Origin of the sequence: Ructibacterium gallinarum, from assembly GCF_014982785.1 — a bacterium.
GTDB classification, from domain to species: Bacteria; Bacillota; Clostridia; order Monoglobales; family Monoglobaceae; genus Ructibacterium; species Ructibacterium gallinarum.
In genome coordinates this window covers 1-57,671 of the sequence record NZ_JADCKB010000017.1, presented here as the reverse complement: position 1 = coordinate 57,671, position 57,671 = coordinate 1, and the positions used below count along the sequence as shown (strand labels likewise).

At 39.8% G+C, this 57,671-nt stretch carries 42 protein-coding genes (1 of these 42 running past the window's edge); 40 read left to right on the top strand and 2 right to left on the bottom strand.

Translation table 11 applies throughout. The annotated features are described in order from the left end of the window. From INF28_RS08715 to INF28_RS08660, 12 genes are all read left to right on the top strand, one after another. A protein-coding gene (locus INF28_RS08715; protein WP_226393083.1) for an ATP-binding protein crosses the window boundary here: on the top strand, nt 1-1,231 show its 3' portion. The gene continues 107 nt to the left of window position 1, outside the view; only the last 1,231 of its 1,338 coding nucleotides appear in the window; the start codon falls outside the window, past its left edge; the stop codon is at nt 1,229-1,231. Nucleotides 1,232-1,253: 22 nt separating this feature from the next. After that, nucleotides 1,254-1,460 carry a hypothetical protein gene (locus tag INF28_RS08710; protein WP_226393082.1) on the top strand — a complete coding sequence of 69 codons (207 nt, stop codon included), beginning with the start codon at nt 1,254-1,256 and terminating at the stop codon, nt 1,458-1,460. A 294-nt stretch (nt 1,461-1,754) separates the two neighbouring features. Beyond that, complete coding sequence (locus tag INF28_RS08705; protein ID WP_226393081.1) at nt 1,755-2,897, top strand: transposase; 1,143 nt, start codon at nt 1,755-1,757, stop codon at nt 2,895-2,897. A gap of 13 nt (nt 2,898-2,910) precedes the next feature. Next, complete coding sequence (locus INF28_RS08700) at nt 2,911-3,948, top strand: YqaJ viral recombinase family nuclease (RefSeq protein WP_226393080.1); 1,038 nt, start codon at nt 2,911-2,913, stop codon at nt 3,946-3,948. After that, a complete protein-coding gene (locus INF28_RS08695; RefSeq protein WP_226393079.1) occupies nt 3,945-4,319 on the top strand; it encodes a DUF4406 domain-containing protein in 375 nt (124 codons plus the stop codon). Before INF28_RS08700 ends, INF28_RS08695 begins: the two co-directional genes overlap by 4 nt. A gap of 1 nt (nt 4,320) precedes the next feature. Continuing rightward, nucleotides 4,321-6,516 (top strand): SF1B family DNA helicase RecD2, encoded by a 2,196-nt coding sequence (gene recD2, locus INF28_RS08690; RefSeq protein WP_226393078.1) that lies wholly within the window; start codon nt 4,321-4,323, stop codon nt 6,514-6,516. 19 nt (nt 6,517-6,535) lie between these two features. Next, nucleotides 6,536-7,396, top strand: coding sequence for a hypothetical protein (locus INF28_RS08685; protein ID WP_226393077.1), 861 nt, complete (start codon nt 6,536-6,538; stop codon nt 7,394-7,396). 12 nt (nt 7,397-7,408) lie between these two features. Continuing rightward, nucleotides 7,409-8,167, top strand: a complete 759-nt coding sequence (locus INF28_RS08680; protein WP_226393076.1) for a hypothetical protein — start codon at nt 7,409-7,411, stop codon at nt 8,165-8,167. Between the two features lie 11 nt (nt 8,168-8,178). Next, nucleotides 8,179-9,285, top strand: coding sequence for a DUF3854 domain-containing protein (locus INF28_RS08675; protein WP_226393075.1), 1,107 nt, complete (start codon nt 8,179-8,181; stop codon nt 9,283-9,285). 46 nt (nt 9,286-9,331) lie between these two features. After that, nucleotides 9,332-9,781 carry a hypothetical protein gene (locus INF28_RS08670; RefSeq protein ID WP_226393074.1) on the top strand — a complete coding sequence of 150 codons (450 nt, stop codon included), beginning with the start codon at nt 9,332-9,334 and terminating at the stop codon, nt 9,779-9,781. A gap of 18 nt (nt 9,782-9,799) precedes the next feature. Further along, nucleotides 9,800-10,540 (top strand): YkgJ family cysteine cluster protein, encoded by a 741-nt coding sequence (locus INF28_RS08665; protein ID WP_226393073.1) that lies wholly within the window; start codon nt 9,800-9,802, stop codon nt 10,538-10,540. Nucleotides 10,541-10,636: 96 nt separating this feature from the next. Continuing rightward, a complete protein-coding gene (locus INF28_RS08660; protein WP_226393072.1) occupies nt 10,637-10,909 on the top strand; it encodes an HU family DNA-binding protein in 273 nt (90 codons plus the stop codon). Between the two features lie 99 nt (nt 10,910-11,008). On the opposite strand, the gene INF28_RS08655 is transcribed toward INF28_RS08660, so the two are convergent. Beyond that, nucleotides 11,009-11,863: a helix-turn-helix transcriptional regulator gene (locus INF28_RS08655; protein ID WP_226393071.1), complete on the bottom strand. Its 855-nt coding sequence runs from the start codon at nt 11,861-11,863 to the stop codon at nt 11,009-11,011. Between the two features lie 124 nt (nt 11,864-11,987). Between INF28_RS08655 and INF28_RS08650 the strand changes: the two genes are divergently transcribed. From INF28_RS08650 to INF28_RS08520, 28 genes are all read left to right on the top strand, one after another. Continuing rightward, on the top strand, nt 11,988-13,280 hold the full coding sequence (locus tag INF28_RS08650; protein WP_226393070.1) for an FAD-dependent oxidoreductase: 1,293 nt from the start codon (nt 11,988-11,990) through the stop codon (nt 13,278-13,280). Between the two features lie 513 nt (nt 13,281-13,793). Next, nucleotides 13,794-14,591 carry an SGNH/GDSL hydrolase family protein gene (locus INF28_RS08645; protein WP_226393069.1) on the top strand — a complete coding sequence of 266 codons (798 nt, stop codon included), beginning with the start codon at nt 13,794-13,796 and terminating at the stop codon, nt 14,589-14,591. Nucleotides 14,592-15,032: 441 nt separating this feature from the next. Then, the gene (locus INF28_RS08640) at nt 15,033-15,995 is read left to right on the top strand and encodes an ABC transporter permease (RefSeq protein ID WP_226393068.1); all 963 of its coding nucleotides are present in this window, start codon (nt 15,033-15,035) and stop codon (nt 15,993-15,995) included. 13 nt (nt 15,996-16,008) lie between these two features. Next, complete coding sequence (locus INF28_RS08635) at nt 16,009-16,884, top strand: carbohydrate ABC transporter permease (RefSeq protein ID WP_226393067.1); 876 nt, start codon at nt 16,009-16,011, stop codon at nt 16,882-16,884. A gap of 43 nt (nt 16,885-16,927) precedes the next feature. Continuing rightward, entirely contained in the window at nt 16,928-18,490 is a 1,563-nt protein-coding gene (locus INF28_RS08630; RefSeq protein WP_226393066.1) for an extracellular solute-binding protein, read from the top strand. A gap of 38 nt (nt 18,491-18,528) precedes the next feature. After that, on the top strand, nt 18,529-21,171 hold the full coding sequence (locus INF28_RS08625; RefSeq protein WP_226393065.1) for an InlB B-repeat-containing protein: 2,643 nt from the start codon (nt 18,529-18,531) through the stop codon (nt 21,169-21,171). 38 nt (nt 21,172-21,209) lie between these two features. After that, nucleotides 21,210-26,207 (top strand): S-layer homology domain-containing protein, encoded by a 4,998-nt coding sequence (locus tag INF28_RS08620; protein ID WP_226393064.1) that lies wholly within the window; start codon nt 21,210-21,212, stop codon nt 26,205-26,207. 1 nt (nt 26,208) lies between these two features. Then, nucleotides 26,209-29,484 carry a hypothetical protein gene (locus INF28_RS08615; protein WP_226393063.1) on the top strand — a complete coding sequence of 1,092 codons (3,276 nt, stop codon included), beginning with the start codon at nt 26,209-26,211 and terminating at the stop codon, nt 29,482-29,484. 47 nt (nt 29,485-29,531) lie between these two features. Further along, nucleotides 29,532-31,208 (top strand): hypothetical protein, encoded by a 1,677-nt coding sequence (locus INF28_RS08610; protein ID WP_226393062.1) that lies wholly within the window; start codon nt 29,532-29,534, stop codon nt 31,206-31,208. A 50-nt stretch (nt 31,209-31,258) separates the two neighbouring features. Continuing rightward, nucleotides 31,259-32,974, top strand: a complete 1,716-nt coding sequence (locus INF28_RS08605; RefSeq protein ID WP_226393061.1) for a hypothetical protein — start codon at nt 31,259-31,261, stop codon at nt 32,972-32,974. Beyond that, nucleotides 32,944-33,168 (top strand): hypothetical protein, encoded by a 225-nt coding sequence (locus INF28_RS08600; RefSeq protein WP_226393060.1) that lies wholly within the window; start codon nt 32,944-32,946, stop codon nt 33,166-33,168. Before INF28_RS08605 ends, INF28_RS08600 begins: the two co-directional genes overlap by 31 nt. 84 nt (nt 33,169-33,252) lie before the next feature. After that, on the top strand, nt 33,253-34,314 hold the full coding sequence (locus INF28_RS08595; RefSeq protein WP_226393059.1) for a response regulator transcription factor: 1,062 nt from the start codon (nt 33,253-33,255) through the stop codon (nt 34,312-34,314). Between the two features lie 11 nt (nt 34,315-34,325). Beyond that, a complete protein-coding gene (locus tag INF28_RS08590) occupies nt 34,326-36,968 on the top strand; it encodes a sensor histidine kinase (RefSeq protein ID WP_226393058.1) in 2,643 nt (880 codons plus the stop codon). Nucleotides 36,969-36,998: 30 nt separating this feature from the next. Continuing rightward, nucleotides 36,999-38,753 (top strand): glycoside hydrolase family 36 protein, encoded by a 1,755-nt coding sequence (locus INF28_RS08585; RefSeq protein ID WP_226393057.1) that lies wholly within the window; start codon nt 36,999-37,001, stop codon nt 38,751-38,753. Nucleotides 38,754-38,790: 37 nt separating this feature from the next. Then, entirely contained in the window at nt 38,791-40,041 is a 1,251-nt protein-coding gene (locus INF28_RS08580) for a tagaturonate reductase (protein WP_226393056.1), read from the top strand. Beyond that, entirely contained in the window at nt 40,020-41,402 is a 1,383-nt protein-coding gene (locus INF28_RS08575) for a UxaA family hydrolase (protein WP_226393055.1), read from the top strand. The genes INF28_RS08580 and INF28_RS08575 overlap by 22 nt, the downstream gene beginning before the upstream one ends. A gap of 16 nt (nt 41,403-41,418) precedes the next feature. Further along, on the top strand, nt 41,419-42,642 hold the full coding sequence (locus tag INF28_RS08570) for a glucuronate isomerase (RefSeq protein WP_226393054.1): 1,224 nt from the start codon (nt 41,419-41,421) through the stop codon (nt 42,640-42,642). A gap of 157 nt (nt 42,643-42,799) precedes the next feature. Then, on the top strand, nt 42,800-44,191 hold the full coding sequence (locus INF28_RS08565) for a family 4 glycosyl hydrolase (RefSeq protein WP_226393053.1): 1,392 nt from the start codon (nt 42,800-42,802) through the stop codon (nt 44,189-44,191). 24 nt (nt 44,192-44,215) lie between these two features. Further along, on the top strand, nt 44,216-46,558 hold the full coding sequence (locus tag INF28_RS08560; protein WP_226393052.1) for a glycosyl hydrolase family 2 protein: 2,343 nt from the start codon (nt 44,216-44,218) through the stop codon (nt 46,556-46,558). Between the two features lie 73 nt (nt 46,559-46,631). Continuing rightward, nucleotides 46,632-47,204: an RpiB/LacA/LacB family sugar-phosphate isomerase gene (locus INF28_RS08555; protein ID WP_226393051.1), complete on the top strand. Its 573-nt coding sequence runs from the start codon at nt 46,632-46,634 to the stop codon at nt 47,202-47,204. 27 nt (nt 47,205-47,231) lie between these two features. After that, the gene (locus tag INF28_RS08550) at nt 47,232-47,948 is read left to right on the top strand and encodes a class II aldolase/adducin family protein (protein WP_226393050.1); all 717 of its coding nucleotides are present in this window, start codon (nt 47,232-47,234) and stop codon (nt 47,946-47,948) included. A 106-nt stretch (nt 47,949-48,054) separates the two neighbouring features. Then, nucleotides 48,055-50,343 (top strand): hypothetical protein, encoded by a 2,289-nt coding sequence (locus INF28_RS08545; RefSeq protein ID WP_226393049.1) that lies wholly within the window; start codon nt 48,055-48,057, stop codon nt 50,341-50,343. 32 nt (nt 50,344-50,375) lie between these two features. Further along, nucleotides 50,376-50,504: a hypothetical protein gene (locus tag INF28_RS12875; protein WP_264175735.1), complete on the top strand. Its 129-nt coding sequence runs from the start codon at nt 50,376-50,378 to the stop codon at nt 50,502-50,504. Nucleotides 50,505-50,791: 287 nt separating this feature from the next. Continuing rightward, nucleotides 50,792-52,540, top strand: coding sequence for a glycoside hydrolase family 35 protein (locus tag INF28_RS08540; protein WP_226393048.1), 1,749 nt, complete (start codon nt 50,792-50,794; stop codon nt 52,538-52,540). A 562-nt stretch (nt 52,541-53,102) separates the two neighbouring features. After that, nucleotides 53,103-53,522, top strand: coding sequence for a sigma factor-like helix-turn-helix DNA-binding protein (locus tag INF28_RS08535; protein ID WP_226393047.1), 420 nt, complete (start codon nt 53,103-53,105; stop codon nt 53,520-53,522). Then, a complete protein-coding gene (locus INF28_RS08530; RefSeq protein ID WP_226393046.1) occupies nt 53,500-53,721 on the top strand; it encodes a helix-turn-helix domain-containing protein in 222 nt (73 codons plus the stop codon). The genes INF28_RS08535 and INF28_RS08530 overlap by 23 nt, the downstream gene beginning before the upstream one ends. A gap of 455 nt (nt 53,722-54,176) precedes the next feature. After that, nucleotides 54,177-54,371 carry an excisionase gene (locus tag INF28_RS08525; protein ID WP_226393045.1) on the top strand — a complete coding sequence of 65 codons (195 nt, stop codon included), beginning with the start codon at nt 54,177-54,179 and terminating at the stop codon, nt 54,369-54,371. 113 nt (nt 54,372-54,484) lie between these two features. Continuing rightward, the gene (locus INF28_RS08520; protein ID WP_226393044.1) at nt 54,485-55,771 is read left to right on the top strand and encodes a tyrosine-type recombinase/integrase; all 1,287 of its coding nucleotides are present in this window, start codon (nt 54,485-54,487) and stop codon (nt 55,769-55,771) included. 818 nt (nt 55,772-56,589) lie between these two features. Here the strand turns inward: INF28_RS08520 and INF28_RS08515 are convergent. Further along, the coding region (locus INF28_RS08515) for a type I restriction-modification enzyme R subunit C-terminal domain-containing protein (protein ID WP_318961749.1) at nt 56,590-57,671 on the bottom strand (1,082 nt) is incomplete at its 5' end.

The following is a 57,671-nucleotide window of genomic DNA, read 5'->3' as shown; positions in this document are numbered from 1 at the left end:
GGAATTTGGAAAAAGGTATTATGAGAATACGGCGTATTTTAATTTTGATGAACATGAAGAGTATAAAGAATTTTTTGAAACAACAAAAGATGTGGCGCGCTTAATACAAAATTTGAGTATGGCAAGCGGACAAAAAATTCTGCCGGAAAAGACTTTTATTGTTTTTGATGAGGTGCAGGATTGTCCCAATGTGATCAATTCCATGAAATACTTTTATGAGAACGCTCCGGAGTATCACATTGCCTGTGCCGGTTCCCTGCTTGGAATAGCGTTGGCAAAACCATCGTCATTTCCGGTTGGCAAAGTGAATTTTATGCAAATAAATCCGATGAGCTTTTCGGAGTTCCTTCTTGCAAACGGAGACGAAAATCTGATGAACTTTTTAAAATCGGTGGAGGATATTACGCCTATACCCGCAGCTTTTTATAACCCTTTGTGCGAGAAATTGAAAATGTATTACATTACGGGCGGCATGCCTGAATCTGTGCTGATGTGGACGGAAGCAAGAGATGTAGAAGCAATGCAGAATGCGTTATCCGATATCATTGGAGCGTATGAGCGGGATTTTGGAAAACATCCTGATGTTACGGAATTTCCTAAAATATCTATGATTTGGAAGTCGATTCCGTCGCAGCTCGCAAAAGAAAATAAAAAGTTTATATATAAAGTTGTAAAAGAAGGCGCGAGGGCAAGGGAATATGAAAATGCATTGCAGTGGCTGGCTGATGCAAGACTTGTGCATAAGGTGTTCAGAAATAAAGCGCCAAGGCTTCCAATAGCTGCATATGATGATATATCTGCGTTTAAGATATATTTGGTCGATGTGGGGATACTAAGACGATTGTCGCAGCTGTCGCCGACAGCGTTTGGTGAAGGCAATCGCCTGTTTACAGAATTTAAAGGCGCATTATCGGAAAATTATGTTTTGCAAGCACTTACAACGCAGTTTGAAATAGAACCGCGTTATTGGTCGCAGTCCAATCCGCCGTATGAGGTAGATTTTATCATACAGCGCGAAAACGATATTTTTCCGATTGAGGTAAAATCGGAATTGAATACCCAAAGCAGGAGCTTAAAAAAGTATCAGGAAATATTTGGCGATGAAGTGAAACTTCGAATTCGGTTTTCGCTGGATAATTTAAAAATAGACGGTGATGTACTCAATATCCCTTTGTTTATGGCTGATTACACAGACAAACTGATAGGACTGGCACTGGAAGGCAGGAAATGATGCCTTAAAAGGAGTATTTGTTATGAGTAAGATAGATGCCGAAATAACAGAAAAGAATTGCATATTTTCTATGAATACATTAGAAATGATGGAGAGGGTGCGACGTGCGGTTAAGAATAGGGATACTATTTCCGAACCTGATTCTGTGCTTTCGATGGACTTAAATGAGAAAAGACCTTATAGACTGTATAAGAACGGAGCGAAACAATATATAGACGAAGAATCTTGACAAAACACAATATATTGTGATATAATACACATATTAATGATTTATGTGCGTGGAGGACTTCTCCGGGACTGTTTTAAAGTCTCAGCATACGAATGTCGTGATTGTAAGTAAGAGCTGGTAGTATTGCTATGTCCATTTGGATGTAGAACTATCGGCTCTTTTTTTATTGATTGCGGCTGCAAAACAAAGCGGAAATGATGAATCCTTGAGGTTTCTTTGTTTCCGCTTATTTTTTTGTCTAAAAAGCCTTTGGCTTTTAGAAATAAAATTTATACAAGAAAGGTGGAAACACAAATGAATGAAACAAGGGTTTATGCAGACGGCTTTACCAAAGCCTTTGCGGGAGAGAACGATTTTTTAAGCTTCTTAAAATGCCGAACAGAGAAAACCGAATGGCGTAAGGAAAAATCCAATCGGCTTCGTTTTGAAGCGCTGTTGCGGGATTCGGAGCAAACCGATGAACTGGTGGACGCATACCGGGAACTGGACAAGGAGGAAGTCATTACGGATACCTTGGACGGAACGCAGCTTGTGCTTCGTACAGAGGCCAGCTGTATTCCTGTGAGAAACTGTGCAATCAAGACAATCCTTGAGCGCGCGAGAATTTCCGGCAATGCGCTGTCCAAAGTAGACAGACAGGTATTCGCAAAAATCTTAAATTACTGCCTGAAGGTAGCGGATGGGCAGGCGCTTCTGAAGGTGTCGGACGATAAGGTTTCGGCCATCCACGGCGGAGATAAAAGCGAGTATTCTGTTTTGGATATGTATGAGTTGTTTGCGAAAACTTCGGATTACTTAACTGCCAATTTCTCGGACGTACAGTATGCCGGCGGCTTTTTTGAGCATTCCATGGTGACAGCGCTCTGGACGCTGAATGGAAATTCTGAACTGCTGGAAACATACAAAGATCTGCTGGATATGCATGGCGTATCCTGCCGGGAACTGACGGCGTCGGTAAGGCTTACAAGCTCGGATACGGGCGTCAGCGGAGCAAATCTATATCCGACGCTGCTTGCGGACGGGAAAAACATCCCGCTTGGCAGCCCGTTGAAGCTGGAGCACAAGCACGGAGCCTCAATGAAGGATTTTGAGAATAAACTTGCAATGCTGTATTCTCAATACGATTTGGCGATTGACAATCTAAAGAATTTGGTTAGCATAACCATCAAAAACCCGGCAAACGCCATGATGGGCGTAATGAAGAAAATAGGCATCCCGAAAAAGCTCGCCATGGAAGTGCTGGAAAAGTTTAAAGCAATGCATGGCGCAGGCTTTTGCAATGCTCATGATATCTATTACGGAATTGCCGAGGTGATTTTTCTGATGCAGTGCAGCGGTGAAAGCGGGATTAAAATAACGCAGATGGAGGAGACGGTAGCGCGGGCGCTTCATGTACGTTGGCAGGACTACGATATTCCCGGTGAGCTGAAATGGTAAAGGGGGTATCAAAATGCCGCGGGGAACATATAAGCCGGAGGTTGTTGTCGAGACAGACAAGCTGACGGAGGAAGAATGGCTGGAGTACAGACGCGGCGGGATTGGAGGCAGTGATGTATCCATTATCTACGGGGTATCCCATTTCCGAACCTGTCGGGAACTGTATTATGACAAGCTGAAAATTAAACCCTATCGGGAGGAAGAGGATACGACCTGGCTGCAAAAAAAGATGGGTCATGTTTTGGAGGAACTTGTTGCAGAAGTCTTTGCCAAGAGAACCGGTCTCAAAGTGTACGAGGTTAAGAAAATGTTCTGCCATCCGCTCTATCCGTTTATGCGCGCAGACGTTGACCGTTTTGTGGAGACAAAGGATGGGAAAAAGGGCGTGCTCGAATGCAAGACAACAAACTGGCAGAACCGGGACGCATGGGCTGATGAAAAATATCCGTATCAGTATGAACTGCAGGTCAGGCATTATTTGGCGGTGATGAATCTGGATTTTGCATATATCGCATGTCTGTGGGGCAATAACGAGAATGATTTTGCTTATCGCTATATTGAGCGCGACAATGAGTTTGAGGATGAGATTATTGAGATGGAGCGAAGCTTCTGGGAGGAAAATGTGCAAAAGAAAATAGAGCCGCCGTTTGTAGAGCGACCGGACATGGCGCTAAAGTGCCTGAAAATGTACTTGGAAGGCGCGGACACATCGCTGTCCCGAAAGAGTATGCCGGCAGGCTTGCAGAGCAATCTTGAGCAATACCTTGCGCTGAGAGAGGCAAAGAGCAAAGCAGAAAAGGAGGTAAAAAGGCTGGAGGATGAAATGAAACGGCTTTCCATCCCGGTTATTGAAGAGATGGGCGCCTGCTGCGAGAGTGAGCTGGCCGCGGCCGGAAAGAAGTATTATATCTCATATAAGCCGCGTAAAGCAGTGCGGATCAAAAAGGAAAATCTTGAAAAGCTGGCGGTGCATCACAAGGCAATTTACGACGAGTATGTGTCGGAAAGTGAGAGCCGTACATTAAGCATAAAGGAGATGAGAGTTTCATGAGTAAGGAACTGGTGTATGTTTGCTCGCCGCTGGGCGCGCCTACGAAAGAGGGCGTACTAAATAACATGCATAAGGCGAGAGAATATGCAAAGACGGTGTCCGAGAAAATGGATTGCCGGGCGATTGCGCCGCATGGCATTTTACCGGAATATCTTGACGACAATATACCCGAAGAAAGAGCAGTCGGATTAAGATTCGGGCTTGATTTACTGCGGATATGTAAAAAGATGGTTGTTTGCGGCAACGTAATTTCAAGCGGGATGCAGAAAGAAATTGAACTGGCGGAAAAGCTGGGGATAGAGGTTCGGTATCTGAAGGAGCAGCACCAGCCAAGGGTAACAATCACTGTGATAGAGATTGAAGGTGAATAGCTTGATATGTACATTTGCGAAAAAACTGTTTGAAAACCCTTCAAACGGGTATTGCGTTGCGCTATTCCAAACAGATGATTCATCCGTACCAGAGGAAGCGCGCAAAAAAGACAAATGGCCTTCAAGCAAGATTACTTTTACCGGATTCGGATACAAAATTCCCGCAACCGACGCGATTCAGTTGGACATTATAGGAAAATGGAAAAAATCGCAGAAATATGGGATACAGTTTGCAATTGAGCAGTGCGCAGAAATCGTGCCGCCCACCGTTGAGGGAATTGTCGGGTATTTATCTTCCGGCTTGATTCGGGGTGTCAGCGAGATTACCGCACGGAAAATCACGGATAAATTCGGTCTGCGGGCACTTGAAATTATCGAAAAAGAACCCAAACGGCTGAGTGAGATTCGCGGCTTGTCGGATAAGAAGATTGAGCGGATTGTAGAATCCTTTTCACGCAACAAGGAGCTGCGCAATATTGTTTCGTTTCTGTCTCCGTATGACATTTCCTTAAATAAGGCGTCGAAAATTTATGATAAATTCGGCGTTAAGTCAATGGAGATTCTGAATGAAACACCGTATGACCTGTGCGCCGTGAAGGGGTTTGGGTTTCTTACGGTAGACAAAATCGCGCTCAAGGTAAAATGCAAGCCGAATGACAAAATGAGAATCCGGGCTTGTGCAGACTATCTGATGACGGAGTTTGAAGCGAAGGGGCATGTCTATGTTCCGCAGCAGGAACTGCGGGACGCCTGTTTCGGACAGCTGAATCAGGGGTTTAAAATTACCGCTGTCACAGCGGACGAAATCCGCAATGCTTTGATAGAAGAAATTAGAGCGGGCAGATTGGTGAACAACAACGGTTTGATTTATCATCCGATGATGTTTCAGCGTGAGGTGGAATTGGCCAAGTCTTTGTCAGATAGGAGTTTATTGTCTCCGCCGGAATGGGGAGATGTAGAGGGCGCCCTTGACAGAGCGCAGGCGAAGCGGGAGATTACTCTGTCGGATGCGCAGTGCGAGGCGGTGCGGATGTGCTTCCATAACAATCTCTCTTTGATTACGGGCGGACCCGGTACGGGTAAGACCACAGTGTTAAAGGTGATAATTGACGTATACCGTGACTTAACAGGCAGCGATGATATATTGCTTGCGGCGCCGACAGGCAAAGCCGCAAAACGGATGGCGGAAGGAACCGGAATGCTGACGGCAAAGACGCTGCATTCGGCGCTGGGCTTGACTAAAGAGGAAGATAAGGAAGCGCATTGCAGTATAAAATCAGGGCTTGTCATTGTGGATGAGATGTCGATGGTGGATATCAGGCTGGCGCACCGCCTTTTTCGGAACATGGACTCTAAGACAACGGTTGTATTGGTCGGCGATGTGGATCAGCTTCCGTCCATCGGCCCCGGAAATGTTTTTCGGGATATGCTGCAGTCCGAATGTATTCCGGTTGTGCGGCTGGATACCGTGTTTCGTCAAAGCGGCGTGAGCAGGATTGTTTTGAATGCCGAAAAGATTCGTAACGGAACCACCGGCCTGTTTTACGGTAATGATTTCAACTTTATCGACACTGCTTCGGAGGAAGAGACGCTGGAAATGATAAAGCGCTGCTATTTTGACGAGGTGAAAAAAAGCGGCCTGGAGCATGTGCAGATTCTTGCGCCGCGCAGGGAGATGGGCGAAACGAGTGTGTTACATATCAACAATACCATTCGGGATATTATTAATCCATATGTAGGAGAAAAAAACGAACTGTATTACGATGGAAGACGGTTCCGCATCCATGATAAGATTATCCAAAATAAAAATATGGATGGAATCAGCAACGGCGATATCGGAGTCATTGAGTCGGTATTTACGAATGATGATGAGAAGTTTGCGGCTATTCGTTTTTCGGACGGAACTGAAAAGTGTTATGCAGAGGATGCGCTCGGCGTTATTTCGCTCGCGTATGCGCTGACAATCCATAAAAGTCAGGGCAGCGAGTATTCTACCGTCATTATCCCTGTGCTGATGCGATATTATCATATGCTCAAGCGAAATCTGATCTATACGGCGATTACCCGCGCAAAGAAAAAAGTAATATTGATTGGCGAAAAACGGGCGTTGATGGCAGGAATTCACCAAAATGACAGCAGTAAGCGCAATTCCCTGCTTGCCGAGAGAGTGAAACAGTATGTAGGCGATAAAAAGTAAAAGAAGGGAAGGATTGAAAATGAGCGAAACACCAATTTTATATGATTTAAGCGAGGCGGTACAGCAATTAAACCGCGTAGAAGGCTTTGAGCCGAAAGACTATTTAAGGAAAGAAGAAACGGAGGAGGGGGTATCCTTTTATCTGGATACAAAATACCGGATTCTTTGGTACAGGTTGATGTATCCGCACGGAAAGGTTTTTAAAATCCCGAAGGTCTTGAATAAGGATTATGCAACCTTTGAGGTACGCATTTATGCGGATATTAACGATCCGCTTGAAAACTTTTTAGCCAACGGATTTGCATCGCGTTACAAGGACGAGAGCAATGAACAGTTTGGGATGAATTTCGTAGAAACAGCGGAAACTGCTGCGCTCGGCCGTGCGCTGAAGGACGCCGGCTTTGGCACGCAGTTTTGCGATGTTGCGCTGCCGAATGACGCTGCAAAAGTGGACGCAGGAATTCAGATAGCGTTTGATCCGGATACGGCGGGGGCAGCGGAGACAATCAGCGACGGCTTCCCGGAAGGAATTGAGCCGCCGGCGATAAAAGCCAGCGGCGCCGACGGTTTGGCAGAAACGGAAAAAAGCGCTGTGGAACCAAAACCGAAAGCTGCTTCAGAGCCGGAATCCAAACCGAACCTTGAGTCAAAGCCGGAGAAGCTTACCAAGGATATGCCGGTTGAGGAGCTTGTGAAAAAGATGAGCATCGAATACGCCAAAACCGTGGTTGTGGATACCGGTTATGATATCGGGAAAACCATTGGCGAGCTTGCGGAAAGAAAGCCCAAAAGCATTGAATTTCACGCAGCAAGGGATTCCAACAATCTTGTGAAAGCTGCTGCGAAAGTGTTGATGGAAGCAGCTAAGGCTATTGCATAGGAGGCGTTTTGCATGAGCTACGAAATTGTATATGCCAGAGAGTTTATAAAAACAGGTGACGGCCGGATAATACCTCTTGTATTATCCGGCAGCAACAATTGCTGGGAGCCAACATATGGAAAACACTGGAGAAGATGCAGAAGCTGGTTTCCTTTGTTGATAAAAAGCGGTGAGAATCCGGCAATTGAGCCGGAAAAATTGATGGAACGTGTAAACGGCTATATTCCGAGTACCTATCAGCAGCATTTCAAACGAAGCGGTAAATGGGTAGACGATGCTGCGTTTGTCCGCTTTTTTAAAAATGGAATCAAACAAGCAAAGACATTGGAAGAACTTTGTGAAGAGTGTATTCCCAACCCCGTATTGAATGGAACGGTTTATTATTACGATAAAGCGAACAATATATGCACCTTGCATGCCAAAAGAATTGCCGACAGTACAGACTTAGACGCATTTCTCACAGAGGCAGATGAATGTTTAAAGCGCGATACTACACATCAATTGCAGATACAGATTGGTTTTCATGCGGAAGATGTTTTAAAAAGATATCTGCGTCCGCGAACAGTGCGGGAAAAGCCGGCGCAGTATTACGTTATTACCACAGGACATGGGTATGTCAGCAAACTTACTCGTCGTGGAGTGTATTCAACATGCTGCTGTGATTGTGCAAAATGGTTTGAATCAGAGAAAAAAGCGCATCAATGGCTCAAAGATAAGTATCTGGAGAAAAGATTTCCAAGATTGCAGTTCGAAGTTGCGTGTGTGGCGTAGGAGGCGGTAATATGTCGGGATATCGTTACGATCTTCCGTTTAGTATTATGGATGTCGCGGGTATTCTGAATCTTCGTATCAGGCGCAGGGGAACCAGAAGCGTATATACGGATTGTCCGCTTTGCGGTGATACACGCGGAAAAATGAATCTCAATCTGGAGAAGAATCAATTTCGCTGTAACTATTGTCAGGCGGGTGGCGGCGCAATTGGTTTATATGCAAGCGTGTATGGTGTTTCAAATTCTGACGCCTACCGGGAAATATGCGAAATTCTTTACGGAAATACATCGCCGCAGGAATGCAAAATGATTGCGGCAAAAGAGCGGCAGATAGCGCTGCCGGAGAGCGCGGAGCTTGCCTCGGTGTTTGACCGCAGCCAGACATATGAAATAATGTTATCACAGCTGACGCTGACGAGAACGCATTTGGAAAAATTAAAACAACGCGGGTTATCTGAAGAAATGATACAGCGTGCAGGCTATAAAAGTACGCCGGCGTTTGGGTTTGACAGCCTGGCAGATACCTTGCTGTCAAAAGGCTGCGTTGTCGAGGGAATACCGGGATTTTATCAGAAGAACAACGGAAAGTGGTCTTTGCACTTTACTTCCCGCTGTTCGGGAATCCTAATTCCGTTCCGGAACATTGCAGGACTGATACAGGCGTTTCAAATCCGATTGGATAAGCCGTTTATTGATGAAAAAGGTCACGAAACCAAGTACATCTGGTTTTCAAGCGTTGATGAAAGAATGGGGGTATCGTCCGGCAGTCCGGCGCATTTTGTCGGCAATCCGTGTGATGAAACGGTATTTGCCACAGAAGGAGCGCTCAAAGCTGATGTTGCGCATTTTTTGTCGGGGCGGACATTTGCGGCAACTGCCGGCGCAGGGAATGTTGAGCCGTTTCGTGAACTCTTTTCACTTTTGAAAGCGAACGGAACCCAAAATATTTATGAAACCCACGATATGGACAAGTACAAGAATGTACATGTCCGTGCAGGCGCACTGAAATTACATAACCTGATTGCCGAGATGGGTCTCCAGACAAAGATTATGAACTGGGACAAAAATTATAAAGGGATTGACGACTTTTTGTTGTCAAAACACAGGAATGAGGGATAGCGCTGTTTTGCGCTGTCCCTTTTGTAATATGGAAAGGAGAGGCAAAATGACCGATTCAGAGTTTAATACAATGATTGAGAAAGCAGACAGAAAGTATAAATTCAGCGATATTGAAAAAGGAAAAATCAGGTATTTACTGGAGTATTGCCATGCGACAGATGTAAGATGGACACTCAGACGGATGTATGAGGTGTTTTTTCAGTGTGATGCAATGCCCGGTATGGAAATAACGACCGGAAACTGCAATGACGAATGCGCAAGGTATGGCTGTTCGAATTGTACGGCGGCAGACGATGCGGAGCTTCTGATCAATCAGGAAAAAACGATATTTGATTTTGAACCGACAGATGAGTTTTTCTTTAAGGATGAGGTAGTGTCCGTGATAAACAAATATCACGGGAAGAAAACCGGGCGAATGTCTGAAACAGAACTGCAGCAAATTATACAGGAATTTTCGCATGAGCTGAAATGCTGTAATATGCTGCTGGAAGAGTAAAAAAATGGAGGCGTTAAAATGGATAAAAGAAGTAAAGAAGTTATGAAAAATTTAATTGAAAATGCACTTACAGATGAGGATGTATTTGAATTTGGCTGCGTTCAATGCGGAGAGTGCTGCCGGAACAGACATGATATTTTGCTGAATCCGCATGATTTATATCGGATTGCAGGATTTTTGAAAATGGAACTACAAGAGGTAATAGAAAAGTATTGCGAAACTTACATAGGAGATAATTCCAGACTTCCTGTTGTTCGTGTGAAATCTAAAATACACAATGAAGTGTGCGCTTTTTTGCGGAATGGAAAGTGCGGGATTCATGGAGCCAAGCCTGCTGTTTGCGCTTTGTTTCCGTTAGGCAGGGCAGTTTCTCCCATAGGGGAAATACGCTATTTCCTTCAAAAAGTTGAATGTGCGGCAAAGGATACAAAGATCAAGGTGCATGACTGGCTTGAAATGTTTCAGTTGAAAGAATCTGAAGAGCCGGCAAGGAAATGGGTGATTGTGTGTGCCAGATTGGCAGTTGCAAAACAAAAGTGTAAAATAGATCCCGATGCGGAAGAAAAATTAAATCAAATGCTTTATAGCGTTTTGTATTTGGCATATGATACAAGCAGTGATTTTGTTGCACAGTTTGAAAAAAACGCAGCAGCTGCCGAGATTATATTTGAAAAGATTACGGGAAAATCTGTGGAGAAATTGCTGAAAGGTGTGAAATTATACTCATTTTCTGATGTAAAATATATGAAAAAACAATAAATACAATCACAGAAAATGATGAACTGAGTTGTATTGCATTTTGTCGAAATATATGGTATGATTATCCGTAAGAAAAGAGGAGGGGAGGGACAGAGAATGAATAAGAGCGAATTGGTTGCGGCTATGGCTGAAAAAGCAAGCCTTTCCAAGAAGGACGCTGAAGCGGCGTTGAACGCATTTACCGATGCGGTTGCAGACGCGCTCAAGAAGGGCGATAAGATTACATTAGTTGGTTTCGGCATGTTTGAAACCCGTGCAAGAGCGGCTCGCGAGGGAAGAAACCCGCAGACCGGTGCAACAATCAAAATTGCGGCATCTAAGATTCCGGCGTTCAAAGCCGGAAAAGCGCTGAAAGATGCAGTGAAGTAAGTGGGCTTGAAGAAAAGGATAAAGGAAACCTCTGGCGATTGGTTTTATTGAACTAATTGCCGGAGGTTTTAATAATTCATTAGAGAAATTGCGTTGGTATTAAACATTTTTTTGAAATTTTATGCGATACTGGCAGGGAGAAAGTCCATAATATTTTTTAAACGCAGTTGAAAAATAATTGCTGTTGTGAAATCCGCTCTCAAAAGCAATTTCCGTTATGGTTCTTTCAGTAAATTTCAGAAGGTTTGCGGCATGATTGAGTCTTACTGAATTGATATATTTGCCAATTGTTTTTGTGCTCTTTTTTGAAAAAATATAGCGGATATAAGAAGTAGAATAATTCAGTGCCTCCGCAATGTTCGCTATATTGATTGACTCGGCATAGTGGTCGTTTATATATCTGAGCACTGCGGGATATATATCAGCAGTGCCGTCTGTTCTGACCGATGAAGCTATACATTCCTGATATAGTTCATAAAACATATATTTAAGAGGGGTTGTAACTGTCATGGCCTTTTTCATATCGGGAACATCCGATGACAGCTGGGAATAAACTTTCTTAAACTGTGCCCCCAGTTTCATTTCAAGTTTTTTTGACAAGTATTCTGACTGGGGCATTTTGCCGCAGTATCCTGAAATATGAACGAGACAAATACGGTTATTTAAGTCGGCTATCGGTATAATGTATTCTTCGATACCTGCCCAACAACAGGAATAATATGGTTTGGGGATGGTACTGGTCTTTAGTTTTTCTTTATTGCTAAAACAATTGTTGTTTACATTTGCATTAGCTTTCAAATAAGAACATACGGCAGGCAGATGCGGTTCATATTTAAGAAGAACCGGAAGATATTCCTCTAAAACCGGATTAAAACAGCTCAGTACAATACTGTAGCCTGCTTCTCGGAGAAATTCAATGTAATCAGTTATGTTGTCTAATATTTCGTAATTCATAAAATGTTCCCCTGGATAGTTAAATTTCAAAGAAAAACAATAAAAAAACGGAGGTTTCTTTGTTTTTCATATTATATACTTTTATTTAGAAAAAATCAATAATTTTTTTAGTAGAGGTGTTATTATGGAAAAAATAATGGAAACGGCAAGAGAAATCCCGGTAATTGCCGATGTTGATGTTCTTGTTGCCGGAGGGGGGCCTGCCGGAATAGGTGCGGCGTTGCAGGCGGCACGACAAGGTGTGAATGTAATGCTCATTGAGTCACAGGATTGTGTCGGTGGAATCGCAACCGCAGGTTTAATGTCTCATTGGGGTGGAAGGTCATCGAGTAAAATAATGCTTGAGATATTTGAACGTACATACGAAAAGGGGCAAGCTGTTGGCTGGGATAATTCCACTGAAGCTTCAAAGAATGCTATATATCACGATGTACAAAAAATTGTCTTGGATGAAATGATGGCAGAAGCCGGTGTACAGCTTATGTTTTATACAACGGCTGTTGATGCTCGCGTAGAAAACGGACGTATAACAGGGGTTATTGTTCAGAATAAGTCGGGCAGGGGGATTATAAAAGCAAAATGTGTTATTGATGCCACGGGAGATGGCGATGTTGCCGCTTTTGCTGGTGTGCCATATACAAAAGGCAGAGAAACCGATGGTAAAATGCAGCCATGTACGATAATGTTTAAAGTTGGCGGCGTTGATTATGATACGGCCGTATTTCCGGAAAGCTTTGAAACAAAAGTACCAACAGAAAAGGGGGAGCTTCAGGCGCTGGCAAAGGAATTGCTGCCGTTTCCGGCGGGACATGTGCTTTTGTACAAACAACCAACTCCCGGCACTGTATGCTGTAATATGACAAATGCAATCGAAGTTGACGGGACGGACGCAAAAAGTATTACAGAGGGAATATTGACCTGCCGTTCACAAATAGAGCCGATTATAAAATTTTTAAGAGAATATGTTCCCGGATACCAAAACTGTTGGCTTATGAGCACAGCCTCACTCTTGGGGATACGTGAAACAAGACATTTTGAAGGAATGGCATCGTTGGGTGAGCAAGATATTTTGGATGCCCGTTATTTTGATAACTGGGTAGTAAGACGGGCGTTTTTTAACTTTGATGTACATAATTTGAGCGGTGCAAGTCTTGATGAAACCGGCGTACAACATGAATGGTCGCAGCAAAAGGACTATACGATACCTTATGGTTGTCTGCTGCCGAAAAATGTTGAGGGACTTTTACTTTCGGGCAGAAATATATCGGGGAGCCATCTTGCCCATTCCAATTTCCGCGTTATGCCCATATGCATTGCGCTGGGTGAGGCGGCGGGCGTTGCAGCTGCACTATCTGTAAAAGAGAATGTTTTGCTGAGAGATGTTAATATTAAAAAAATTCAGAACTTAGTTGTATAATGTTTGGGGTGATTACAGATATACTCCAAAATACAAAAATTTTACTCTGCTTTCGGGTGAAAGCGGGATCTTTCTATGCGCTGAGGCGAGCTGCTTTTCAATGAGCGGCTCGCCTGTACTTTTTATTGCCTGTCCTGTATCAAAGCTTGAGCCGCTGTAAACAAAGAAATAGGCCAAGGCCTTCTTCACACAAATATTCAACTAATTTAATGGAAATCCTATAGCATTTAAAATGTCATTTTTATTGAACGATTTTCCCTTTTGAAATAAAATGCTCGCTCGTATTATCAAGACTGAATCCTGCAACTCGAACACCGAGGTTATTGTACAACAAAACTCAACAAAACTCAACAAAAGTCAAGTAATTGAAGTAAAAATAACTCGTTAATATTATATGTCATGTACATACTTTAAAATATAAAATCAAATTAACCCATGGGATTTTTAAATATGAGTTGACAAAAAATATGGGGACAGATATAATATTTAAAAACATAATGAGGGGTGTAAAAAATGGATATAAAAAGATTTATTGCTGTGCCGGACGAAAAGCCATTGGATCATATCGTTGAAGATGGCGGCTTTACGAAAGTTTTTCGATCGATTGCCTGTATTGGTGACAGCCTGTCTTCCGGTGAATTTGAATCGAATTGTTCTAACGGAGGAACCGGGTACCATGATTTTTTTGAATATTCGTGGGGACAATATATTGCTCGTGAGGCAGGGATCAATGTGCTTAACTTTTCCCGCGGCGGGATGACAGCGAAAGAATATGATGAGAGCTTTGCCGCTATGAATGGCTTTTGGAGCGAAGATAAACTATGCCAGGCGTATATTATGGCTCTCGGCGTTAACGATCTATTTGGCAAGAATCAGGAAGTCGGGACAGTGGAAGATATTAATATCGATAATAGATTTGCCAATAAACCTACATTTGCAGGATATTATGCCAAGATTATTCAAAGCATGAAAACAATGCAGCCGAAAGCAATGTTTTTCCTCATGACCATGCCCAGAACAGAGGATGAAGAGAAAAATAAGAAAAAAGGCGAACACGCCGAACTGCTGTATCGTATGGCTGATTTTTTTGATCATACCTATGTGATTGATTTATATCAATACGCCCCTGTATATGACGCAGAATTTCGGCGGAACTTTTATTTAGGCGGTCATATGAACCCTGCGGGATATATACTTACTGCGAAGATGGTGATGTCGTATATAGATTATATTGTGCGGCATAATCCGGAGGATTTTGCGCAGGTTGGGTTTATCGGAAAACCATATTACAACGCAAAGGTAAAATGGTGATGAGCCAAGCCGTGAAAAAGATATGACAAGGAAATGAAGCTTTAGAAAATTTGAATTTAATATGGAGCTATGCTCTCGCCTGAGGGTATTTCATCGGCGGTTTGTATTACCGCCCAAAAAGCAAAATGTTTCGGATACTGCTAAAAATATGCGGTGTCAGAGCATTTTGCTTTTTTATTGGTACAATAGTCGATACTCCCAATATTTGAATCGCGGATTTGTGATGTCATGCTATGAATGGTTTTGGTTAGATGGTAATTTATTCATAGTAAATAAAAATTAATATTTGTGACAAAACATTATTTTTTTTACATTGAAATTGAAATATGAAAACACTATAATGAGTATGTAAGCGGAGAGGAGCTTGCTTTCAGCATTTGCTGTAGAAGTATATGTGGGATAACTGAATTAAATAATTAAAATGAAGGAAGTGTACATAGAATGTTAAAAAAGACGATGAATGTCGAAAAAGAGTTGAAAAGCGGTCGCGGGGAAATTAAAAAACTAATATGCAACAATATACATATTTATATTATGCTCATTCCTGTTGTAATCTATTATTTTATTTTTACATATGTGCCGATGTACGGTTTGACACTTGCTTTTAAAAGTTTTAAGCCGGGTGGAATGATGGAGTTTTTATTCGGGGGTAAATGGCAAGGTCTTAAATACTTTAGACAAATATTAACAGATCCACTGTTCTTACGCGCTTTTAAGAATACGGTAATAATTGGAGCAATGAAAATAGGAATACATTTTCCGTTGGTAATTATATTTGCTTTGTTTTTAAATGAATTAAGAAGTAACAAATTGAAAAATTCGGTTCAAACACTTACATATTTACCACATTTTTTTTCATGGGTTGTATTTGGAGGAATTATGATTCAGCTGTTATCGGTTGAAGGCGGTGCTTTATCGCATTTCCTTTCCTTAATGTGCGGTGGAAAGGAAGTTTCTCCGTTAACATCACCATCAGCGTTTCGATGGGTTTTACTTGCTTCTACAGTTTTTAAAGAAACAGGTTGGGATGCGGTTATATTCCTTGCTGCTATTGCAGGTGTTGACCAGTCACTATATGAGGCGGCTTCCGTAGATGGAGCGGGAAGATTCAGAAAAATGTTTTATGTTACGATTCCCTCTATTTTACCCACAATCTGTACAGTACTGCTTATAAAAATCTCATATATAGCAAGCGGAGATTTTGATCAGGTGTTTATGATATATAATACCAGTGTGTATGAAACAGGTGATATAATTGAAACATATTTGTACCGAATTGGTATTGCAAATGGAAAATTCAGTATGGCAACAGCAATGGGAATTATCAAGGCAGTGATTAGCGGAACTCTTTTGATTAGCTGCAATAAGATTACGAAAAAATTGACACAAACAGGAATTTATTAGGAGGGGTAATGCTTTGAGTAATAAAAAAGATTGGTTTGACTACTTAAATGTTATAATTATGCTTACGGTTGTTTTTGTTGCGATATATCCGTTATGGTATGTAATAGTAATTTCGTTTTCTACAGAGGTAGGATACTATAAGGATATATATCATATTATACCATATTCATTTGCGCTTGATAATTATGTCGGCATATTAAAAGAAAATGTTATCTTCCCGGCATTTTGGCAATCTATAAAAGTTACGTTTATTGGAACATGTTTATCGCTGGCTATTACGGCATTTGCGGGATATTGCTTTTCAAAATCGGATTTGCCGGGTGTGAAAACACTTTATAAATTGGCAATTGTTACAATGTATGTAAGCGGCGGATTGGTGCCGATGTATTTGTTGATTACCAATTTGCATTTAAAAAATACAATTTGGGCTTTGATTTTCCCGGGAATGGTAAGTACATACAATGTTATTTTGGCAAGAAACTATTTTTTATCTTTGCCGAAAAGCTTAGAGGAAGCTGCGTTGATAGATGGTGCAAATGGATTTCAAATATTTTTTAAAATAGTAATTCCATTGTCCTCTCCGATTTTGGCTACTTTGGCATTGTTTATAGGTGTAACATATTGGAATGCATATCTTGGTGCTATACTGTATTTGTCTGATGCGGAAAAATTTACACTTCCTGCAGTTCTGAGAACAATATTGATGAATGCGGGCAAGGCCGAAGAGTTGGGAGCGGCAGGGCAAGATATTGGGAGTTTGAGTAAAAAATTTGACGAAGGAATGAATATGGCATCGATTATTATATCAATCATACCCATTATGATTGTATATCCCTTCGTACAGAAATACTTTTCTAAAGGTATCATGCTGGGCGCAGTAAAAGGTTAAATAAAAATTTATTTAAATTTTGTTAAAAGGAGAGAATGAAAAAATGAGAAGAAATTTATTAAAGAGGATGATTGGATTAGGACTTGTTGCGGTTATGCTGATGGGTGTTTTTTCCGGTTGTTCCGATCAAAAGGTACAGATAGACGAGAATGAAACGCCTGAGATATCTGCATTTATTCCGTGGTTTAAGGGTGTTGACAAATTACAATCAGTGTATGAAGAAATTCAAAAAAGAGCTAATGTAAAGCTTAAAATCATTGATGCGGCCGATTCAGAAAACGCTTTCCAGAGAAGTTCCTTAATTATAACTACCGGAGAGCATGTAAATTGGGTAAATATTGCCCAGGATCAACCGTTTAAGGAATGGGGAGAAGAAGGGTTCTTAACTGATTTGGCACCGTATTTAAAAAAATATAAAGATGAACTTCCGATATTGAATTTTATTGCCAATGATGAACTTTTTGAAAGCTACAAAGGTGAAAACGGAGAAATATACGGAATATCGACAATCAGTTATTTGCAGAATCACGGACTGCTTCTAAACAGAACATGGCTGGAAAAGGCGGGAATGAAGGATGTTCCTAAAACCACAGATGAAATTTATAATATGTTGAAAAAATTTAAAGAAACCTCCGGCGGAGATGGAAAGTATGCATTTGCAGCTAAAGGTATGGAGATGTTTGACTGGGCATTTTTAGCATTTGGAGGAAGCTATTACAAGACATCAACTCCTAAATATTACGAGGAAAATGGAACTTTTAAACCTTACGATGTGTCTCCTATGCATAAAGAAGCAGTAAAGTATTTGCGTAAACTGCATCAGGAGGGATTGATAAACAGTGATTGGCAGATTGGCGGTACCGATAGTGAAACAACATTTAAAGCGGGAAGAGCGGGGATGGTTTATACCGCAAGTGCACCTGACGTAAGATTGTACAGAGCTACCGGGGATAAAACCTCTATTGTTCCCGCTCCTTCGAGTCCGGAATGTGAAGGCTCATACGGCGGAACCGTTGATTATCAGATTATGACTATTCCAAGCAGTATAACAAGTGAAAAGGAAATTTATTGTACACTCAAGTTTATGGAATGGATGCATAGTAAGGAAGCAAGAATTTTGGCAACAGCCGGAATAGAAGGTAAGCATTATGAAATTCTTGATAATGGGGTATATAGACAGCTTCCCGATGCTGAAAATGAGTTTTCAAAATCGAATTCCGGATGCGGATTTGGCTATGGTTGGGTTTCTCCGTTTGGCGATGAAATAAATACTTCTGCCGAAAATGTAATAGAAGCTATAAAAGGAATGAAAAGCCAACAATGGGAAAGGACAGAAGAACAACAGCAAGCGGAGGCTAAAACTTATTCCGAATGGCTTGATTCAATAAACAAATATGTAAATGTAGATAAATATTCTACTTACGTGAGTGATGAACTTAATTTTGCATCAACCGATACAAGTGAATTTGTTAAGAATTTTTATATCAGAGCAATTACTGAACCGGTATTTGATATTGATGCTGAATGGGATAAATTTGTAAGTGAATATTATACTCAGCATAATGGGCAAAAATGCTTGGATATTTTCACTGAAATGGTTAAATAGCGGGAAATAGCGCAATTTATTAAATGAGGGGTGTTTTCATGAAAAGATTGGGTGAATTTTGTCTTACAGCGATTTTAGTCTGTTTGTTATTGAGTGGGAAGTGTGAGGCGTTTAGTGATAAACTTGAGCCGGTATATCCGCATTTAACAGCTGCGACACGCACTGTAGATGAAATATACGATCGATGTGACACCTCTGACAAGTATGTTCCTGTGACAGATGGTATTAAACAGGCTCGAAAGGAAATAATTCAATTCTATAAAGATTTGGGAATCGATGTTTCCTATGACATAGAAAACAGGTTTTCCAGTAAATTGATAGATAATTTTCCGCGCACATATGAAAAAAAGCGTCCGGATAATGGGAATTATATGTCGGTAGATTATTGTGCAAATCAGGCTATTTCGGAGGATGCTGCACGATATTTGCTGCCGGATGAAGCTCTCAAAAATTCCCGTAATAAGTTTTTCTTTAATTCTGTAATGAATAGCTTCACCGGCATAGTCTCAGGTGCGATGCAAAATGGTTTGCCCATTGTCGAGGGAAGGTCGGATATGAAAAAAACAAGAATCGCAAGAATATCCGGCGATTCCAAAAGAAATGTTGTATATGGGCACATGGTGAATGCTCCCGAGGATATGGTTAAATATCTTTATCAAGGGACGACCGGTGATCGGCACTGTATTTTTGTGGATACGGAAACAGAAAAATCTGTTTCTACATGGCTTACAGTTGCTGCCGGTGCACCCGGGGGCTATGGCTTTGGTGAAAATTATGTTATTCCCGGATATGATGTCACTTGCAGTACGATGTCTTCCCCGCTTGATATTAATGGAATGTCAGAGGACACTTATGGAATTTCAACCACAGCAGCCAATGTAACAATGCTTCCGTTTTTAATTAAATCTGAAGAAATTTCTGATCCTGATGCAGAAATTGAGCATGCATTGGCTGTGTGTCTGAGTTCTCTCTGGAAGGCGAGAGTATATCCGGCAACAGCGACCGATTCAACCTTGTACACGGCAGTATCGGAGAGCGGAATGGATAGACATCAGGCTGCTGCATATGATTGCGTTCCTTACGGAGCTTGTTTACAGCTAGACCCCTCTATTGATATTGACGCAATTTATGAAGCGGGAAAATTGAGCCTGCCGGCAAAAAAAGTCTTAAAAGCAATGCAGAAATATGGGTTTTATCATGTGGATTACGGGGCCGGTTATGTTTATACGGCAACGACTCCGCAGGATTGGGTGAAAGCGGATGATAATCGGTGGAATGTGCCTGTACGCGATGGAAAACAGGCACAGTATCGGGTTCAGGAAGAAATAACCGAATTTATGAAAGGAAATCCGTTTTTTGGATTTGATGGAAAGGTTTTGCCTGTATACATCGTTGCACCTCAGATGAAATATGCACAGATGGACATCAATAATGACGGAAAAATTGATGAAGCTGATAAAGCGCTGACGGAAGCCAATATTGGTCAGGCCAAAAATGATACAAACAGTGGCTGCGATGTGAATTGTGACGGAATAATCGATGAGACGGACAGTGAAATTTATTATCGTTATCTTAATGACTTGCCTATGCATTCACGTGAATTATGCGATGTGACTTTTTTGCCAACAGATAGTGAAAAGGGAAAAGTTGTTTTAGCGGGTTCTAAATCGTCAAATGATTTTGGCGAAGAGGTTCCGGAGGAGGTAAGAAAGATACTGAGAGGCGGGCAGTATACTTTTACCGCCGTTGCGTATCCGGGGTATGAATTTGTGAGATGGACAGGCGATCTCGCGGGATATGATGAAGATATGGTTATTTTGACTGCGGACCGGAGTATAACCGTAGGAGCAGAATTTAAGGCGATTGAAGATAAGGTTCCATTGGAACTGGAGATTAGCGGAAACGGCGAGGTCAAAGCGTACCAGTACGACTACGTTATTGAAGAAAGACCTGTCAAGGATGAATATTACAAAGGGGCGGTGGTGAATCTTCTTGCAGTTCCGGACGAAGGCTACGAATTTCTTATGTGGGACGGAGATGTCCGCGGAACCGCAAAAATGAGTAAGGGACTGTATATGACCGAACCAAAGAAAGTAAAAGCTATCTTTGTTGAAAAAGAAATGATTAATCAAGTCAAAATGACGGCTGACAGCTGGAAGTGTGATAATCCTGCAGTTGATGCGGAAGCATATGTTATCGAAGACGATAAGATAAGCTTTAAGAGCTGGAATTATAAATATAATTTGATTAATAACGAAGTTAAGCTTCCTAAAAATTATAAGTTATTTGCAGAGATAAGTACGAACACAGTAAATGATGCAAGGATAATATTCCAGTACAAAAATTCTAAAAACTATTATTATCTTTTATTTGATAATGAAGGAACCCTTGAATTGGGGAAGATGTTAAACGGAATAAAAACGGTATTGAAACGGTATAGTGGTGACGGTAATTTTAATCCCGACGGAATTTCGTGGCAGAAATATCCTACTTATTTGGAAATTGAGATGAATAATAACCTGATAAGCGTAAGCGGATATGATATGTATAAAAATGGTATTACATATTTTAGCGGGGTATTTGATGATACGATAAACGGTACATCTATTGGTGTCGGCGGCGATAATAATGGTAGTGTTACTTTCTCGAACATCAGATTCATAGATTTATTGGCCGGATAAGAAATAGTCAAATAAGAAATCGGAGGAGGAGAAATACAATGAGAAAAATTGCATGGATTACAAGCATAGCCATATTGTTTACGTGTATGGCTCAGATTAACATTGCTGCAGTAGATACTCTTGAAGGTTTTGAAGAAAACTTTTTGTATGGTTCGGTTGACAAAGCCGAATCATACTGGGATATTTCAGCAGGTGAGGGGCATGCGGATTTTTCATCTGATAGTAATGCAGAGTTTTATGGTTTTACGAATACTACAGGGGCTAAGACTGCAAGCATATATAGGAAGGATTTTAATACATGCGGCGAGGATTTCATGCTTGAAAGTGAAGCGTATACAGCGTATAATTTCTTTTATATGTATTTCCTGAGAGAGGACGCTAAAAACTATTATTATCTGTCTTATGGCGGAGATAATGCGGATAATCAAAAACAAATAAGTATATATAAGGTGTCGGATGGAACCGAAAAAGAAATAGGCAGCTACGAACATAGCGCTAAATTGCCTGCGTATAAAAAGATACGTATTTTTTACGAAAAGGATGGAAGACTGACCGTGAGAGCCATTATGGCAGCGAGCAGAGCAGGACTTTCTGACGGCGATTGGAAAACTGTTTTAACCCTGAGTACCGAAGACGGAGTTGAAGCAAATGGAAGCGGAACCGTTGGCGTAGGCGCAAAGTGGGCACCGTATGCAGTATATCAATTGGCAGTTAAAAAAATTCCAAAAGTAAATTTTGAAAGTGGATTCGATTCTGATAGTGCAAAAATTGACAGTGATGTTGTACTTAAGTTCAGTGACGACATGGAAGAAATGTCGTCACTGACAGATGATCACTTGAAAATTTATGAAGGGGAGGAACAGGTTGACAGCGCAAAATATACGGCTGCATTTATGGATTCAAGAACTGTTAAAATTGCGTTTAAGCGGGGGCTTCATTATGAAACGGAGTATAAAATAGAACTTAGCGATAAGTTTTATTTATCCGGCGAAGACTATGGTTTGCCAAATACAAAAACATTGTGCTTTGAAACAGAGGGCAAGCCTTTTTGGACAGAAGTGCAAGACGGAAAGGTGATTTTGCATAATCGCTATTTTGACGCCGGTGAAGAGGTAACTGTTATTTTGGTGAATCGCAGCATCGACAATCGTCCGGAGGTTTATCAAGCCTCTGTTACGTTGAGTGGTGAGGATACGCCATATGAAGATGAAAATATAAACAATGATACCGAGGTTTATATTTTGGATGCGAAAACGATGAAAAACAAGTTTCCGCCTGTAACATACGAGGGAGCAGATAAAGGGAAAGCTGCTGAAGTAATCAACGAGGAGACCGGTATAAAAGTTTACGGAGTTTCTGCATCTGCCGAAAAAGGTAAAACCATTAACATCAAAGTTTTAGATAGCGTCGGAAATATATGTGCTTTTGAACAAACAAAGACAGACGAGGGAGGCGGATATTCCGTATCCGTCCCAATGATGACAGGAAATACCGGTAATTATACCTACACATATTTTGTAGGCGGCGATGATTATGCAGAGGATATGTCAAAAAGCTTTTTGTATCTGAGCAAATCCGATAGAGACGATTATGTTAAGAAAATAAACGCCGCAGCGGAAAGTGAAATCAGAGACTACGTTGTAGAAAGTATTGAGCTGTTTGTGAAATCAAACAGTGCTTTGTCTGACAAAGTAATATCCGATATTGCCGCATCATTGTGGGATGCGTTAGAGTCGGGAGAACATTTTTCGGAAACAGATGGGGGAAATGAATACACGAAATACCTTCGGGAACAAATGATTGTTTCTTTATATAACAACGGTGAGAAAGAGAAGTTATTTGATTCCGATAATAAAGCGGATAAAGGGTACAATATCGATTTTGAAGTCATGGACAAAGAAAGTGGCTTTGATTTAAATAATATTTTTGAAAACAAGTTGTCTTCCGATGTCAGAAAGAAAATAATCAATTATCTTATGCAGCCGCAGTATAAAAATGAGGATGAAATTTATCAGCGCTTTGCAGAAGGTGTTGTGCTTTATGCAGTAAAGTACAGCAACGAGAACATAAATGCGCTGCTTAAGAAGTATGCAAAATTTATCGGTATTGATATACAGGCATATAGTAATTTAAGCAATACCGACTCGATTGACGAGCTGCTGCGGGCGGGCGGAGAATATGCTTCTGTGAAGTTTCTGCAGCAAAAGCTTGATAGTTTGTTGGGTGATTTAGATCCGGCATTGTATTCGTACGTGTTTTCGCCAATGGATGCAGAAAACAGTCAATGGGAAATATCGCATACTAAAAATACAGAAACATATACAGATGACGGTATTACAAGTTCGGACACCGGTGTCCTGACTGCAAAAAGTCCTGTCAGGGCTGCCGGCGATTATAGATTGTCAATGAAGGCTTATAAGCAATATAATAATTTTGTAATCAGATTTGATTGGACCGATGAAAAAAATTATTATGAATGCAAAGTTACTCCTTCAACAATGATATTGAGCCTAGTGAAAGATGGAGAGACAACAGAATTAAAAGCGGCTGAATTACCTATTTCAACAGATAAAACAGAAGAGAATATTATCATCGATGTAAGTAAGGAGAAGGGGATATCGGCATCATTAAATGATGGTATAAGAGAATACAAAATTATTACTGAGTATATAGACTCGTCATGCGATTTTTCAGGCGGATATTTTTTATGTATCCTTGAAAACACACCGGGATATATAAAATCTGTGGAACTTTTAAACTATTTGACAGTGTTGAGCGCAAACCAGAAAATTGCACCGGATGAAACAATTGAATTGACCCTAAATTTTGCAGCAGAAGTTATTGCAAATGATAGGCTGACTCTTGTGAATATGGCATCTATGGAAGAATGCGAAATGGAGATAGCGGCAATATCCGGAAAAACCGTAAGCTTAAAACCAAAGAATGTCTTATGGTATGATACGGAATATAAAGTAGTAATCTCTTGCGGGGCAATGAATATTTCGGGAAGCAAATATGGATTTAGAAACGATCAGGAAATTGTTGTAACGACAGAGCGCGGAAAATCGTATATATCTGATATGATGATAAATGGTTCCGAAATATCGACATTGTCGGATAACGGAATTTCTCTGAAAGAATATAAAGGGCAAAAAATAGATTTGTCATTTAAAATAGAGGGTATGACCTCTGCAGCGGATGTATATGTTTTGCTTTCAAATGGAAATGGTGCAACTGCAATAGTCAAGGAAATTAAAAATACAGCACTTTCGTCAGAAATAACAGCGGAGATTGAAATTCCGGTATCAATAGACGACAATGCAAAAATGTATATTTTGAGTACAGAGGCAAACAAAGTGAATCCGGTTTATCCGTCGCAGAATAAGGTGGCTGTTGCGGATGGAAAGTACAGCTATACGATAGATGATACCACAGTGCAAATAACCGGAACTGCTGAACCCGGACAGTTGATGGTGGCAAAAATAACTTCGCCGGATGCCTCAGCCGTTGAAGCAATCGGATATGCAATTTGTGGGAACGACGGAAGCTTTTCCATGGCAATGAATATCAAACGCGAGGATTTAACGGATAAAAAATGTAAACTGGGTGTATCAAATTGTTATAATTATGACGAGGAATTTGTTCTTGGCAGTATGAATTCGGTAAGCCGAGCTATATCCGTGTTAAACGATAATAAAAAACAGAGTGCGGATACCATATCATCAGCCGAAACAAAAATAGGGAATATAAAAAGAATCCTTGAAAACCCCAATGATATATTTGGTCTTACAAAATCAAATTCGGATAATAGTTCGGAAATATTTGACCATATAAGCAAAGAGAAGCTTGCAAAAATGCTGTATGAATGCGATGATGTATTTTCTTCGTCAGATATTGCTCACGTTAAAAATACGATTGAAGTATTGGCCATACTTACTGCAATGAATCAACGGATGGATAACCTTATATTTGACGGTGATAAAAACCTGATAAGTGCACAAACGTTGCATTTTGCAGATGAATCAATGTATAAGGCATACCTTGATGAATTGACGGACGAAGGAAGAGATAATGTATCCGACAGCCTTTTGGGACAGGACTTTTTGAACCTGAACACATTCAAGAAAAAATTTGCAGAGCAGCTCATATTAAATGGTATTTGCTATTACAAAAAAAGCGGTTCCGGACATATTTTCGGTTTGCTCAAACGGTTTGGAAATGATGGCGGTTTTGACATAGATAAATTCTTATCTGTAGGTGAAAATGCGCAGAACAGATTCTGCAATTCGCTGAGTACATCGAGTTTAATGACTGCAAGTGTATTACAGCAAAAACTTAATGCAATAGCAGAGGAAAAGGAACCCCCAAAGGGCAGCGGAGGAACAGAAGTCCTCAGCGGCGTAAGTGCCGGGCCTGTTAACAGAATGCCTACGGCATCTGAAGGTGCGGTGCAAAATACAGGGGGAGCAACGCCGACGGGAGAAGAGAGATTCACTGACCTGAACGGACACTTATGGGCAAAGGAGGCAATACTGTACTTAGCTGATAAGAATGTGATTAGTGGGTATGGCGATGGGACATTTAGACCGGAAACATATATAACCCGCGAGGAATTTGTAAAAATGGCTGTTATGGCATTTGAGCTTAAACCGGTATATGCGGACATGAAATTTGATGATGTTAAACCCGGCGAATGGTACTATCCATATGTTTCCACAGCCTATGATCTTGGTATCGTCAATGGTATCTCAGAAAAAGCCTTTGGGGTAGGACAAAGAATAACAAGGGAAGACGTGTGTGTGATTTTGGCACGTATTTTAGACGATACAGAAACGGATGACACAGCAGATGAGCTGAACTTTGATGATGCCGCTGAAATAAGTGATTATGCTGTTTCAGGAATCAACAGTATGGTTAAGCGCGGTGCGATTCACGGCATGGGGGATGGAACGGTTGCACCTAAAAATAGCTGTACACGTGCTGAAGTTTCCAAAATACTCTGTACGTTGGTTAAGAGCGTGAGAGGAGAACTGTGATATGAGTAATATATGCAAAAGGATATTTTGCTTGATACTTTGTGTATTATTTGTTGCGGAAATATGTCCGGCCTTTGCTCAGTCTGATGAATTAAACAAGCGTTTTGATTCATCAGACAATGCAGCAGAGTTGTCTGATAAATGGAAGCTGCCGGACAATTCCGAATTCAGGGAAGACGGTTTACATGATGACAGCGGTTTTGGGGCTATGCTGCTTTATAATGCAGCAGAGTGGTCGGAAAAATATGAATATGAAGCAGAATTTTGTCTGCCATTTATGAATTCGGGCAGAGTGCTTTTTAACTATGTTGATACCAAAAACTGCAATTATGTAGAAGTTAGTCCCAAAAGTAAAACGATTGCGATAAAGACCGTGGTGAATCAAGTAAGATATACGGTTGCTGAAACAAAAATTAGTGATAATTTGACCAATGATACAATTTATCGGGTGAAAATATTGTCTAACGGTGGTGACGGTATTTCGGTAGAAATGTCCACAGGAAAGAATATGGTGACATATTTTCAGGATGAATATGCTATGGAAACTAACAAGGTAGGTAAGGTAGGTTTTTATGCAAATGATAATCCGCTGCATGTGATATCGGTTTCTGCAAAAGAAATAGGTAAATCGGATTACGAAATACCAAAAGAGGAAGGTACATCGCATATTATAGCGGACGGAAAAGATGACATGTCGAATCATGAAGAAAACAGCGGTGCCGAAAACGGAGATGATGGGCAAGAGAGTATTGATTTGATGCCATATAACGAGCTTGTCAAAATGGGAATCATGAATGACGGTGAAGATGCCGGCAGCGATTTGACGACTGCGGAATATAACGACATCATGGATAAACTCAAATGGAGCAGTGACGCCGATGGGGAATATGTCAGAATGCGCGATATTATCAAGGATACGGTGGATATGCTTGGCTACGGAGGCATTGTCGACCCAAAAAATTCCTATTATCAGCAGGCTGCGAAACTGAAACTTTTTGATGGTGTAACACTTACAAAAGATAGGGTAAAGCGTTATGCGGCGGCACAGATTCTTTATAATGCGTTTTTTGTTGAAATAATGACGGGGACATACTGGACAAATGGAAAGGTGACTTATCATATAGAGCGTGGAAGAAGACTTCTTGATGATGTTATTGGAATCAGATGCATTAAAGGAATTTGTGAAGATGACGGTATTAATTCGCTGAGCGGCAAGACCGAAACAGGGAAAGAAAGCGTAAAGATTGGCGGGAATATTTATAAATATTCAGCAGACTGGAACGCAGAATTTTTAGGGCGTTATGTTCGGGCATACATAAAGGAAAGTGACGATGGTATGGACGAAGCTTTCCTGATAGAGCCTATGCAGAATGCTAAGTGTATTACCATCATGGCAAAGGATTATGTCGGATTTGAAAATAATGTATTGAGGTATATTGCAGAGAATGGGAGAACAAAGGAGGTAAGGCTGGCGCCCTCTGTACCTGTTTTACAAAACGGAAGCTATGTGTCTTCGTATGATTCTGATATCTTTAAAATCAACAGAGGTAAAATAGTAATATCTGCGGATACGAGCGGAAAAGTAATCGCTGTCATGATTTATTCGTATGATGTAGAATATGTGGAAAATGTAAACGCGGAAAAAATTAAGCTGCAAAAAATGATAGATGACGGCATGTTTGATGTTGTACAAATGTTTTATCGTGATAAAACAGCTTTTGAATTAAACATGCTCAAAGAGGGCGATGTGGTTCATATTATGAAAAACGACCGAAGTCTGATTTTGGTTATTTCTGCGGAACAAGTGATAAACTTTGATGTAAAAAATCTTTGGAAAAATAATGAAGAAATAAGCGTTTCGGACGGTACGGGGCAATATAGCGTGCGTGTCTGCAATGCAGATGAGCTGTTAAAATCAAGACTACAACCCAATAATAAGTTAAACCTTTATTTTGATATATTTGATGAAATTGTTTATGCCGGTATATCGGAAGAAAATGTAATGATGTACGGTTGTTTGGTTGATGTGGCAATTTCGGAAGAAGCATTTTCAAATAAGATAAAAATGCTTGTGTATAAAGAAGATTCTGAAAAAAGAGTATATGAAATAAATAAAAAGGTTAATTATTGTGACGAAAATGGAAGTGTTCGGCGCCTGAAACCGGAAGAACTGTATGGTGAACTCAAAGGAAAAAATACGATGATTTCCTATAAGATTAGTGATAAAGGTGAAATATCGTATATTGAAATGCCTGTTTTAAGTTATGAAAAAAACAGCGAGGCACAGCTTACCATGCTTGTAGATGAAAACACCAGCCGAAATTATATATACCGCTCTATTGATACGAGTTTTGGACACAGATGGTATGTTGCAGAAACAACAAAATCATTCATAGTGAGCAGCGGGGATAAGCGTGATATCTCAGAGTATACCATTCGTGAAGGAACGGGGATATATATTTATAACACGGATTATAAATTCAAAGCATTTTCAAAGCGCGGAGATATAACTGCAGATTTTGTAATACTATATGATAGATTCAATACAGAACAGCTCAAACCCTCGTTTGACGAAAATCTTTTGTATGTAACTGAAATTGCATCAGCCATAAATGATGATGGTGAAATTAAAACCGTGCTAACCTTTGGAAACGGCGAGGTTATGTACGCTGATGATGCAGCGGTTGAGAATTGCTATGATATGTATACGATTGCCGATGCAGAACCGAAGCTTCATAAGCTTAATGTGGGTGATGTTGTTACGGTCAATCAAAATCCGATAGATGATGAGATAAAATCATTTATGATTGTATATAGACCCGTGAGCGATGACGGTGACTGTGCGGCGACGCTTTTTGAGGGAGAAGAGTATTCCTCAAGTGAAAGGTCGAACCCGTATATGTTTGATTCATCTTATGCACGGCAGAGTAATAATTTATCTATTCCGGACGATAAAAAATATACAAGAATATTTTTCGGGTGGGTTTACCGTGTTGACAATAATGTTATAGAGGTTACAACACAAAATTTGAGAAAGACAGGATATGATAAATATAACGAACAGTTTGTTACGGAACGCTATCGTATAAACTTTTATCGGAATCCGGCAGTCACGAATTGTATGTATAACTTTGATAGAAAAAAGGTAGGTGATTGCAGAAAGGCGGAAATTACTGATTTCAGAAGTTATGAAGATTACGGAAAGGAATGTTCGGCGGTTGTTGTATCCTGTACGGGCGACAAGTATAGTATCGTTTTGCTGAATGATGTGATATAACGGCGGGGAACCGTCAAATGCGTCTTTGGACGAAAGGAGATTTTAATATGAATATTATGAAAAAAATTTTTGTAAGTGTATTTATGGTATTTACTCTGCTTGTAACATCGGTTTCGGCATTTGCAGAAGAGGCGTACGTGGTTGTCCCCAAACCTGATAAAACAATTGTTGATGTTGATTTAACAAATCTCACAGCTGAAACGAAACCGGATTATTTAACTGTTGCGTTAGGAGCCGATAGTGATGGTAAAGCAACGGTAGGACAATGGAACCAGGGCTTTAGTGTCATCGGTAGCAGAGGCGTTTTGAGAGATATTAGAAAGCACACAGCATCGCCGGATTCGGATGTAGTTGAAATTGGGTTCTCCGCCGCTGTCAAGCAGAATCGGATTATGGCATTTTTTGGTGATGGGGATTTCACCGGGAGAATAGATAGTAGTATTACTCCAACGGAGGGTAAAAATGGTGCAATGTCTGCGGATAATAATTATGGCTTGCTTTTGGATCAAGAAGCTAAGAAGATAACCTTGTTCAGGATGGGAAAGGACGAAGTTACAGAACAACTTGGAGAAAAAGAAACAGTTACATTTAGTAGTTCCGGCGCAGACAATTTAAAAATAAGAATTAAGCCTAATGAAACTGTTGGCAACATTGAAGTGTATCAGGGTGAAGAAATGTTGTTTACCGCCAATGACAATGCACCGATAACTGCGGGATGTATTGGATTTAAGTTTGAATACGCAGGGGCTTCAACAGTAGGCGGGTATTATATGAAAGAGCTTTATGATGATACCCATGAGAGTGATTTCGTTTTGGATAAGCATTTTGACTCAGGCGTAGATACATTAGCAGATTTACAAGCTGAGGGATGGTCCTATTACCCACAGGAGAAGGCTGCAATAAATGGCGGACTCGATTTTGGGGAGCACGGAAGGTCCTATCTGCGCTTTGATAAAGCGTTTGGCGGATCCTATCACATCTATGCCAAAGAGTACGATCCTTATACAAACGGACAAGGGATAGCGTTTTCCGCAGATAAAGACTGCCAAAATTACTACTTACTTAGTTTAAAGGAATGTCCAGATGGTAGTAACGGCACAGAAGTTCAGCTTTACAAATGTGTTAATGGTACCAAAACGCCTCTCGGAATATCTGCCTCGGTCAGCGAGTTTAAGGGCGGCGATTTTGAATATGAAATATCTGTAGATACGCAAGAGGCAGGGAAAGTAAAAATCACCGGGACTATCAAACGTGACGGAGCGATTTGTGGTTCTATGGTTGAATGGACAGATGAGAACGATCCGTTGACGGAAGGATATATTATTCTTGGCGATCCCGCCACCGTGGGAGCTACATGGAACGGATGGTACAGAGGACGGCGGGTTGTAAAACAATTTAAGGTTTACGGCGCGAATCCGGATAAAACGATGACCGTTGACTACGAGGTTGACGGTGAGGCAGCAACGGACTATGACAAAGGAAAGATTTCAGCGACAATTCCGACTCTTGTGCTTGGAGAAAAAGGGTATACTGTTATTTCAGCGCTTTATCAGAAGGCTGAGAATCGGCTGCTGGAGGCGAAGATGTTTACAGGAGAACAAATGAAAGAGGGCGTTGCGTTATTTGATACGACCTATGCAGAAGAGGATTTGTATGTGCGTACATTTATTTGGGATTCTCTCGAAAAGATGTATCCGCTGACAAGCACTTTTGACTTGAAATAAAGAATCTTGGCAGCTGAAAGCTAATATCTGAATCCCGAGGAGGTAAAAAAGTGATATTTAATTTGATACATCGATGTGATGACACGCCTATGTATGAATTTCAACGGGAATGTGCACACAGATTGAATCTTAGAACGACAATTTTTTTAAGAGATGAGTTCTTTGAAAACAGCGAGGTCATTGACAAAGTAAAAGAGGACTGCGAGGTATACGGAAGTGAAGCGGGAATATGGCTGGAGCCGATAGAAGGACAGCCGGCTACCATGTTTTGGCTTTTGAATACGGAGCAAAAAAGAGAGAACATAAAAACAGTTGTTGAAAAATATAAGAAAATTTTTGGAAGGTATCCAAAAGTCATGGGAAACTATGTTTTAGATGCTGTATCCATTCAGTTGATTAAAGAGATTTGCCCGGAGGTAACCACTGTTGTTGCAGGTTGCTTTGAGGAGGGGGTAAAGGTTTTTCACGGCTGTAATAACTCCTGGTATTTGTTTTCGGAGGGAATGAGCTGGAATCCATGGTATCCGTCCAAAACACAGTCTATAAGACCTGCAAAAAATGAAGAGGACTGGTCGGGAGTTGTGGCTGTTCCGCATTTAAGCCGCGATTTGGCACTTGGTTATGAGCAAAGAAATGATTTTTTTGCAAGTCACCCCGCAAATGTACAGAGGGGATTGGCAAATTTAGGTGCCGAACATCCGTATGATTTTAATTTGGTGGATCAGTATCGGATGCAAGAGGATTTTAACGATGGCTTTTCGTATTATCAAATACATGTCGGGTCGAATTGGCTGTGCCGAAATCATAATATAATTGATTCGGAAGAAATATCCCGTCAGTTATACAGCGAAACTCTGGAATACATTGCAAAATTGGTATCAGAGGGAAAGGTAGAAAGTATGACGCTCAGTGAGTTGGGAAGCAGATATAAGGAATGCTTCCCACTCGATAAGCAGACCATTGGAGTGGGTAAAGATATTCTTTATGGCTCCGGAAAGCACTTTTTCTGGGTTTTTGACGGAAATTACAGAGCGTTGATTGATACCTTTCAAGGCGGAAGCATAGGCGATCTTCGTCCTTTCTGCGGAGAGTATGCGTCCTTTACGGGAACGGATTCCAAATCTTTGGATATGAATTCTTATCCCTATGTTATCCAGTCACAATACAGGACGGGATATAAAAATCATTATGAAGATGGTGCCAGAACAACCTTAATGGTAGAGCATGGAGAAGAAACCTTGGATTTATGCGCATATCGTACGGAAATTAAAGACGTCGAAAGAAACGAAAACGAAAGTATTTTAAAGCTTACTCCTGTAAAACTGACATTTGCGGATGGGGCGTATGTTGAAATAGAGACCCGATACTTATTTAAAAAACACGGCAATATTATGATTGTACGTGCAATTACAGATAAATCAGACGGGGATTGCTTCAAATTTACAGAATATTTAAAAGGGTGTTATGGATTTACGGAGTATCCTGAAAATATGTACGGAATTGAACTTATGTTAGATGGTGAAAAAGCGGCGGATTATAATTATTCCGGCAAAGAATACGAAAAAAACGGAAGTAAAACGGGGGTAAAAATCGGGCAAATCAATACCGAGATTCTATTAGAAGCGGATTGCGGAGTGCCTGAAAAAGTATCTGTTCAAGATGGGCATTTGTTTTCACCGTTTTATACGTTGAGAATTTGTTATGCAGTTGGAAATGAAACAGAGGAGATAAGAACATGGCTGATAATGAAAAAAACAATAATGTAATCTATCGCTGCCCAATGTGTCTGGATAGATTAGTGGATGTCATAATAGATGAAGATAATGATGGAATGTTCAGATGTGTAAAATGCGGATTTCATGGGGACTATGCAGAACTTATGAAAGAATATGAGAATTTTCGCAGACGTTATGGTTTGATGCACACAAGAATAACTTTACAGGAGCAGAAAGAAATGTAGCTTGTTTTAATCACACAAATGTATTATAATTTATCTGAAAAGTTATTTTTCAGATAAATTTATAAAGTATTGGAGTGCTCAGCTATGTATAAGGTTATTGTTGCAGACGATGAAGCGGTAATTCGTAACAGACTAATCAAGCATATCAAATGGGCTGAACTTGGATTCGTTGTAGTTGACAGTGCGAGAGATGGAGAAGAGCTCATAGAGAAATGTTTAAAGCATAAGCCGGATTTGGTTGTTACGGATATTTGTATGCCCGGAGTGGATGGAATTGATTTTGCAGAGAAAATCCGTAAGCTGGGAATTAAGACAGAAATTATTGTTTTTAGCGGATACTCTGAGTTTGAGTATGCCAGAAGACTTATTGAGTTTGATGTTATGGCGTATTTTCTCAAACCAATTGATATGGATAAGTTATGCGAGGCCATAAAAAAGGCATATGATAAGCTTGAACTTAGAACTGCATCTGTTGCATATACATCGTTAAAGCAGATATGCGATCAAACGGCCGAAAATATTATGAGAGATATAGGCAGCGGAAGATGCGATAGAATAGATAGCTACCTGATGGAATTTGAGGATGAGCTAACGGGTAATGCCATGGAGTTTTCGGAAATAGAAAATCAGTATTTTATACTTCTGAACACCTTATACAGAAATCTTATCGAACTGAAAGCTAATGTGGGAAATGTTAAAAATGTTTTTAAAGGAGTGTTTGATGACTGGAGTGATATAGACGGCGGTGACGAGCTTAGGAGGTATGTTTCCAATCTTATCATTGGTATTATACAGCTTATGAATGGGGCTGAGGATGACATCGCGGATATGTATTTCAATAATGCGGTTAAATTTATTGACGAGCATTATATGGAGGATATATCCCTTAAGGATGTTGCGGATTACCTTGAAATAAGCGGGGGTTATCTCAGTGTGATTTTAAATGATAAGGGAAAAGCGGGATTTGTTAAGCTTTTACGTTACAAGCGAATTGATAAAGCAAAGGAATTCCTGCTCAATACCAATATGAAGGTTTACGAAATTGCGTATATTTTGAATTTTGCCAATCCGAGATATTTCAGCGAAGTATTTAGAGCAGAGACCGGGTTGAATCCATTGGATTATAGGAAAAAATTTAAAAAATAGGGTGTATTTTTATGAAGCATAAAACACTGAAAATTAAAATTATCAGACGGGCTTCAATGGTAATGTGCTTATATTTACTTGTGCTTATGGTATTTCTCAACACCATAGTACCTCGTATGTACTCAGAAAGTCAAAAACAGCTGAATAATGATATTCTGGGAAATATAAATTGTAGTTTTATCGATTTGTTTGGAACTATACAGAATGCCTATATGGCACTTGTGACAGAAACAGAGTTTAACGATAGTATTGAGGTTATCAATCAGTATGAGGATGTTAAATACGGAGACTATACGGCGTTTAATCGGGCAAAAAACAGATTGCAGCAAAAGTTTACTGAATTAGCATATAACAACAATAACTACATGTCCAAAATAGGATTTGTTTCGTTAAACCAAAAAATATCAATCAATATCGAAAATATTGAGAATTTTCTGAACAAGGGCGATATATTCGGTACCCAGGTGATGTTTCTGGAGGATGCGGGGAGTAATATATTCAAAATACCTGTTTATGATTTTAATGGCATTCAAAGGGGAAGTATTTTGTTTTATTTAATTCCCGGCTGCCTTGAAAGCATAACATCGCCGGTTGATGTTTTTTTGCTTAATAACAGTCAGATTGTATACAGTAAAAGTGATTATGATTTTAAATTTGAAGAAATCAGTGACCTTATGAGCAAAGGGAAAAGGTCGCCCGAGATGATTAAAAAAGACGGAAGAAGATTTATAGTGCTTTGCGGGAGTCTTCAATATTATAATTATAATACTGTGGTTATCTTACCTATTGAAAAAATGGGGAAGACCTTTACTGATTTAATTCTTATCTGCTTAATGGTCTTTTTGATTGTTATGTTGATTAGTATGAAGTTTATCAGTGCATTTTCGGATGATATTTCAAAGAAAATCACAAAGGTAATCAACGAGATGGAGCTGACGGCAGATGAAGAATATCGTATCAAAGAGAAATTGAATACGATAAAAAAGCATACTCCTATTGAGCGATATGTTTCGCAGAAATTCGGAACGTTATCGCTGAAATCAAAAATATGGCTGTATCATGCGCTTTTTTTAATGCTTCCGATACTGATAAATTCCGTTTTGGTAATTGTTATTTGTAACTCAGCGGTTGCATTGGAAGCTAGAAAAAATATTGAGATATTCAGTGAGGTAAACACAAAATATCTGGAAAGTAATTTTTCTAAAGCAGAAAATACCTTAAAGACAGTTTTGACGGATAGCCGGTTGTTTGAGGGGATAAATGCTGCGGAGTTAAACCGTGAAGAATATGCGGAACGGTATTTTGTATCGCTTATGAAAAATAAAGATATTGAATATGACGTTGAAATATATAACGCGCAAAAAGCACCTGTTTATAAGTGGATTGTCGGATTTGACGACGGAGAAATCAAGGATGAAAAAATAAAATCAGGATATGAGGTAAATGAGAGAAATGGAAAATTAAAATTCACGAAATTAAAACGTGTATATCAGGGGGATTTTGACGGTGAAAAATTTGCGGGTTATGTAAGATTCAGCGTATATGCGGATTCTTTATTAAATAATTTTTATAAGATAAATGGAAATACAGCTGAAATCTATTTGGTTGATGAAAATGACAAAATTATATATGCGGGTAATCGTATGGAGACGCATATAAGTTTTGACAATATGATGGACAGAAGCAGGCATTGTATATCCAGAAGCCTTATAAACGAGGATTTTCCGGTGAAAGTTGTTTATGCAGTTGATACTTCAGCAAAAAAAGGTATGTATTTAAAAATAGCAGAATGTGTTATGCTAATTTGGCTTGTGATCTGCTTGATATGCTTACTTCTTGCTATGCGTTTAAGAAAGTATATTATAGAAGCTGCACAAGAGGCACAATATCTGTTGGAGGACGAATACGCTGAGGTTAAGCCCGGAAAGCGAAATGATGAACTTGACTTGCTCTTTGTTGAAGCGGGCAAAATGAAAACTCGTATAAAATTATTGATAAATGAAATTTATGAATATCAGGTATATGAAAGAGAACTTCAGCTTGAAACATTTAAGAGTCAGATTGCGCCGCACTTTATATATAATTTTTTAGAAATTATAAATGGTCTGGTGGAAGAGGGAGATCGAAGGGCGAGTAAACTGATTGTGCTGCTAGGGACGTATTTGAGGCAATGTGTAACCAATCAGAAAAAAATACTTACAATCCGTGAAGAAATTGAATATACAAAAATATATGTGGATATTCAAAATATTGCGCTGGATCAGAAATTAAAAGTTGCTTATGCGATTGATAGGAAGTTTATGGATTGTAAAATTGTAAATTTTGTACTTCAGCCTATCATTGAGAATACGTTGAAACATAGAAATCGTGTTAACAAAGATGAAATATATATCTACGTTCATGCCTATAAAGCGGCGGATAAATTGAAAATATCAATACGCGATTGGGGAATTGGGATGAGTAAAGACCGTCTTAATGAAGTCAGGGCAAACATACTTACAGGTACTTCAAAGAAAAATGTAGGGTTGAGAAATATTCACAACAGGTTACGCCTTTTGTTTGGGGAGCAATACGGTATGAAAATTTATAGCTCGGAAGGCAGCGGAACCCTGGTTGTCATTACGGTGCCTTACAGCGAAAACGGGATGGAATGAGGAATAAAAAGCTATAAACGGAGGAGACAGATGGAGTATAAAATAGCAGATTATGTTTTTCATGCAGATGAAAAGTACAAGGTGAACATTGAGCAGGCGGAGGACAACGGCGAAGTTTTTGCGGTCAATATAAAGATTGATTTTGGAAACAAAATAACACCGGAGGCGGTTGAGATATGGTGGACAACGCAGACCTATGGTGCATATGTGCCATGGAGTCCGGTGAGCGGTATGAATCGGGAAATTTATCCTGAATGGTGGATGAGTGAATCAAAATCACGGTCTGCAAGCGGTATACCGATACAATGTTATATAGGAAGTGATGATAAAAACAGAGTGACGGTATATACATCTGACTGCAAAACTCCAATGAGCATTAAGACCGGGGTTATTGAAGAAACGGGTGAAATCAAATGGGTACTTAAATTGTTTTCTGAAAGAGTAGGGGAAATACAGAGTTATTCGGTTACAGTATTCGTGGATACAAGACGTATTTCCTATATGCAGACAATTGCGGAAGCGTGTTCGGAATGGGACAAAAATGAGATATGTGAAAAACCGCATTCTGCGTTTGATATGTTATATTCAACGTGGTATTCATATCACCAAAATTTTAATGAAGAGAAACTGCTGGACGAGCTGAAAAAAGCGGCTGCACTCGGGATGAAAACGGTAATTATAGATGATGGCTGGCAAACAGAGGATAACGGACGCGGTTATATGTACTGCGGAGATTGGAAGGAGTGTGCAAGCAAAATCCCCGATATGGGTTTATTTGCGGACAAAGTCCACGCCCTTGGAATGAAGCTTATGGTTTGGTTTTCTGTTCCGTTTATGGGCGATCGGGCAGAAATAAAGGATTTGTTCCATGACAAAACGTTGTACTACAAAGATGATCAGGGAGCCGGAATCCTGGATCCCCGGTATCCTGAGGTTAGAACCTATTTGTCAGAACTATATGAAAGGGCGGTATCTGACTGGAGGTTAGATGGATTAAAGCTGGATTTTATAGATTCGTTTGGACTTTTGCCGGAGAGCTCATCGTTTAATGATGATATGGATATGGACTCTTTGGAAGATGCGATATGCACCTTGGTGTCTGATATATACGAACGCTTGATACGTATCAAACCCGATATATTGATAGAATTCAGACAGACCTATATCGGCCCTATCATGAAAAAATACGGGAATATGCTCAGAGCCGGGGATTGCCCTATGGCCGCAGTAGAAAATCGGGTGTCAACCATCGATCTCAGACTCACCTCCGCTCCTGCAGCGGTACATTCAGATATGCTTTTATGGAATTATACCGATACACCTGAGGAAGCGGCAGAACAAATAATAAATGTTTTATTTTCAGTGCCGCAAATTTCTATGCGAATAGGAGAGCTTTCTGAAGAACACTATAATATGCTTAAGTTTTATCTCGATTTTTGGCAAAGAAATCAGGAAACGTTGATGTTTGGAAAGCTTACCGCTTGCAGTCCTTCGGCAAATTACAGTATGGTGAAATCGGAAACCGATATTGAAATGGTTGCAGTGGCTTATTCTGATAAAACTTTAAGATTGGAAAAGTGTTATGATAAAATTTCTTTTGTGAATGGAACCGGTACGGCGGGCTTGTACATTGATGGAAATATAGCGTCGCATGCATATCAATATCGTATTTTTGATTGTATGGGTAATAGCTTAGATGAAGGAAATTTGCAATTGTGTAATGAAGTAAGAAGATTTGATGTGCCTAAATCAGGTATGGTAGAACTTAAAAACATCACTTTTTAAAAAGAGTCAGTTTGACAAGCAAAGGTAGGAAATAAATATGACAAACACTGTAAGACGATTGAATGAGCGAGTTATACAATTCGGAGAGGGCGGATTTTTGCGAGGCTTTGTAGACTATTTCTTCTGCAGGCTCAGCGAAAAAGGACTGTTTGACGGGAAAATTGCAGTCGTACAGCCGATAGAAAAAGGTATGATAAACCTCTTAAATGAGCAGGGTGGAAGGTACAATCTGTTTCTGAGAGGAATTGACAAGGGGGAAATAGTAAACGAACGCACCGAGATTGACATCATTTCAAGGGGCATCAATCCCTATGAGGATTTTGACGAATATATGCGTCTTGCAGAGAACCCTAACATGCGTTTTATCGTGTCGAACACAACCGAAGCAGGAATTGAGTATATAGGCACTGAAAAGCTGACTGATGCACCTGCAAAGTCATTCCCTGCCAAGCTGACACAGCTTTTGTATAGGCGTTTCCGGCTTGGACTTGGCGGATTTATTGTTCTTTCCTGCGAGCTTATTGATAATAACGGAAAAGAGCTTTTAAAATGTGTTAAGAAGTACGCTGATTTGTGGGATTTGGGAGACGGCTTCAAGGAATGGCTTGACAGCGAAAATCATTTCTGCTCAACATTGGTTGACAGGATTGTAACAGGCTATCCGAGGGACGATATCGAAGCCTTTGAAAGCCAAATCCCGTATAAGGATAATCTGATTGACACAGCGGAAATATTTCATCTGTGGGTAATCGAGGGTAATTTTGAAGCTGAACTGCCGCTTAAGAAAGCGGGCTTTAACGTGATATGGACAGATGATGTCACACCATATAAAAAGCAAAAGGTAAGAATATTAAACGGAGCTCATACCTCACTTGTACCTTATGCAATGCTCAAGGACTTAAAAACTGTGGGTGAGTGTATGGAAAATGAGGAGACCTTGGATTTTGTCAGGAAGTGCATCTATGATGAGATTATTCCTACGCTTGATTTACCTAAGGAACAGCTTTTGTCCTTTGCGGACAGCGTGATCGAGAGATTTAAAAATCCATTCGTAAAGCATCAGCTCTCATCAATTGCACTTAATTCATTCGATAAGTTTAAGGTGCGTGTAATGCCGTCAATTTTAGAATATAAGGCTCGCTTTGGTGAATATCCCAAGCATCTTATGGAGTCGTTTGATGCATTCTGTGAATTTTACAAAACCGATATGGCAAACGACAGCGAGGAGAACATAGCATTTATGCGCAGTGCCTCTAAGGAGGAAATATGGAACAAGCTCTCAGAATAAATCAAAACGATAATGTTGAAATAAACCTCAGGGACGGGCATAAATATGCCATTTGCGATATAGCCGAGGGTGAGAATATCATCAAATACGGCTGTCCTATCGGTCACGCAAGCTGTGACATCAAAAAGGGAGAGCACGTACATACGCATAACGTAAAAACCAACCTTTCGGGCAAGTTTGAGTATTCGTATAACTACAAGGACTATAGCATAGAGCCTATTAAAACCAACAAGACCTTTATGGGCTACCGCAGGAAAAACGGAGATGTCGGTATACGCAATGATGTGTGGATTGTAAACACCGTCGGCTGTGTAAATAAGGTTGCGCAAAGGTTATCAGAGGCGACAGGCGCTAAGTATTTTCCGCACCCGTTCGGCTGTTCACAGCTGGGTGATGACCAAAGGATAACGCAGCTAATATTAAAAGGTATGGTTAACCACCCCAATGCGGGGGGCGTGCTTGTTTTGGGACTCGGCTGTGAGAACAATAACATTGATGCGTTCAAAGATATACTTGGAGAGTATGACAGTGACAGAGTTAAATTCTTGAATTGCCAGGACGAAAATGACGAAATCGCCAAGGGTATAGAGATAATAAATGATCTTAAAGCATACGCAGATACTTTTAGGCGTGAACCGATAAGCATTTCTGAGCTTAAAATTGGCTTAAAATGCGGAGGAAGTGACGGTTACAGCGGTATTACCGCCAATCCGTTGGTGGGCAGGTTATCAGATAAGTTGATCGCCTATGGCGGAGGCTGTGTTTTAACCGAGGTGCCCGAAATGTTCGGCGCGGAACAGCTTTTGATGGAACGCTGCGAGAGTGAAGATATCTTCAACAAAGCTGTTGACCTCATCAATAATTTTAAGGAATATTATGAGCGTCATAATCAGGTTATTTATGAAAATCCGTCACCGGGGAACAAAAAGGGCGGTATAACCACCCTTGAGGAAAAATCACTCGGTTGTGTACAGAAGGGCGGACTTGCCAGGGTTGTGGATGTACTTGACTACGGCGACAGGATAAGCAAAAACGGCTTGGCGCTCTTGAACGGTCCGGGCAACGATATTGTAGCAATTACAAACCTCATGGCGGCAGGAGTACATATGATACTCTTTACAACCGGCAGAGGTACACCCGTGGGCAGCGCTGTCCCGACAGTTAAGATTGCGACCAATTCGGAGCTTGCGAAGAAAAAGGCAAACTGGATAGATTTTGATGCAGGCGAGTGCTTAAACGGCAAGGATTTATCTGATGAACTTCTGGAATATATTATCGCAGTGGCAAGCGGAGAACAAACCAAAAATGAGATAAACGGCTATTGCGAGATATCCATATTCAAGGACGGAGTAGTTTTATAGAAAGGAAGAGGAACAAGTGGGAATAATAAATGACAGCTTTATGCTGCACAACGAAACAGGCAAAATGCTGTTTGAAAAATACGCTAAAAACTTACCGATAATTGATTATCATTGCCACATAAGCCCTAAAATGATAGCGGAAAACTATCAGTTTAAGAATGCATATGAGCTGTTCCTGGGCGGTGACCATTATAAATGGCGGCAGATGCGAACAAACGGCATTGACGAAAGATTTATTACAGGCGATGCGGACGATTATGAGAAGTGGGAGAAGTTTGCGGAAACTATGCCGCTTTTAATAGGCAACCCCTTGTATCACTGGACGCATTTGGAGCTTAAGAGGTACTTCTGCATAGACGAAGGTCTTTGTCCCGAGACGGCAAAGGATATTTGGGACAGGGTGAACAGCCTGCTTGCAACAGAGGAATATCGTGTGCAGGGGCTAATCTGTAAGTCAAATGTTGAGATAATCTGCACCACAGATGCACCATATGATACCTTGGAATATCACAAGCAATTAAAGGACTTTGGCACAAAGGTTGTTCCTGCCTTCCGCCCCGATTTGAGTGATATAAATTGCGATATCCCGGAGAGAATGGATTACTTCCACGAAAATGGCTGCCGTTTGTCAGACCACGCTGTGGACGATATGAGTGACGAGACCATCGAAAAGCTGATTTATCTTGGTGAAGAGTATGCAAAAAGAGGTTGGGTATGGCAGTTGCACATAGGTGCTATGCGAAACAACAACACAAGAATGTTTGAAAAATTAGGTGCAGATACGGGCTTTGACTCGGTAAATGATTTTCAGATTGCAGAGGGACTGTCCAAAATCTTAGACAGCCTCGAAAAGAAAGATGCACTGCCCAAAACCGTTCTGTATACCTTGAACCCAAAGGATAATTATGTCCTTGGCACAATGTTGGGTAATTTCCAGGGCGGAGGAATACCCGGAAAAATCCAGTTCGGCTCGGGTTGGTGGTTTAACGACCAGCGTGATGGAATGGAAAGCCAGATGAGAGCACTTGCAAATCTCGGAATGCTGTCAAGATTCGTTGGTATGCTGACCGACAGCAGAAGCTTTGTGTCCTATACAAGACATGAGTATTTCAGAAGAATACTCTGTAACCTAATCGGAAAATGGGTAGAGGATGGCGAATATACAAGTGATGAAAAAATATTAAAAAAAATAGTAGAAGGGATATGTTATTACAATGCAAAAGAATATTTTGATTTTTAAAATATTAAGTACATAAGTAAATCAATACGAAATTGAATGAACACGTTTCATGATTTAAGTGAAACATTTCAGCATTGCTTTATCATATGGGTATTGCAACAATTTTACTGCAACAATTTGAAAAAACATATAAATTATTGGAAAGGATGAAAAAGATATGGAGTATAAAAATAATGGTGTAGAAAATATACAGATTGCTTATATTGGCGGAGGTTCACGAGGATGGGCATGGGGGCTCATGTCAGATCTTGCTATGACGGAGGATATCAGTGGAAGCGTATTGCTTTACGATATTGACTTTGAAGCTGCGAAACACAATGAAATAATTGGAAACAGAACAAAAGAAACTGAGGGATGCAAATCAAAGTGGGATTACCGGGCGGTAGCAAGCATAGATGAAGCGCTCACAGGAGCAGATTTTGTTATTATTTCTATTTTGCCCGGGACTTTCGATGAAATGTATTCTGATGTACATACGCCTGAAAAATACGGGATTTACCAATCTGTCGGCGATACAACGGGACCGGGAGGAATTGTTCGTGCCTTGAGAACTATTCCTATGTATGAAGAAATTGCGCTTAATATAAAAAAATATTGTCCAAAAGCGTGGGTAATAAATTATACCAATCCAATGGCAGTATGTGTAAATACACTGTATAAGGTGTTCCCTGAAATAAAGGCTTTTGGTTGCTGCCATGAAGTTTTTGGTACGCAGAAATTTTTGAGTAAAGTTCTCAAAGAAGAATTAGGTATAGATGGAATTGCCCGAGAGGAAATAAGTACAAATGTTTTGGGTATAAATCATTTTACATGGATTACATCTGCGAAATATAAAAACATAGATATTTTTCCGATATATAAGAACTTTTGTGAGACTCATGCTGAAACGGGATACGAAAATGGCGGAGACGACAACTGGATGAATAATTCATTTTTAAGTGCGGACCGTGTTAAAATGGATTTGTTTTTACGATATAATTATATTGCCGCTGCCGGGGATCGTCATTTGGCAGAGTTTTGCAAAAAAAATTATTATCTGGAAAATCCAAGTCGTGTACAAGAAATGAAATTCGGCCTCACCTCTGTTGATTACAGAAAGAAAGATCTTGCAAAAAGACTTGAGAGAAGTGCAAGGCTGGTGTCAGGTGAAGAGAAATTCAAATTCTCGGCAACAGGCGAAGATGGAGTCAAGCAAATACGTGCTCTGTTGGGTTTGTCTGATATGGTAACAAATGTAAATCTTCCCAATAATGGTCAAATTCCTAATTTGCCGAAAGGTGTTGTGGTCGAAACCAATGCTGTTTTCAAAGCAGATAGTGTGAACCCTGTATTAGCAGGAAACATACCGGATGAGTTGTTCCCGCAGCTATCTTCACTTGTCGGAGAGCAGGAACTGGTTGTACGTGCAGGTTTAGAAAAAAATATTCAGCTTGCGTTTGATGCATTTTGTAGTGATCCGCTGGTGGATATTCCATATGATGATGCATATAAATTGTTTTATAAAATGCTTGAAAATACTCGAAAATATCTCAGTATGTATGAATTTTGAGAATAATTGTCAGGAGGGAATAGGGTGTTTACGTTTGACAGTATAAAAAGGATTGATCAATTTAACAAAGATGAATTTATTAATCCCCCCAAAGAAAATTTTCCGATATATTCGTGGGTTTGGAATGATGTTCTGACACGTGAAAAAATAAAAGACGGTATCGAAGAAATGAATCGTTTAAATATAAAAGGATTCTATATTATTCCTATCCCTCCTGAATTTAGACCGGACTCTATGATAACAAAGCTTTATCCGCCGTATCTCAGTGATGGCTTTTTTGAATATGTGGATTATGCAATAGAGATTTCAAAAAAGTTTGATATGGAAGTTTGGCTGTATGATGAAGGCGGGTGGCCGTCAGGACAAGCAAGTGGAAGAGTCGCTGAGAATATTGAAAATCCATATGTGAGATTGGTAAAACTCGATGAGAGCGATGGAAAAATCAGAAGGGAATATAAGCAAAATGGGATTACAGACCTTTTGAATAAAGAGGTTACAGAATGTTTTATAAAACTTACACATAATGAGTATGTTGATAAATTAAGTAATATAAACAAATGTAGCTGCTTTTTTACTGATGAACCCAAAACCGAAATGCCGTCATGCACTGCTGAATTTGAAAAAATATGGAAAAAAAGGTATAAGCTTCCGTTAAACGAGCTTTATGAGATTGTTTTCAAAAAAAACCATACGGAGGAAGAACAGAAATATCTCATTGCATATAAGCTTATGATAGGCGAGATATTTAAAAGAAACTATTTTGAAAGCATAAAGAAATACTGTAATGAGCATGATTTATTGTCTGTCGGTCATCTGGATCGGGATCATGTAGCGGAAAGTGCAGGGTATTTGGGATACGGCAGTGTAATCAGTATACTTAGAACGCTTGATATTCCGGGAATTGATGTTATTGCAAGACAGATTATGCCGGGATGCTGTGTGGAAGAGAAACAGGATACCGTATTGAGATTTTTCCCCCGGGTGGCTTCTTCTGCGGCACACCTTAATGGAACAAATTTAGCCTTATCCGAAAGTTTCTCGGTTTACGGAACCATATCATATGAAATTATGAGATATGTCGTGAACTATCAGATTAGCAGAGGGATAAATCTGATCAATCCAATGCTTATATCATATGGAAAAAGTGGATTTCTGACCTATGCACAGCGTCCCAATTTTTCGGAAAATGCCCCGCTTGCGCATGCGCTTAGTCAGTTTAACATGGAAACAGCGAGAAAATGTTATATGATGACAAGGGGAAGAACTGTAATTCACACGGCACTGCTTTGCCCGGTCAACGGCCTTTTGGCAGGGGGAGAATATTCAAAAAATTGTGCCGCGCAATATAAAATGCTTGGAGAAAAGCTGGAAAATTGCGGTATCGATTTTGATATCATTGATTACGATGCGGTTAGGGAAGGAACCCTAAAAGAAAATCAAATTGAAATAGGAGATATGGTTTATACCAATATTTACTGGATTGATGATAAATTCATTCCGGAAGATATAATGACCGTATTAAAAAAAGTTGGCAGTGATGCAACCCCTTTGTATATGTCGTCTGATGGCTATAAAAACATTAAGGTCACAATGAGAAAAACAGCGACAGAGCGTATTTGTTTTCTATATAACGAAGGCGGTGATGCTGTACAGTCAAGAATAGGGATTCCTGACATCCGCAATGCGTATGTGTGTGATATACAAACCGGGGAATACTTAAGCTGTAACACATATACAGAAAATGATTGGTCATTTTTTGATGTTAAATTAGAAAGCGGCGAAAGTATAATTGTTGTATTTACGGATGAAAAACTGAGTTATAAAGCAGAAGATTGCACAGGGTTAATTGTAAAAATCGAAAATGTTAATTCAATAGGTTTTAAAAGATACCGGTTATGTGAGGATGGATTCGCAACCAATAGCGGCCGGCTGCACAAGGAATATTTTGGCGAATTTAGTTTTGAAAAATATTTAGGAAAAGATTTTTCAGGTGAAGTAACTTTTTCCGGAAATTTTAAAATTCCCGATGCCAAAATAGAAAACGCTTACTTTGTAATGGAGCAGGTTGAGTGTTGTGCAGCTGTTGAGATTAATAACATTCATATAGGATATGCTTTGCATCCACCATACAGGATTAAATTTGATCCATCAATCCTGGAAAAAGGAGAAAATAAGGTTGTATTCACCGTTGCAAATTCCGTTGCAAATGAGTACGTATATTCTGATAATGAAAAAAATTATACAGAGGCACAGCTGGGGACATATCACAGAATGACACAAGGTTATGAACAAGATATGATAAGCGGCGGAATTTATGGTGATATAAAGATTGAGTGTGAAATTGCAGTAAAAAAGAATGAAAATTGATTGAGAAAAGATATTTTAAGAGAATACTATTAAGATATAGCAATTAATTTGTAACAGAAAGAGGAGAGCTAAAATGAAAACAATTAAAAATAAAGAGCTGCTTGTAGGGGCAGATTTTGCCGGATATCCTTTAAAGGAGGCGGTCTGCAAACACCTTAGAGAAAAAGGGTGGAAAATAACCGATGTGGGTGTACGTGCTGACTCCGCTGACGATGATACTGATTTGATGTTTCACAGAGTGGGACTAAAAGTTGGATCTATGATATCTGAAAGAGAATTTGAAAGAGCTTTAATATTTTGCGGAACCGGAATGGGTATACATATCGCAGCAAGCAAATGTCCGCATGTTCATGCAGGAGTTGTAGAAAGCGTTCCTGCCGCACTCAGAGCGATAACCGGGAATGGCGTGAATGTACTTGCAATGGGGGCGTTTTATGTTGCCCCGCAAATGGGTTGCGATATAGCGGATGCTTACCTGAATGCAGAGCTTGGCAGCGGATATGAATGGTGGCACAATTTCTATGAGTTTCATAAGCTTGCAATAGATGAACTTGAGGCATTTAACTATGATGAGTATAAGAAGAATGGGTTCAAAATCAATAAGCTTGGTGATTTTCCGCTGAAACTGGAAACCAAGCCTGAATAGATTACGGTAGATTGGATGGATTATGCTATGAAACTAAGTTATATGGAAATCAGAGAACAAATATGCGATGTGTGTCATAAGATGTGGCAGCTTGGCTGGGTTGCGGCCAATGACGGGAACGTATCGGTCAAGCTGGAGGACGGAAGTTTTCTGGCAACGCCTACGGGAATGAGCAAAAGTTTTATCACTCCGGACAAGCTGGTCAGAATTGACAGGGACGGGAATGTTTTAGAGGCGGAGGGGGATTACCGCCCCTCCTCGGAAATCAAGATGCACCTGAGATGCTATGAAGAAAGAGAAGATGTGGGTGCAGTGGTACACGCACATCCGCCGACCGCAACAGGGTATGCGGTTGCCCATAAGGCACTTGATGAATATTCCATGATTGAGACTGTAATCGCATTGGGGTCAATTCCTGTAACCCCATATGGTACACCGTCCACCTATGAGGTTCCGGAGGCCATTGCTCCCTATCTGGGGGAACACGATGCCGTTTTGTTGATGAATCACGGTGCGCTGACGGTAGGTGCGGATTTGATTACGGCGTATTATCGTATGGAAACCATGGAGTTATTTGCGAAGATTAGCCTGAATGCAGAACTTTTGGGCGGCGCAAAGGAAATCTCGAGGGAGAACATTGACCGCCTTATCCATATGCGGAAGAACTATGGTGTGACAGGCAGGCACCCGGGTTATAAGAAGTATAATGAATATTCACAGAATATCAACCCTTGTGATGAGTAGTGCAGAGCTATTTCAGGATGTAAAGTGACCCCAAAGTATTTCATATACAGACCGTTTGTTTGATATATTAAAATTTTGGCGGATAAAAAGAAAGGAATGTGGTACAATGAAAAAAATTACAAGCCTAATTGCTGCTTTCATAATGATGGCAGCGATGACAGCAATGCCAATGCAGATATCTGCTGAACCCGGTGTGTTTAGCGGGGCAGGAACTGAAAGTGATCCTTATCTGATTTCGACGAAAGCTGATTTGGAAAAGATGAATGAATTGATTAACTCATTTGAGGAAGATGCGGCCGATTATGCGGCTGCTTCCTATAAGCTTACAGCAAACATATCATATGGTGGTGATGAGTGGCTTCCGTTAGGCGGAGTTATCCCAAATGAAAACGAAAGCAGTAAGACACCTGCCTTTACGGGTAATTTTGACGGTGACGGGCATACTATCAGTGACCTGAAAATTTCATCGGGCGGCACGGAATTAACGGATTTAATACCGCAGTATATGGGCTTTTTTGGTAACGTTACCGGAAACAATGATCAGTCGAAAGTAGAAATCAAAAACCTTAAGATAAAGAATATTAAAATTAACTATGCAAATCATAAGATGATAGCAGACGGCGGAAGTACAAGTAAAAGAGTAGTAAGTGCAGGTGCTTTTGCCGGTAAGGTTGATTTCACATCGATTGAGAATTGTCATGTAGAAAACGCTGTTGTTATTAATACGACAGACACTAGAGAGACAGAAGGCTTTGGCGGATTTATAGGTTGTACACGTTGGGCCTGCGTTATAAACAACTGTTCCGTGAAGGATACAAAGCTTGCAGCAGGTAATGCTGTAGCAATAGGTGGATTTATAGGACAGAACCAATCGACCAACTTGAAACTTAAAAACTGTTATGCGATAAATGTGACGCATGACCAAGGCGAGGACTATGGTAACAAAAGCTATTTGAATACGGTATACGGATTTGGTTATCAACAAAGAGATCTCAATGGGGCAAAACAGGATATCGTGAATTGTTATTCGACACTGGGCGATCTTCAGGGGACTTATTATAACGAGTCACCGGTATATGACGAAACAAAAGCACTCGGTGTATCAGGCGTAAGATTAGCCAACATACCGGAAAGCTTGACCGGAGAGCCTCCTGTCTCTTCAACGGATTTCACTATCACAGCGGTTAAGTCTGCAGTTGATACCCAGAACACTGATGATCCCACCAGACCTGTTCAGCATAACACTGTAACTGTACAGATTGACAGAAAAGACGGAATAACAACTGCTCCTAATGTGTACGTTGCAGCCTACGACCTTGACGGCATATTGATGGACGTTGAAATGGGGAATGTATCAGAAGATACAACAGTGTTTAAATCCAATGTATCCTATGACGGAGCGGAGTATATCAAAGTATTTGTATGGGATGATAATTTAAGACCTGTAGCTAATGTATATGCCGCAAAAGTAACGGAATTCGGTTGGATGGAGGAAATTGACCCTGAGACGGCACGTGAAAGAAAGAAAAGACTTATCCTTGTCGGCGATTCCTTGATGGATAACAAATTTAAGACACAGGGGGTGCAGTACGGCTGGGAGGAAACTATACAGCCATATATTAATAAAGAAAAAATGGACTGTGATCCCAATATGCGTCACGGACATGGCGGCAACGATATACAGATGCTGATGGAGGGACGTTATTTTAGCTTTCTTCCTAAGGAGAAATGGTGCGGTTGGGATACCATTAAGAGCCGGTTCGGCGTGGGTGATTATCTGATTGTAGCCTTAGGTACAAACAATCAGGGGCGTTTGACGGGTAGTTATTTTAATGACGTAGATTACAGCAATGACGGAAAAAGAGTTGACATCACAGAAGCTAACAAAGGTACATATTGGGCGAGAAAATATGATGACGTACAGTACAAGGAGGAGGATGTTGTTGCGTGGTATTCAGAGATCATAGATTATGCAACTGCGAAAGGGACATCGGTTATTATCCTTTCACCTCCGCCGGCGAAATGGAGCACGACCAAAGATAAGAGTGAATTCAGTATGGATTACAATGAGAGTAACTATCCTATGAAAGAGGCAAGAGAGGCTATAATAAGGGTCGTTGAAAAATACGAGAGCAACGACAAGGTTAACTTTATAGATGTTTCGACTTTGTATAGTGATGCACTTAATAAATATATGGAAGTCAACAAAAAGACAATGAATGTAGTGAGTGCAACAGAAAATCAGGATGGTACGTGGACTCCGGGGTTGCTGTATACCGATCACTTTCACCTTACAAAGGACGGTTCTGATTTGCTGGCAGAAACAATAGCAAAAGAACTTAAAAATATTGAGGGAATGGAGGATTATATCAATTATCCTTTAGCGTCAGAGTAAGGTTCTTTGTCAAAATATGAAGGAGAAAATTTATGATAAGAGTACTTGTATGGAATGAATATGTACACGAAAAGACAGAGGAGGCAGTAAAGAGTATTTATCCGAACGGAATACATAACGCCATAGCAGAATTTTTGCAGCTGTCCCGTATCAAAATTTGATACGCTGTAAACAAAGAAAAGGGAATATAATATGCCATCATTAGTATAAAAAAGGCAATAAAATTTTTCTTATTTATCTGGATTTATATTCCATTCTATGGTATTGTTTGTGTTGCCGGGAGGTGATATTAAACGGCAAAGATAGCGCTGCGAGATATTTATTGAGACAAATATGTTGCCGGCAGTAGGGTTTACAATTTTTCATTATTGGCAAGCCGTCGTTTTTATTATATACTTAAAATAAGCAGTGTATAAATCGTGAAAATGCATATTGGCGGAGGAATTTTATGGAATTTAATATAACGGGTAATCAATTTGTTCGTGACGGACATCCGATAAAGCTTATATCGGGTTCGGTACATTATTTCAGAAATATGCCGGACACATGGGATGATATTTTTAATAAAATGAAGGCTATGGGATTGAATTGTGTTGAAACATACACAGCATGGAATATGCACGAACCCAAGCCGAGAGAATTTTGCTTTGAGGACAGACTGAATATTGCGGAATTTATTAAACAGGCTGCCGACCATAATTTAATGGTAATCGTAAGGCCGGGACCGTATATTTGTGCCGAATGGGAATTCGGCGGACTTCCGTGGTGGCTTCAGAACGAGGATGATATGGAAATAAGATGTATGAATAAAACATACATAAAATATTTTGACAGATATCTCGACCGTTTGTTTGATGAAATAAGACCTCTGCTTTGCACTAACGGAGGACCTATCATTATGCTGCAGTGTGAAAACGAGTACGGATATTACGGAGACGATAAGGAGTATCTTAAATATTTGAAGGAAGGTTATCGCAGAAGGGGAATTGATGTTCCGCTGTTTACCTCCGACGGCCCCGAGGAAGCTCATCTTCTGGACGGAAGCGTTGAAGGCTGTATATCTACACTCAATTTCGGCAGTGACGTTGAGGGAAGGTTCAAAGATCATGACAGACTGTATCCCAATCAGCCAAAGATGTGTATGGAAATGTGGGATGGCTGGTTTGATGCATGGGGCGACGATGAGCATCATACCACCTCTGCCGGGGACTATGCAAAGACTGTGAGCGATATGCTTGAAAAAGGCAGTGTCAATATGTATATGTTTATCGGAGGAACCAACTTTGGTTTTACAAGCGGGGCTAATCACTATGAAAGATACGCACCCGATGTTACAAGCTATGATTACGATGCTTTGCTTACGGAATGCGGAGATACTACCCCAAAATATATGACAATCAGGGAGGTTATCCAAGGATATACTGAAGCTCCGCTGCCCGAGGTTCCGCCGAACAGAAGGAAGCTCTCTTACGGAAAGGTGGCTTTGCGCCAAACCGCAAAGTTGATGGATAATATAAATGCGCTGTCATCGCCTATTGAAAGTAATGTTCCTCTCAATATGGAGAAATACGGCATAGGATATGGATATGTACTATATGAAACCCGTTTGAACCGGGATTATGTCGATGCGGAACTTTCCTTTGAAAGCATTGGAGACAGAGCATTGGTGTATATAGAAGACTGCTTGCAGGGCGTTGTATATGTAAATGACGAAGAGCTTTCCTTAAAAATTAATGCCAAAGCCGGAGAAACTATGTACATATTGGTCGAGAATATGGGCAGAACGAATTTCGGAAGCAAAATGATGCGAAAAAAAGGAATCGCAGGCAGATTGCTGATAGACGGCAAAATTCATTTTTCGTGGAAGGCATATCCGCTTGAGATGAACAATCTTGATAAACTCATATTTAAATCCGAAGAAATCAAAACAGGGTTCTTTAAAGGTACTTTTGAAGTAAATGATATCGCAGATACATTTTTGAGCCTTGATAATTTTACAAAGGGGTTTGTGACAATTAACGGGTTTAATATAGGCAGATTTTGGGAGATAGGTCCGCAGAAAACTTTGTATGTTCCGGCGTGTATATTGAAAAAAGGAAAAAATGAAATAATTGTATTTGAGTCGGACGGATTAAAGGGCGAAGCTAAGGTGAGCTTTACGGATAAGCACGACTTGGGAAGCGGCGAAAATGCGTGATAAAAATGATTGCGATGGAATGATAAGTCGTTTTGAAAAAGATATGACAAGGAAATGAAGTTTTAGAAAAATTGAATTTAATATGGAGCTAAACTCCGGCCTGAGGGCGTTTCATCGGCGGTTTGCGTTACTGCCGAAAAAGCAAAATGTTCCGGACACTGCTAAAAATATGCGGTGTCAGAGCATTTTGCTTTTTTATTGGTACAATAGTCGATACCCTTACACATACGGTTTGAACTTGGAATTTCATCCTAAATAAGCAATATATTGGCTGTATGGTTTACAATTTTTCATTATTGCGCAATAAAGCGGCTTTGGTATTACGCCCGATATCCATGATCTCCAATTCAAATTTCACTCAAAAAATTTGAATGGAGGTATCAAGATGCAGATTTGTGAGTGGCGTATAAATGCGCTATGTAGAGATATTAAAAAATTTTTGGATAAATTTTTTAATATCTTTTGTATTTTTGAGTGTAGCTGCACTTTCTTAATGGGAACAAGTTATGAACCTCCGAACAAAAGGAGGAAAATAACTGTGTTTTCTAAAGAAGAAATATGGATGAGAAAGTTTGATGCTTGTGTGAAAAAGGCGTTGATACAAGAACTGAAATATCGAAAGCGGAATATGAAAAACCATAGAAATCATTTTGTAAATTTTTCGGAACTTAGTTGCTTAGAAGAACAGCGTCTTTATTTCGAAGATACATATTCAGTAGAATACTTTCAGAAGACTGTAGAGACAAAACTGTTTGACGCAGTAATTTGCAATGAACTTCTGTATGAGGCTTTGCAGTTGCTTACTCCATCCAATCGAGAGATACTATTGCTCAAGTATTGGGGAAAAATGACCGATTTGGAGATAGGGCGCACTCTTAGCATGAGCCAACAAATGGTGAATTACAATAGAAATAAATCACTAAAATTATTAAAAACAATGATTGAGGAGATGATGCAAAATGACCAGAGGTTTAAGTTTTGAGCTAATACAAAAGGCGGTTTCTGGCGATGAAATCGCAATTGACAGACTTGTGGCTATCTATGAGCCATATATCAATACATTGGCGTCGCAGACATTATACGACAAAGACGGTAATGAGATCATTGGCGTAAATGTGGATTTGCATGATTATCTAAAAAGTAAGCTGATACAAGTTATTCATACCTATAAAATTGCATAAAGCTTTGGGTTTCTTTGGGTACAAGATGAAAGTATCCCTCTAAATATATAACCATCGCCAAAGAAACCCAAACTTTTAATAGAATAATTGCTCTTTGACAACTGAATAACTCGTCTTCTAACGTTACCCATATGCGAGCACGGCGAACGGTACGCTTGCGATAAATGCCGGTTCGGAAAACAGATGTGGAAATCTGTATGCCATGATACATATGGAGGATAATGATACTTGCGCTATGACTGCGCTCCGTGCAGATGCGGGGAAGTAGCTGTGATGTTCGAATAAGGGCATTGGAGATATTATGACGACTTGTCCGAGGTCGATAGAAGATGTTTTAAGTACTGCAAAAGACTTGATAAAGATGGTTGATTAAAATAAATAATATTGCGCACAAGCCTGTATTAGCAGCAACGTTGGCAGTAAACAACAATATTTTGTATAAGGAGTATCGTGAAATGAAAGAAATACCTATTTGGGAAAAAAGCAATTTGACACTTGAGGAGGCAGCGGCATATTCGGGTATTGGTATCAATAAACTACGAGCATTGTCATCAAGGGAAGACTGCGAATTTGTATTGTGGGTTGGAACCAAACGATTAATTAAAAGAATAAAATTAGATGAGTATATTGAGAAAAGCTATTCCATTTAACAAATATAAAGTTATACAAAGGTAAGGCACATTTACTTATTAATAGAAAAATCACTTGCATTTTTGGTGTAAATCTGGTATAGTTTTATACACTAAGTGGACGTTGCTTTTCAATGAGAATTGAAAAAGGAGTCGATAACGTGTTGAAAAATATAACGCCCAAAAGTAAACATAATAGGAGGTTAGATAAAAATAGAATTACGCTTCGTACTGGAGAATCGCAACGATCTGACGGTACATACAGTTATCGCTGGACATCAAAGGATGGTCGCAGACATGATATTTATGCAAATACTCTTGAAGAGTTGCGTGAGAAAGCAGAATTAGCCAAAATTGATCAACGTGACGGTATAAAAACGGAAACACGTCAAATTACCGTTAATGAGCTTTTTGATATGTGGTGTGATTTAAAACGAGGGATTAAGGATAACACTTTACAAAATTACAAATATATGTATAATATGTTTGTCCGTCCGAGTTTTGGAAAATTGCGAGTAACAGCAGTGAAGAAATCTGATGTAAAGAGATTTTATAATAAACTTGCAGATGATAGAATCCTGAAGGTTGCTACGATTGATACTGTCCACAATATTTTACATCAGAGTTTTAGTATGGCGGTTGATGACAATATTATACGCACTAATCCTACCGAAAATATGTTAAAAGAGTTAAAAAAAGCTCATAACTTTACAAGAGAGAAACGTAAAGCCTTAACTGTCGATGAGCAAAAATTGTTCATTAATTACTTGCGAACAAATCAACAATACAATCACTGGTATCCTGTCTTTGCAGTTATGCTTGGTACGGGAATGAGGGTTGGCGAGCTGATAGGTCTTAGATGGTGTGATATCGACCTTGAAGAAGGCCTTATTGACATCAATCATACGCTGGTATATTACAATAAAGGTGATGGGCATGGATGCTCGTTTGCAATTAACACTCCAAAGACAAAAGCTGGTGAACGTACTATTCCAATGATGGATTTCGTTAAGGAAGCATTTCTTCTCGAAAAAAAGAATCAAGTAGAGATAGGGATAACTTGCAAAGCTTCTATTGATTGTTATACGGATTTTATATTCGTAAACAGATTTGGTGATGTGCAACATCAAGGAACTTTGAATAAAGCAATCAGAAGGATAATCCGTGATTGCAATGACGAAGTGTTATTGAAAAGTAACGAGAAAAGTCCGATTTTACTGCCACCGTTCAGCTGCCATTCGTTACGTCATACATTTACCACGCGTATGTGTGAGGAAGGAGTAAATATAAAAGTAATACAGGATATACTTGGACATAAGGATATTTCTACAACGCTTGACATTTACACGGATGTTACAAAGGACTTAAAGAAAAAAGAAATTACATCTTTTGAAAAAAACTTTGGTAACATGGTAATTTAAGCTATACACCAATTTACACCAAAGCTTACACCAATTTTCCTAATTAATGTGCAAGGTTGTGTAGAGAGATGTAAATAAAATCTGTTGGAAATGGCTTAAACAGAGGGGTTATGAGTGTTTGTGAAGATTTACATAAAAGAAGGATTTCAAATCCCGACAATGAAGCCTATCGATAAATAAATGGCGTATCTATGCGGTTTGTAAGGATATAGCACCTTGTTTTACCACTTTTTTACCACTTTTCAAATTTAGTAGAGTCCACTATAATATGTATTAATAAACCGTCATTGCATGAGCAGTGACGGTTGCTTCTATTATTCACAGTTCTGTATTAGTTAATATGGTATTATCCATTATCCATTATTCATTTTTATTTGTGGAACACTCATCCAATGAGTAGCAGAATTTCTATCGCTTTCTTTTTTCTTGGATGATTAAAACGATTAAAATTTTGATATACTTTAGAAAAAGAACAATGTCATAAATACATAATTGATCTTTATCAAAATAATTATTTGGATTTATCTAATAGGATTTGTGATTTGATAAAATTTTCATCAAATTATATGATTTATCACGTTAAACATTTGTCCCATACGAACATTTGAATTTATAAGGAAAAACCGCACAATTGTCCATCATCAGCAAACTATGATTTTTGATGTCTGCGTCAGTTTTTAGCTCAAGCAGCCGTGGCAGTAGTCTCATTTACTTTGAGACTACTGCCTTGTTTTTATATAAATTATTTTTATCAGGAATGTTTTGAAAGTGGGCTCAGTCCGATGTAAAAAGTAGTGTGGTTATTTTGTTGTTAGTACCTATGCTGCTGCATTTTTGTTGATTTGATCAATTACGCTGCGGATTCCTAACCACACAGACATGTCTGTAAAAATTTCTACAATGCTGCCTTTATCTGTGAATGGAGCGTCTTGCAACACAGACAAATCTTTCATTATACCGTTGTGAACAATATATTCAACAATCTGATTTACAAAGTAAATCTGCCTTGCGTCAAGCTTTGTATTATTTAAATATTCTGAAAATGCTTCTTTTGCGGCATTCATATCAAGGCCAACCAGTTCACGCACAAATTCCCCAAGGGGCTTGTCGCCGTATTCTGCGGTATAATCCTCTTTGGATCCCAATTCTTCCCATAAAATCTTTTCCAGTTCGGAGATGTCCTCGGCAGTCAAAGGAATATTGCCTTTTAACTTTGCAATTGTTCGGTTATCTTGATGCTGTCTTATGTAAAATTCTGCCTTTGCCCTATAGTTTTTTAAGTCATCATTTTCAAGCTCAGATACATTCCATTCGGTAGTAAAAATATCGTCTGCAAAATTGGTATCATATTTTCTGCTGTCTTTCGGAATATATTTCATCAGATCTCTAAGCGATGTACGAATATTTTCAAATTCGTTGATTCCACAGTTATCCAAGAAATCGGTATGTAGAATTTGATGAATGATCTCTGCCTTTGCGGTAATCTCGGGTATATTGGCAACGCTTGCAATGGCGTTGACTTTTTTAAATAGGTCGTTTTTGTGTTGGCTGTATCCTTTTCCGTTAAGGTGTGCAAGTTCAATGGCATAGATAAGAGCATCAAAGCGCACGGCGCTTGCTTCGTCTTCGTCGGGGATAATGAGAGGAGCTAGTTCATCGCGAATAAGAAGAGTATCCTCGTATGTCAGTGAAACATAGTTTTGTTCGTTTGCATATAGATCTACATATTTCAGATGTTGTTTTACGGCAAAACTATCTCTGTTAAGCTCTCTTACCTTTGATGCCATTTCTGCGACCAAACTTTTCCGGAAAGCGATGAATGTATCGGTCTGATACATAATATCCTGTAGTTTAAAAATAATCTGTGCTTTTAAATAGAATATTGCTCCTTGCAGCGCCA

Bases quoted from the DNA above. Each gene is read 5' to 3' on its own strand.
- INF28_RS08565 (WP_226393053.1), top strand. From the start codon at position 42,800: ATGGAGTATAAAAATAATGGTGTAGAAAATATACAGATTGCTTATATT.
- INF28_RS08710 (WP_226393082.1), top strand. From the start codon at position 1,254: ATGAGTAAGATAGATGCCGAAATAACAGAAAAGAATTGCATATTTTCT.
- INF28_RS08580 (WP_226393056.1), top strand. From the start codon at position 38,791: ATGACAAACACTGTAAGACGATTGAATGAGCGAGTTATACAATTCGGA.
- INF28_RS08530 (WP_226393046.1), top strand. From the start codon at position 53,500: ATGACCAGAGGTTTAAGTTTTGAGCTAATACAAAAGGCGGTTTCTGGC.
- INF28_RS08595 (WP_226393059.1), top strand. From the start codon at position 33,253: ATGTATAAGGTTATTGTTGCAGACGATGAAGCGGTAATTCGTAACAGA.
- INF28_RS08680 (WP_226393076.1), top strand. From the start codon at position 7,409: ATGAGCTACGAAATTGTATATGCCAGAGAGTTTATAAAAACAGGTGAC.
- INF28_RS08620 (WP_226393064.1), top strand. From the start codon at position 21,210: ATGAGAAAAATTGCATGGATTACAAGCATAGCCATATTGTTTACGTGT.
- INF28_RS08610 (WP_226393062.1), top strand. From the start codon at position 29,532: ATGAATATTATGAAAAAAATTTTTGTAAGTGTATTTATGGTATTTACT.
- INF28_RS08590 (WP_226393058.1), top strand. From the start codon at position 34,326: ATGAAGCATAAAACACTGAAAATTAAAATTATCAGACGGGCTTCAATG.
- INF28_RS08555 (WP_226393051.1), top strand. From the start codon at position 46,632: ATGAAAACAATTAAAAATAAAGAGCTGCTTGTAGGGGCAGATTTTGCC.
- INF28_RS08675 (WP_226393075.1), top strand. From the start codon at position 8,179: ATGTCGGGATATCGTTACGATCTTCCGTTTAGTATTATGGATGTCGCG.
- INF28_RS08550 (WP_226393050.1), top strand. From the start codon at position 47,232: ATGAAACTAAGTTATATGGAAATCAGAGAACAAATATGCGATGTGTGT.
- INF28_RS08695 (WP_226393079.1), top strand. From the start codon at position 3,945: ATGAGTAAGGAACTGGTGTATGTTTGCTCGCCGCTGGGCGCGCCTACG.
- INF28_RS08575 (WP_226393055.1), top strand. From the start codon at position 40,020: ATGGAACAAGCTCTCAGAATAAATCAAAACGATAATGTTGAAATAAAC.
- INF28_RS08630 (WP_226393066.1), top strand. From the start codon at position 16,928: ATGAGAAGAAATTTATTAAAGAGGATGATTGGATTAGGACTTGTTGCG.
- INF28_RS08520 (WP_226393044.1), top strand. From the start codon at position 54,485: ATGAGAATTGAAAAAGGAGTCGATAACGTGTTGAAAAATATAACGCCC.
- INF28_RS12875 (WP_264175735.1), top strand. From the start codon at position 50,376: ATGATAAGAGTACTTGTATGGAATGAATATGTACACGAAAAGACAGAG.
- INF28_RS08665 (WP_226393073.1), top strand. From the start codon at position 9,800: ATGGATAAAAGAAGTAAAGAAGTTATGAAAAATTTAATTGAAAATGCA.
- INF28_RS08640 (WP_226393068.1), top strand. From the start codon at position 15,033: ATGTTAAAAAAGACGATGAATGTCGAAAAAGAGTTGAAAAGCGGTCGC.
- INF28_RS08535 (WP_226393047.1), top strand. From the start codon at position 53,103: ATGAGAAAGTTTGATGCTTGTGTGAAAAAGGCGTTGATACAAGAACTG.
- INF28_RS08685 (WP_226393077.1), top strand. From the start codon at position 6,536: ATGAGCGAAACACCAATTTTATATGATTTAAGCGAGGCGGTACAGCAA.
- INF28_RS08660 (WP_226393072.1), top strand. From the start codon at position 10,637: ATGAATAAGAGCGAATTGGTTGCGGCTATGGCTGAAAAAGCAAGCCTT.
- INF28_RS08645 (WP_226393069.1), top strand. From the start codon at position 13,794: ATGGATATAAAAAGATTTATTGCTGTGCCGGACGAAAAGCCATTGGAT.
- INF28_RS08615 (WP_226393063.1), top strand. From the start codon at position 26,209: ATGAGTAATATATGCAAAAGGATATTTTGCTTGATACTTTGTGTATTA.
- INF28_RS08525 (WP_226393045.1), top strand. From the start codon at position 54,177: ATGAAAGAAATACCTATTTGGGAAAAAAGCAATTTGACACTTGAGGAG.
- INF28_RS08650 (WP_226393070.1), top strand. From the start codon at position 11,988: ATGGAAAAAATAATGGAAACGGCAAGAGAAATCCCGGTAATTGCCGAT.
- INF28_RS08700 (WP_226393080.1), top strand. From the start codon at position 2,911: ATGCCGCGGGGAACATATAAGCCGGAGGTTGTTGTCGAGACAGACAAG.
- INF28_RS08670 (WP_226393074.1), top strand. From the start codon at position 9,332: ATGACCGATTCAGAGTTTAATACAATGATTGAGAAAGCAGACAGAAAG.
- INF28_RS08600 (WP_226393060.1), top strand. From the start codon at position 32,944: ATGGCTGATAATGAAAAAAACAATAATGTAATCTATCGCTGCCCAATG.
- INF28_RS08540 (WP_226393048.1), top strand. From the start codon at position 50,792: ATGGAATTTAATATAACGGGTAATCAATTTGTTCGTGACGGACATCCG.
- INF28_RS08625 (WP_226393065.1), top strand. From the start codon at position 18,529: ATGAAAAGATTGGGTGAATTTTGTCTTACAGCGATTTTAGTCTGTTTG.
- INF28_RS08655 (WP_226393071.1), bottom strand. From the start codon at position 11,863: ATGAATTACGAAATATTAGACAACATAACTGATTACATTGAATTTCTC.
- INF28_RS08585 (WP_226393057.1), top strand. From the start codon at position 36,999: ATGGAGTATAAAATAGCAGATTATGTTTTTCATGCAGATGAAAAGTAC.
- INF28_RS08545 (WP_226393049.1), top strand. From the start codon at position 48,055: ATGAAAAAAATTACAAGCCTAATTGCTGCTTTCATAATGATGGCAGCG.
- INF28_RS08705 (WP_226393081.1), top strand. From the start codon at position 1,755: ATGAATGAAACAAGGGTTTATGCAGACGGCTTTACCAAAGCCTTTGCG.